The sequence below is a fragment of the Pseudomonas sp. AP3_22 TE3818 genome, from assembly GCF_053628995.1.
The window spans coordinates 5,242,917-5,299,378 of sequence record NZ_JBRJHL010000001.1 but is presented as its reverse complement, the minus strand read 5'-3'; the positions used below and the strand labels follow the sequence as shown (position 1 = coordinate 5,299,378).

Genomic DNA, 56,462 nt, shown 5'->3' with positions numbered 1-56,462 from the left:
TCGAACGCCTGGGTGGCGTGGGCGCCGGGCAAGTGTTGCGCCCGATGCACGTTGGCCGCGCCATTGGCGTAGTAGTGTGCCAGGGCGTCCAGCAGGGCTTGAGGTTTTTGCGTGGTGGCGGCGTTGTCCAGATAGGTCTGGCCTTGCCGCTGCAGGGCGGCGATGGCCGGAAAATCGGCGCGCCAGGGAGAGAGAATCATCATGGTGTTCGCCTGTACGCCTGACCCCTGTAGGAGCGAGCCTGCTCGCGATGGACCTCAACGATAACGCGGGGTACCAGACAGCCCGTGTCGTTCATTTGATCATCGCGAGCAGGCTCGCTCCTACAGGTACAGGTGACGCTTAGTTGTGAGTGTGCAGCGCTTCGTTCAACTCGATGGCCGATTTGTGGGTTTTGCATTCCACGGCACCGGTTTCCGAATTGCGACGGAACAGCAGGTCCGGCTGGCCGGCCAGTTCACGGGCCTTGACCACTTTGACCAGTTGATTGTTTTCGTCCAGCAGCGCGACCTTGGTTCCGGCGGTCACGTACAGGCCCGACTCGACGGTGTTGCGGTCGCCCAGCGGGATACCGATACCGGCGTTGGCGCCGATCAGGCAGCCTTCGCCGACCTTGATCACGATGTTGCCGCCGCCCGACAGGGTGCCCATGGTCGAGCAGCCGCCGCCCAGGTCCGAACCCTTGCCGACGAATACGCCAGCGGATACGCGGCCTTCGATCATGCCCGGGCCTTCGGTGCCGGCGTTGAAGTTGATGAAACCTTCGTGCATCACGGTGGTGCCTTCACCCACGTAGGCGCCCAGGCGCAGACGCGCAGCGTCAGCGATGCGCACGCCAGCCGGAACCACGTAGTCGGTCATTTTCGGGAACTTGTCCACCGAGAACACTTCCAGCAGCTCGCCGCGCAGGCGGGCTTCGAGTTGCAGCTCGGCCAGTTCGCTCAGGTCGACAGCGCCCTGGCTGGTCCAGGCCACGTTCGGCAGCAGCGGGAAGATCCCGGCCAGGTTCAGGCCGTGAGGCTTGACCAGGCGATGGCTCAGCAGGTGCAGCTTGAGGTAGGCCTCCGGGGTGGACGACAGCTGGGTGTCTTCAGCCAACAGGGTGGCGACCAGCGGCTTGTGGCTCTCGGCCAGACGGGTCAGCAGGGCGGCCTGAGCAGCGTCGACGCCTTTGAGGGCTTCGGCCAGTTGCGAGGCCTGGGCGGTGCTGAATGCGATGGCCTGATTGCCTTCGGTGTAGCCCAGGATCGGTGCGATAGCGGCGACGACTTCAGCCGATGGCTTGAGAACCGGGGCGGCGTAGAACACTTCCAGCCATGCGCCTTGACGGTTTTGAGTGCCGACGCCGAAGGCCAGGCTGAACAGGGTAGTGGACATGTGAATACCTCTAACAAAATTGAACGGGCTGCTTACTTGAGCGCGGCCGCGTAGATATCTGGCTTGAAGCCAATCAGGGTTCGGTCACCGAGATCGAGCACCGGGCGCTTGATCATCGAGGGTTGTGCGAGCATCAGTTCGATGGCTTTCGTCTGGTCGAGATCGGCTTTGCGTTCGTCGTCGAGCTTGCGAAAGGTCGTGCCGGCACGGTTCAACACCACTTCCCAGCCGTGCTCGCTGCACCATTGGGTCAGGTGTTCACGGTCGATACCGACCGCTTTGTAATCATGAAAGTCATAGCTGACAGCGTGTTCATCGAGCCAGGTGCGCGCCTTTTTCATGGTGTCGCAGGCTTTGATGCCGAAAAGGTGCAACGTTTTGCTTGAAACGGTCAAGGAATTGCCCCCTTTGCAGGTGCTGGAAATAAAAGGTGCAGGATTATGCCATGGCCGGACGGTTTCGCGGCGGCTGTGGTCGGGTTTGTATTGGTGTCATGCCATAAATCCCTTTGTAGGAGCGAGCTTGCTCGCGATGAACCCGAGAGCGCCGCGGGGTATCAGGCATACCGCGTCATCGTTAACGACCATCGCGAGCGAGCTCGCTCCTACAGGAGGGCGGTATTCCGTTGTGCGACATTGGTGCAAGGGCCCCCAAACAGTCTAAGCAGCTAATATGGCACTTCAATGCTGTCGATTGTCCGGGAACCACGCTTTATGCAAACCGCCTACACCGTCCTGATCCTGTTGATGCTGGTCGGCGTTTCGCGCCTGATCGGACGGGTGATCCCGCTACCGTTGCCGCTGGTGCAAATCGCCGCAGGGGCATTGCTTGCGTGGCCGACTCTGGGGCTGCATGTGGCCCTGGATCCCGAGTTGTTCCTGTTTCTGTTCCTGCCACCGCTATTGTTCTCCGACGGCTGGCGCATGCCCAAGCGCGAATTCTGGCACCTGCGCGGACCGATCCTGACCCTGGCGGTGGGCCTGGTGTTGTTTACCGTGGTTGGTGCCGGCTATTTCATTCATTGGCTGCTGCCCGGTGTGCCGTTGCCGGTGGCGTTTGCCCTGGCGGCCGTGCTGTCACCGACGGATGCGGTGGCGGTGTCGGCCATCTCCCGCAATCGGCTGCCCACGCCATTGATGCACATCTTGCAGGGTGAGGCACTGATGAACGACGCCTCCGGCCTGGTGACGTTCAAATTTGCCTTGGCGGCGGCGGTGACGGGCGTGTTCTCACTGGCCAATGCCAGTCTGACGTTCGTGCTGGTCGCCGTCGGTGGGCTGGCCGTCGGGGTGGCCTTGAGCTGGCTGGTTGGCCGTCTGCGGGCGTGGATGATCGCGCGCGGCTGGGATGACCCCGCGACGCACGTGGTGTTCATGTTGTTGCTGCCGTTTGCGGCCTACGTGCTGGCCGAGCGCATGGAGGTGTCGGGCATCCTCTCGGCGGTGGCGGCGGGGATGATGCAGAGCTGGCTCGATCTGCTGCCACGCCAGACCAACACGCGCCTGCTCAATCGCAGTGTCTGGTCATTGCTGGAGTTCGCCTTCAACGGCTTGATTTTCCTGCTGTTGGGCCTGCAGTTACCGGACATCATGAAGGCGGTGGCCAGTCACGAAACCTCGCTATGGCCGACGTTGTTGTATCGCGGGCTGGACGTGGTGGCGATTTTCCTGGTGCTGCTGGTTTTGCGGTTCGTCTGGGTGCAAAGCATCTGGCGGCTGTCCATTTTTGTGCGGCGCTGGCGTGGCAAGGCTGAGATAACCCGAGTGCCAGGCGCGCGTTCCTGCTGGTTGCTGACCGTCGGCGGTGTGCGTGGGGCCGTGACGCTGGCGGGTGTGATGTCGGTGCCAATGCTCATGGGGGGCAGTGCGTTTCCCGAGCGGGATCTGCTGATATTCATCGCCGCCGGGGTGATTCTGCTGTCGTTGATTGCGGCCTGCATCGCGCTGCCACTGTTGTTGCGCGGCATCGAAGCCAGCCCGGACGACAAGCGCCGCAACGAAGTGCGCGACGCCTGGCGCAAGACCGCCGAAGCGGCCATTCATGCGCTGGAGGCAGAAGAGGTCAACCCGCAGGACGCCGCCCAGTCCGCGCTGGCCGCCGAACTCAAGGCGCGGATCATGTCCGAGTACCGGCACCAGTTGGAGGTGTTCAACGATTCAGCCGAAGCCCAGGCCCTGGCTTTTCAGATGGACTTGCTGGAACGGCGCTTGCGGGTGAAGGCGCTGCGGGCGCAGCGCCTGGAGTTGTACAGACTCAGTCGTCAGCACCAGATTGGCGATGACGTGTTGCGTGAGGTGCTGGGGGAGCTGGATCTGAGTGAGGCGAAACTGGGTCAGGTGAAATAACCGCTGCTCGTGTAGGAGCCCGGCTTGCCGGCGATGGCGTCCTGCTGATTGCCATCGCCGGCAAGCCGGGCTCCTACAGGTCTGCGGTTACTTGCGGCGTTGAATGAAGTCGCGAATGCGTTCGGCAGCCTCGACACACTCCCCCAACGGCGCAACCAGCGCCATGCGCACGCGCCCGGCGCCTGGATTGACGCCATCGACATCCCGCGACAGGTAAGAACCCGGCACCACGGTCACGTGCTCCTGCTCGAACAGGTCGCGGCAGAACGCTGCGTCGTCACCGGCCACATTCGGCCACAGGTAGAAACTGCCATCCGGGCGTTGTACGTCCAGCACCGGGCTGAGAATTTCCAGTACCGCATCGAACTTCTCGCGATACAACGCACGGTTGGCGCGCACATGCACTTCATCATTCCACGCAGCAACGCTGGCCAGTTGGGTTTGAACCGGCATCGCGCAGCCGTGGTAGGTGCGGTAAAGCAGGAAGCCTTTGAGAATGTCGGCGTCACCGGCGACAAAACCGGAGCGCAGGCCTGGCAGGTTCGAACGCTTGGACAGGCTGTGGAACACCACGCAGCGCTTGAAGTCCTTGCGGCCCAGTTCTGCGCAGGCGCTGAGCAGGCCTGGCGGCGGCATTTGTTCGTCGAAGTAGAGTTCGCTGTAGCACTCGTCCGCGGCAATCACGAAGTCGTGCTCATCGGCCAGGGCGATCAGCTTTTTCAGGGTTTCAACCGGAATCAATGCGCCGGTCGGGTTGCCTGGCGAGCACAGGAACAGGATCTGGCAGCGTTTCCAGATGTCCGGCGAAACGGCGTCGAAATCCGGATTGAAGCCGTTTTCGTCCAGGCACGGCAGGTAATGCGGCTTGGCCCCGGCGAGGAACGCCGCACCTTCGTAGATCTGGTAGAACGGGTTCGGGCTGACCACCAGCGCGTCATCGCCACGGTTGACCACGGTCTGGGTGAAGGCGAACAGCGCCTCGCGGGTGCCGTTGACCGGCAGTACGTTGCGCGCCGGGTCGATCCAGCCTTTGGGCACATCGAAGCGACGTTCGCACCAGGCGGCGATGGCTTCGCGCAGGGCCGGGATGCCGAGGGTGGTCGGGTATACGGCCATCTGATCGAGATTGCTGGCCAGCGCTTCGGCGACGAAGCTTGGCGAGCGGTGTTTAGGCTCGCCAATGGACAGTGCAATAGGGCGCTTGTCCGGGTTGGGCGTGACGCTGCCGAGCAAGGCGCGGAGTTTTTCGAACGGGTAAGGCTGGAGCTGGGACAGAGCGTTGTTCATCGATAAATCTCGTTCGGTGTTGGAGCGGCGCTGGTCCCTGTAGGAGCGAGCTTGCTCGCGATGAACTCAAATACACCGCGTTCTTGCCAGAATAACGCGGTGTATTTGAGTTCATCGCGAGCAAGCTCGCTCCTACGAAAGGCGGGCCGTTGTTAAGTCAGATGCTGATGCGCGACAGTTTGATATCAGGTTCCTGGTTGACGCTCAGTTGTTCGACGATCGCGTCCTGCAGGCGGCTGCACAACAGCGGGTCGGACAGCGGCTGATTGTGGGCGTCGGTGATGAAGAACACGTCTTCCACGCGCTCGCCGAGGGTGGCGATCTTGGCATTTTGCAGCGACAGATCGAACTCCAGGAAAATCGTGCCGATCCGTGCCAGCAGGCCCGGGCGGTCGGGTGCCGTGAGTTCCAGCACCGTCACCGGCCGCTGGGCGTCGTTGTGGATCGTCACCTGTGGTGCAAAGGCGAAATGCTTGAGCTGGCGCGGTACCCGGCGCTGGATGATGGTCGGGTAGTCGTCCGGGTTGCGCAGGGCCTCGGTCAGGCCGTCGCGGATCTGTTTGACCCGTGCCGGGTTGTCGCCGATCGAGTCGCCGTCGGTGTCGAGCACGATGTAGGTGTCGAGGGTGAACTGGCTGCTGGAGGTGATGACCCGGGCGTCATGGATGTTCAGGTTGAGCTGGTCCATCGCGGCCACGGTCACGGCGAAGAAGTCGTGCTGGTCCGGGGCGTAGATGAAGATCTGGGTCCCGCCTTCGAACTCGCGCTGGGTGGTCTCCTTGATCAGTACCAGGGGGCCGCCATCGGCCGGTTGCTGGAGGATGGCGTCGCTGTGCCAGGCCACATCGCCCGCGGTATGACGCAGGAAATAGTCATCACCCAACTGCGCCCACAGCTGCTCGACATCGTCCGGGTCGGTGCCGCCGCGCACCAGAATGTCCAGGGCGGCGCTCTGGGTCTGGCGGATCTGCTCTTCGCGGTCCACCGGATTTTCCAGGCCACGACGCAGGGCACGCTTGGTTTCGGTGTAGAGCTGGCGCAGCAGGCTGGCGCGCCAGGAGTTCCACAGCGTCGGGTTGGTGGCGTTGATGTCGGCGACGGTCAGCACATACAGGTAGTCAAGGCGGGTTTCGTCGCCGACGATCTGTGCGAAGTCGTGGATCACCTGCGGGTCGGACAGGTCTTTGCGCTGGGCGGTGGTCGACATCACCAGATGGTTTTGCACCAGCCACACGATCAGGCGGCTGTCCCACACTGGCAACTGATGGCGCTGGCAAAACGCCTCGGCGTCGACCGCGCCGACGTCCGAGTGGTCGCCATGCCGGCCTTTGCCGATGTCGTGGTACAGGCCGGCCATGTAGATCAGCTCGGGTTTGGGCAGCTTGCCCATGAGTTTGCTGGCCAGCGGGAATTTTTCCGACACCTGGGTGTACTGCAACTTACGCAGGTGCTTGATCAGGTTCAGGGTATGGGCATCGACCGTATAGATGTGGAACAGGTCATGTTGCATCTGCCCGACGATAAAGCCGAATTCGGGCAGATAACGACCCAGGATGCCGTAGCGGTTCATCCGTCGCAGGTTGCGGTGGATGCCGATCTTGCACTTGAACAGCTCGATAAACAGGCTGGTGTTGCGAATATCGTTGCGGAAGTCGTCGTCGATCAGGTGACGGTTTTCCCGCAGCATACGAATGGTGTCCGCGCGTACGCCCTTGATTTCCGGCTGCTGGGCCATCAATACGAAAATTTCCAGCATGGCGAACGGCGTGCGGCGGAAAACGTTGTGGTTGCGTGCTTCGATATAGCCATCGTGCAACTGGAAGCGCGAGTTGATCGGCTGCGGTGGTGCCTCGTCTTCCGGTGCGAGGATGACTTCCTCGAAGTGCTGGATGATCAGGTCGCTGAGCTGGGCGATGCTCATCACCACCCGGTAATACTGTTGCATGAAGTTTTCGATGGCTTGCTTGGCGTCGTCGCCTTTGAAGCCCAGCAGCCCGGCAATGGTGCGCTGGTGATCGAACAGCAGGCGGTCTTCGGCGCGACCGGCGAGCATGTGCAGGGCATAGCGAACCTTCCACAGGAATTCCTGGGAAGAGGCCAGCAGGGCGTTTTCACTTTCGACCAGGAAACCTTCGCCGGCCAGTGCCCGCAGGTTCAGGGTGCCGTACTCGCGACGGGCCACCCACAGAATCGTCTGGATATCCCGCAGGCCGCCGGGCGAGCCTTTGACGTTGGGTTCCAGGTTGTATTCGGTGTCGTTGTACTTGTGGTGGCGAGCCTTTTGTTCGGCGCGCTTGGCCAGGAAGAAGTCCTTGCTCGGCCACATGTGCCCGGTGCTGGTGACGTCCAGCATGCGTTGGCGCAAACGCTCGGGGCCGGCGATGGTGCGGCTTTCCATCAGGTTGGTGACGACCGTCAGGTCGGCGCGGGCCTCGACGGCGCACTCTTCGACCGAGCGAACGCTCTGACCGACCTCCAGGCCGATGTCCCACAACAGTGTCAGAAAGCGCTCGATGGAATCGCGGAAAACTTCGTGGTCCGCGCTGTCCAGCAGGATCAGCAAATCGATGTCGGAATAAGGGTGCAATTCACCGCGGCCGTAGCCACCGACCGCGACCAGCGCGATGTCGGCGTCCTCGCTCCAGCTGAACTGCTCCCAGGCCTTTTGCAGGATGTTGTCGACGAACCAGGCGCGATCCTCGATCAGCCGGCGAATGTCCCGGCCATTGCGAAAACGTGCGTCGAGCACCTCGCGGGCCTGGCGGATCGCCTTCTTGAAGGCCGCGATCGGGCTTGCCTTCAGGGCCAGTTCAGCCTGGAACTGGCCTCGGTCGAAGAGTTCGGGATCCACCTGCGGCATCGATTGGCTTTCCTTTCTATAGGCGAGATACGCTGGCGAGATCAGGCCGAAACGCGAGGGATGGTGTCATCGCTGCGCAGGGTGAAGATCTCGTAACCGGTTTCGGTCACCAGCAGGGTGTGCTCCCATTGTGCCGAGAGCTTGCGGTCCTTGGTGATCGCGGTCCAGCCGTCGCCCAGAACCTTGGTGTCGGCACGGCCCTGGTTGATCATCGGCTCGATGGTGAAGGTCATGCCGGCCTTGAGTTCCATGCCAGTGCCGGCGCGGCCGTAGTGCAGGATCTGCGGCTCTTCGTGGAACACCTTGCCGATACCGTGGCCGCAGAATTCGCGAACCACCGAGAATCCGTTCTTTTCAGCGTGCTTCTGGATGATTTCGCCGATGTCGCCCAGGCGGCAGCCGGGCTTGACGATTTCAATCGCCTTGTACATGCATTCCTGGGTCACCTGGGACAGGCGCTCGGCCCAGACCGGCACGCTGCCGACGTGGAACATGCGGCTGGTGTCGCCGTGGTAGCCGTCCTTGATGACGGTGACGTCGATGTTCAGTGTGTCGCCATCTTTGAGTGGCTTGTCGTTCGGGATGCCGTGGCAGACCACATGGTTGATCGATGTGCAGATCGACTTTGGATAGCCCTTGTAGTTGAGCGGGGCAGGGATGGCTTTCTGCTCATTGACGATGTAGTCGTGGCAGATCTGGTTCAGTTGATCGGTGGTAACGCCCGGCTTGACATGTTCGGCAATCATTTCCAGCACATCGGCGGCCAGTTTGCCGGCGATACGCATTTTGGCGATATCCTCGGGCGTTTTGAGGGTGACGGTCATACAGGCTCTCTCTGCGCCAGGCGGCGCTTTCTGAACGGAAAGGGCATTACGCGATGGGTCTTCGCAGCCCTGAAAAATACGATTCTACCAGACGATCAGCGCAAATCTGCGCCTGTGTGCATCGCTTCTCTCTATAGAATGGTGCATTCTTGGAGGATTCCAAGGGATGGCGCAAAGCGCTCGCCAGGAATTCAGAATCCGGGTTCCGTTTTGCCCTGCCTTGTGATATAAAATGCGCCGCTTTCCGGGGATGTCCCGAAAAGCCTAAATCCACACACGTGTCGACACGATGACCTGGGTGCCTTCAGCTGATGCTGCTGGTTGGTCATTGGGATACGTGGAGGCCAAACCCGACTTATTAAGGAACTATCATGTCCCAAGTCAACATGCGCGATATGCTGAAGGCCGGTGTGCACTTCGGTCACCAGACCCGTTACTGGAACCCGAAAATGGGCAAGTACATTTTCGGCGCGCGTAACAAGATCCACATCATCAACCTTGAAAAAACCCTGCCAATGTTCAACGAAGCTCTGACTTTCGTAGAGCGTCTGGCCCAGGGCAAAAACAAGATTCTGTTCGTCGGCACCAAGCGTTCCGCTGGCAAGATCGTTGCTGAAGAAGCAGCACGTTGCGGTTCGCCGTACGTCGATCACCGCTGGTTGGGCGGCATGCTGACCAACTTCAAGACCATCCGTGCTTCCATCAAGCGTCTGCGTGACCTTGAAGTTCAAGCCGAAGACGGTACTTTCGCCAAGCTGACCAAGAAAGAAGCGCTGATGCGCACTCGTGACCTGGAAAAGCTGGATCGTTCCCTGGGTGGTATCAAGGACATGGGCGGTCTGCCAGACGCTCTGTTCGTTATCGACGTTGATCACGAGCGCATCGCGATCACCGAAGCCAACAAGCTGGGCATCCCGGTTATCGGCGTAGTCGATACCAACAGCAGCCCGGAAGGCGTTGACTACATCATCCCAGGCAACGATGACGCAATCCGCGCTATCCAGCTGTACATGGGTTCGATGGCTGACGCTGTGATCCGCGGCCGCAACAACGTTGCCGGCGGCACCGAAGTGTTCGTTGAAGAAGCTCCGGTAGCAGCAGCTGAGTAATTGACGCCTTGGCGTTGACTCAGTAAGCAAAAAGGGGGCTTGGCCCCCTTTTTGCCACCTCGAAAACCATTTGTCGGCGCCCACTGCTCTATCTGTAACGTGCGGCAGCTAACAAGGGTGGTTCGGGAAGAATTGATCGCCCGTTCGATCGGGTGGAATGGTTGAAAACCTATCCAAGAGGATTTTGAAATGGCAGAGATTACTGCAGCGTTGGTCAAAGAACTGCGCGAGCGTACTGGCGAAGGCATGATGGACTGCAAAAAGGCCTTGACCAAGGCTGGCGGCGACATCGAGAAAGCCATTGATGACATGCGTGCTTCGGGCGCCATCAAGGCCGCCAAGAAAGCCGGTAACGTTGCCGCTGAAGGCGCTATCGCCATCAAGGCTGACGACAAGGCAGCCGTGCTGCTGGAAGTCAACTCGCAGACCGACTTCCTGGCCCTGCAAGACGACTTCAAGAACTTCGTTGCTGCCAGCGTAGAGAAAGCCTTCGACGAAAAACTGACCGACGCAGCTCCGCTGATCGCCGCTCAGGAATCGGCTCGTGAAGCACTGGTTGCCAAAGTTGGCGAAAACGTCAACATCCGTCGCCTGGTGCGCGTAGAGGGCGACGTTGTCGGCACCTACCTGCACGGTAACAAGATCGGTGTTGCTGTTGTTCTCAAGGGCGGCGATGTTCAGCTGGCCAAAGAGATCGCCATGCACGTGGCGGCAAGCAACCCTGAGTTCCTGCTGCCATCGCAGGTTTCGCCAGAAGCCATCGAGCGCGAAAAAGCCGTTTTCCTGTCTTTGAACGAAGACAAGATGAAAGGCAAGCCAGCTGAAATCGTCGAGAAGATGATCGCTGGTCGTATCACCAAGTTCCTGGCTGAGGCCAGCCTGGTCGAGCAGGCTTTCGTGATGAACCCGGAAGTCACCGTAGGTGCTCTGGCCAAGAAAGCCGGCGCTGAAATCGTTTCCTTCACTTACTTCAAGGTAGGCGAAGGCATCGAGAAGCCAGTGGACAACTTCGCAGAAGAAGTTGCTGCCCAGCTGGCTGCCGCCAAGCAATAAGACGGTTTTTTAACTGTCGCCCAGAAGAGGCTGCCCGCTCACGCGCGCAGCCTCTTTTCAGATGGGGCACCAATTTTTATTGGTTTCCTTTTGGAACTGGCTTACAAAGCCGTGTTCCGATGGCGCTGAAGCAGCGCCAAGCTAGAGTGAACGCCAGCTGAAAACAGCTCGCAAAGAATTTTTAAAATACGCCGCAGGAGAGATTCGCAATGGCTCAGCAGGGCAGTGGTTATCAGGCTCGCTATAAACGCATTCTACTCAAGCTCAGCGGCGAGGCCCTGATGGGCTCGGAAGAGTTCGGGATCGATCCGAAAGTTCTGGATCGCATGGCATTGGAAGTTGGCCAACTGGTCGGCATCGGTGTACAGGTCGGTCTGGTTATCGGTGGTGGCAACCTGTTCCGCGGTGAAGCGCTGAGCAAGGCTGGCATGGATCGGGTCACCGGCGACCACATGGGCATGCTGGCCACTGTGATGAACGCCCTGGCCATGCGCGACGCCCTTGAGCGCGCCAACATCTCGGCCATCGTGATGTCCGCTATTTCCATGGTTGGCGTGACCGATCACTATGATCGCCGCAAGGCCATGCGCCACTTGAACTCCAAGGACGTGGTGATTTTCGCGGCCGGTACCGGCAATCCGTTCTTTACGACGGATTCGGCTGCCTGCCTGCGTGCAATCGAAATCGATGCCGATGTCGTGCTCAAGGCAACCAAGGTCGACGGCGTCTACACCGCTGACCCGTTCAAAGACCCGCATGCCGAGAAGTTCGATCATCTGACTTACGATGAAGTGCTGGATCGCAAGCTGGGTGTGATGGATCTGACGGCCATTTGCCTGTGCCGCGACCACAAGATGCCGCTACGCGTATTTAACATGAACAAGCCCGGCGCCCTGCTGAACATCGTGCATGGCGGCGCTGAAGGAACCCTGATCGAGGAAGGCCAACAATGATCAACGAAATCAAGAAAGACGCCAAAGAGCGCATGCAGAAGTCCGTGGAATCGCTGGCGCACAACTTCGGCCGCATTCGTACCGGTCAAGCGCACCCGAGCATCCTGGAAGGCGTGATGGTGCCGTACTACGGTTCCGACACCCCGATCAAGCAAGTGGCCAACATCACCGTCAAAGATGCCCGTACCCTGCAAGTCGTTGCCTTCGAGCGCAACATGCTGGGCGCCGTCGACAAGGCGATCGGCAGTGCAGGACTGAACCTGAACCCGACCAACCTGGGTGAGTTGCTGCTGATCAGCATGCCGGCCCTGACCGAAGAAACCCGTCGCGGTTTCACCAAGCAGGCTCGCGATGTGGCTGAAGATGCCCGTGTTGCCGTGCGCAACATCCGTCGCGATGCAAACAGCTCGCTGAAGGATCTGGTCAAGGAAAAGGAAATCAGCGAGGACGAAGAACGTCGCGCCACAGGCGAGATCGACGATCTGACCAAGAAGTTCGTAGCTGAAATCGACGCTAAGTTGGCGGAGAAAGAAAAAGACCTGATGGCCGTATAAGGGTCGCGTTTTCATGGAAAAGACCAAGCAGACTGCACCGTCCGCGGTGCCGCGCCATGTCGCGATCATCATGGATGGTAATAATCGCTGGGCGAAAAAACGCTTTATGCCGGGTGTCGCCGGGCATAAAGCGGGCGTGGATGCGGTACGTGCGGTCATTGAAGTCTGTGCCGAAGCCAAGGTCGAGGTGCTGACCCTGTTCGCCTTTTCCAGCGAGAACTGGCAGCGTCCGGCCGATGAGGTCAGCGCCTTGATGGATCTGTTCTTCAAAGCGCTGCGTCGTGAGGCCAAGCGCCTCAACGACAACAACATCAGCCTGCGCATCATTGGTGATCGCTCGCGTTTTCATCCCGAGCTGCAGGCTGCCATGCGCGAAGCCGAGGCCATGACGGTTGGCACCAATCGTTTTATCCTGCAGATCGCCGCCAATTACGGCGGTCAGTGGGATATCGCGCAAGCGGCGCAACGACTGGCACGAGAGGTTCAAGCCGGACACTTGCGTCCGGAAGACATCACGCCAGATCTGCTGCAGACCTGCCTGGCCACAGGTGATCTGCCGTTGCCTGACTTGTGTATCCGTACCGGTGGCGAGCATCGCATCAGCAATTTCCTGCTCTGGCAGCTGGCCTATGCCGAGCTGTATTTTTCCGACCTGTTCTGGCCGGACTTCAAACACGATGCCATGCGCAATGCGCTGGCCGATTACGCTTCCCGCCAGCGCCGCTTCGGTAAAACGAGCGAGCAGGTCGAGGCTGGAGCCCGGGTTTAATGCTTAAACAACGAATCATCACCGCACTGATCCTGCTGCCGATTGCCCTGTGCGGGTTTTTCCTGCTTGAAGGTTCCGGTTTTGCGCTGTTCATCGGGCTGGTAGTTACCCTTGGTGCATGGGAGTGGGCGCGTCTGGCGGGTTTCGCCGGTCAAGCGTTCCGCGTCGGCTTTGCCGCGGTGGTCGCCTTGATGCTGTTCGTCATGTACATCCTGCCCGGGCTGGCGCCTTGGGTATTGGGCGCTTCGGTACTGTGGTGGGCGGTGGCGACGTACCTGGTGCTGACCTATCCGCGTTCGAGCGAGCATTGGTCCAATGCGGCGACCAGGCTGGTGATCGGCCTGTTGATTCTTCTGCCGGCCTGGCAGGGGTTGGTGCAGATCAAGCAGTACCCGCTGGGTAACTGGCTGATCATGGCCGTGATGGTGCTGGTCTGGGGGGCCGATATCGGCGCCTACTTCTCCGGTCGTGCTTTCGGCAAGCGTAAACTCGCACCGCAGGTCAGTCCGGGCAAAAGCTGGGAGGGCGTGTACGGTGGTCTGGCGCTGAGCCTGGTCATTACCACGCTCGTTGCTCTGGTGCGCGACTGGACGGTGGCGCAGCTGTTCAAAGGGCTGATCTGTGCTGCGCTGATCGTGTTCATTTCGGTGGTGGGCGACCTCACTGAAAGCATGTTCAAGCGTCAGTCCGGGATCAAGGACAGCAGCAATCTGCTTCCGGGTCACGGTGGCGTGCTGGATCGTATCGACAGTCTGACGGCGGCCATTCCGGTGTTCGCCGTGCTGTTGTGGATGGCGGCGCCATGAGCCGCCCGCAACAGATTACCGTTCTGGGGGCCACCGGTTCGATTGGCCTGAGTACGCTCGACGTCATCGCTCGTCATCCTGATCGTTACCAGGTCTTTGCCTTGAGTGGCTTCACTCGCTTGAGTGAATTGCTGGCGCTCTGTGTGCGCCATATGCCGCGATTTGCCGTAGTGCCTGAGGTCGCAGCTGCTCGCACCTTGCAGGATGATTTGCGCGCGGCGGGTCTTCCAACCCGCGTTCTGGTGGGTGAGGAAGGTTTGTGTCAGGTCGCTTCCGATCCGGAAGTCGATACGGTCATGGCGGCCATCGTTGGTGCGGCAGGATTGCGCCCGACGCTGGCGGCGGTCGAGGCGGGCAAGAAGATCCTCCTGGCCAATAAAGAAGCGCTGGTGATGTCCGGCGCGCTGTTCATGCAGGCGGTGCGCAAGAGCGGCTCGGTGTTGTTGCCGATCGATAGCGAGCACAACGCCATTTTCCAGTGCATGCCGCACGATTATGCCCGTGGCCTCGAGGCGGTCGGCGTACGCCGGATTTTGCTGACGGCTTCCGGCGGTCCGTTCCGTCAGACGCCAATGGCTGAGCTGGCACATGTTTCACCTGACCAGGCGTGTGCGCATCCGAACTGGTCCATGGGGCGAAAAATCTCCGTTGACTCGGCCAGCATGATGAACAAAGGGCTTGAGCTGATCGAAGCCTGCTGGCTGTTCGATGCCAGACCATCGCAGGTCGAGGTGGTGATTCATCCGCAAAGCGTGATTCATTCGCTGGTCGACTACGTCGATGGTTCTGTCCTGGCACAGCTGGGTAATCCGGACATGCGCACGCCCATCGCCAATGCCCTGGCCTGGCCGGAGCGGATTGACTCGGGTGTGGCGCCGCTGGATCTGTTTGCCATTGCACGGCTGGACTTCCAGGCGCCCGATGAAGAGCGTTTCCCTTGTTTGCGTCTGGCGCGCCAGGCGGCCGAGGCGGGTAACAGTGCGCCGGCCATGCTCAATGCGGCAAATGAAGTGGCGGTGGCGGCATTTCTCGACGAGCGGGTTCGTTACCCGGAAATCGCGAGTATCATCGAGGAAGTACTGAGTCTGGAGCCTGTCGTGGCAGTGGATGATCTCGAGGCAGTGTTCACGGCAGACGCGAAAGCGCGATTGCTGGCCGGACAATGGTTGAGCCGTCACGGGCGGTAAATGCTGCAGATAGTTGGCCCAGGCAGCAGCGGATAGGATTGCGGAGAAAGTAGATGAGCGCGCTCTATATGATTGTCGGCACCTTGGTCGCTCTGGGTGTGCTGGTTACCTTCCACGAGTTCGGCCATTTCTGGGTCGCGCGTCGCTGTGGGGTCAAGGTGCTGCGCTTCTCCGTAGGCTTCGGCATGCCTTTGCTGCGCTGGCACGACAGGCAGGGCACCGAATTTGTTGTTGCCGCCATCCCGTTGGGCGGCTACGTGAAAATGCTCGACGAGCGCGAAGGCGAAGTACCGCCCGACCAGCTTGGTCAATCCTTCAATCGCAAATCCGTTCGTCAGCGCATTGCCATCGTGGCGGCGGGGCCGATTGCCAATTTCCTGCTGGCATTGGTGTTCTTCTGGGCGCTGGCAATGCTCGGCAGCGAGCAGGTGCGTCCGGTCATCGGGGCTGTCGAGTCCGGCAGCATCGCGGCCAAGGCGGGATTGAGCCCGGGCGAGGAAATCGTGGCCATTGACGGCGAGGCGACTTCCGGCTGGGCGGCGGTGAACCTGCAGCTGGTTCGTCGCCTGGGTGAAAGCGGCTCGTTGCAGATAATGGTTCGCGAGCAAGGCTCGACGACCGATTCGCCACGTGAACTTGCGCTGGATAAATGGCTCAAAGGGGCTGACGAGCCAGACCCCATTCATTCGTTGGGGATTCGCCCGTGGCGCCCGGCATTGCCGCCTGTTCTGGCTGAACTCGATCCAAAGGGGCCGGCCCAGGCTGCCGGCCTGAAGACCGGTGACCGGTTGCTGGCGCTCGATGGTCGTACGCTGGATGACTGGCAGCAGGTCGTCGATACCGTCCGTATGCATCCTGATACCAAAATCATGCTGCGGGTTGAGCGGGGCGGTGCTCAAATCGACGTCCCGGTGACACTTGTCGCTCGCGGCGAGAGCAAGTCACCCAGCGGCTACCTGGGGGCAGGAGTGAAGGCTGTCGATTGGCCGCCGGAGATGATCCGCGAGGTCAGTTACGGACCATTGGCAGCGATTGGCGAGGGGGCTCGGCGCACCTGGACCATGAGCGTGCTGACCCTCGATTCACTGAAGAAAATGTTGTTCGGCGAGCTCTCGGTAAAAAACTTGAGTGGACCGATAACCATTGCTAAAGTGGCGGGCGCTTCGGCCCAGTCGGGTGTTGCAGATTTCCTGAATTTCCTTGCTTATCTGAGTATTAGCCTGGGGGTTCTGAATTTGCTGCCCATTCCTGTGCTGGATGGGGGGCATTTGTTGTTTTATCTGATTGAGTGGGCGCGTGGTCGTCCCTTGTCGGATCGGGTGCAAGGTTGGGGGATACAGATTGGCATCAGTTTGGTGATCGGAGTGATGTTGCTCGCTCTGGTTAATGATCTGAGTCGTCTGTAACGTCGCTGAATTGCGAATCTGCCGCATTTTGCGGCAGTTTGTTTATTGCCAGTTGGAATAAGAAAGGACTTCATGAAACGTCTGCTGCTAACTGCGGTTCTCACCGTATTGATGATCGCCGAAGTTCACGCCGAGTCCTTCACTATCTCTGATATTCGCGTCAATGGCCTCCAGCGGGTCTCCGCGGGTAGCGTCTTTGGTGCTTTGCCGTTGAACGTCGGTGAACAGGCGGATGATCGTCGCCTGGTGGAATCCACTCGTGCGTTGTTCAAAACCGGTTTCTTTCAAGATATCCAGCTGGGCCGCGATGGCAACGTCCTGGTCATCACGGTAGTCGAGCGTCCGTCGGTCGCCAGTATCGAGATCGAAGGCAACAAGGCGATCTCTACCGAAGACCTGATGAAAGGCCTAAAACAATCCGGTCTGGCCGAAGGCGAGATCTTCCAGCGTGCCACCCTTGAAGGCGTGCGTAACGAACTGCAGCGCCAGTACGTCGCCCAGGGTCGCTATTCGGCTACCGTCGACACCGAAGTGGTGCCGCAGCCGCGTAACCGCGTTGGCCTGAAGGTCAACATCAACGAAGGTACCGTTGCGGCTATCCAGCACATCAACGTGGTGGGCAACACGGTCTTTCCCGATGAAGACCTGATCGACCTTTTCGAACTCAAGACCACCAACTGGTTGTCGTTCTTCAAGAACGATGACAAGTACGCCCGTGAAAAACTCTCCGGTGACCTGGAACGTCTGCGTTCCTACTACCTGGACCGTGGCTATATCAACATGGATATCGCTTCGACCCAGGTTTCCATTACGCCGGACAAGAAACACGTCTACATCACCGTCAACGTCAACGAAGGCGAGAAATACACCGTTCGTGACGTCAAACTCAGCGGCGACCTGAAAGTCCCTGAGGACCAGATCAAGTCCCTGTTGCTGGTGCAAAAAGGCCAGGTGTTCTCGCGCAAGCTGATGACCACCACCTCCGAGCTGATCACCCGTCGCCTGGGCAACGAAGGCTACACCTTCGCCAACGTCAACGGCGTGCCTCAACCGCACGATGAAGATCACACCGTGGACATCCTGTTCGCGGTCGATCCGGGCAAGCGTGCCTACGTGAACCGCATCAACTTCCGTGGCAACACCAAGTCCGAAGACGAAGTGCTGCGTCGTGAAATGCGTCAGATGGAAGGCGGCTGGGCTTCGACCTACCTGATCGATCAATCCAAGACCCGTCTGGAGCGTCTGGGCTTCTTCAAGGAAGTCAACGTCGAAACCCCGGCCGTACCGGGTGTCGATGACCAGGTGGACGTCAACTACAGCGTTGAAGAACAAGCCTCCGGTTCGATTACCGCCAGTGTCGGTTTCGCCCAGAGTGCCGGTCTGATCCTCGGTGGTTCGATCACTCAGAACAACTTCCTGGGTACCGGTAACAAGGTCAGCGTCGGCCTGACCAAAAGCGAATACCAGACCCGCTACAACTTCGGTTTCGTCGACCCCTACTGGACCGCCGACGGCGTGAGCCTGGGTTACAACGCCTTCTACCGCACGACTGACTACGATGACCTCGATACTGACGTCGCCAGCTACGCCGTAGACAGCCTGGGTGCCGGTGTGAGTGTGGGTTATCCAATCAGCGAGACTTCGCGTCTGACCTTCGGCCTGAATGCGCAACAAGACGAAATCAAGACCGGCGTTTACACCGTTGACGAGATCTTCGACTTTGTTAACAAGGAAGGCGACAAGTACCTGAACTTCAAGGCTTCGGCCGGTTGGTCCGAGTCCACCCTGAACAAAGGCGTATTGGCGACTCGTGGTCATTCTCAAAGCTTGACGGCGGAGGTCACCGTACCGGGTAGCGACCTGTCGTTCTTCAAACTCGATTATCGTGGCCAGTTGTTCCAGCCACTGTCTGAAAACTACACCATGCGCCTGCACACGGAATTGGGTTATGGCGATGGTTATGGTTCGACTGACGGCTTGCCATTCTATGAAAACTACTATGCTGGTGGTTTCAACTCGGTTCGTGGCTTCAAGGACAGTACATTGGGTCCACGCAGTACTCCGAGCCGTGGCGCAGGCACTACTGGCAACCCGGGCACTCTTGCTGACCCGGATCAGGATCCACTGCCGTTCGGCGGTAATGTCCTGATTCAAGGTGGTGCGGAGATTCTGTTCCCGCTGCCGTTCGTCAAGGATCAACGTTCCCTGCGTACGTCGGTATTCTGGGACGTGGGTAACGTGTTCGACTCCAAATGCGAGCAGACGACCAATACAAATCCTGCGTCGAAGTCCAATACGCAGTGCAACGACATTAGCCTGAGCAATATGGCTAGCTCTGTTGGTGTAGGTGTGACGTGGGTCACTGCACTGGGTCCTTTGAGTTTCGCATTGGCCATGCCGGTCAAGAAACCGGATGACGCCGAGACTCAAGTGTTCCAATTTTCCCTCGGCCAGACGTTCTAAGCGTCTGACCCAAGATAACGACAATGAATTTTGTAGGAGTGCATCGTGCGTAAGTTGACTCAATTGGTTCTCCTGGCCAGCGTACTGGTCGCTGGTCCGGCATTTGCCGACATGAAAATTGCAGTTCTGAACTATCAGATGGCTCTGCTGGAGTCCGACGCGGCCAAGAAATACGCCGTGGATGCCGAGAAGAAGTTCGGTCCTCAGCTGACCAAGCTCAAGACGCTGGAAACCAGCGCCAAGGGTATTCAGGACCGCCTGATGGCCGGTGGCGACAAAATGCAGCAGGGCGAGCGCGAGCGTCTGGAGCTTGAATTCAAGCAAAAGGCCCGTGACTTCCAGTTCCAGTCCAAGGAGCTGAACGAAGCCAAAGCCGTTGCCGACCGTGAAATGCTGAAGCAGCTCAAGCCGAAACTGGACAGCGCTGTGGAAGAAGTCATCAAGAAAGGTGCTTTTGACCTGGTCTTCGAGCGTGGTGCAGTGATTGATGTCAAGCCGCAGTACGACATCACTCGCCAGGTTATCGAGCGCATGAATCAGCTGAAGTAATCCATGACCGTGACCATTAAGCTCGGCCAATTGGCCGAGTTCCTCGGCGCCACACTACGTGGCGACCCGGAGAGAGAAATTACTGGGCTAGCCACCTTGCAGGAGGCTGGCCCAGCTCAGTTGAGCTTTCTCGCAAACCCTCAATACCGTAAGTACCTGGCGGACAGCCGGGCCGCAGCGCTGTTGCTGAAGGCTGCTGATGCCGAAGGTTTTGCCGGTAATGCGTTGGTGGTGCCTGATCCGTATCTGGCCTACGCGCGTGTTTCCCACCTGTTCGATCCAAAGCCGAAAGCGGCTGCCGGTATTCACCCGACAGCCGTTGTGGCCGAGGACGCGGTGGTTGACCCGGCTGCGAGTATTGGTGCCTTTGCGGTGATCGAAAGCGCAGCACGAATCGCTGCCGGCGTGACCATCGGTGCGCATTGCTTCATCGGTGCCCGTTGCGAAATCGGCGAAGGCGGTTGGCTGGCCCCACGGGTCACGCTGTACCACGACGTGCGCATTGGCAAGCGTGTGGTCATTCAGTCGGGTGCCGTGCTCGGCGGCGAAGGTTTCGGTTTTGCCAATGAGAAAGGTGTCTGGCAGAAAATTGCCCAGATCGGTGGTGTGCTGGTCGGTGACGATGTCGAGATTGGCGTGAATACCGCTATCGACCGCGGCGCATTGGCCGATACCATTCTCGGTAATGGTGTGAAGCTCGACAACCAGATCCAGATCGCCCACAACGTTCAGGTCGGTGATCACACCGCCATGGCCGCCTGTGTCGGGATCTCCGGCAGCACCAAGATCGGCAAGCATTGCATGCTCGCTGGCGGTGTAGGGCTGGTGGGGCATATCGAGATTTGCGATAACGTTTTCATCACCGGAATGACCATGGTGACCCACTCGATTACCGAAAAGGGTTCCTATTCTTCCGGTACGGCCATGCAGCCAGCAGCCGAATGGCGCAAAAGCGCGGCTCGCATCCGTCAGCTCGATGACATCGCGCGGCGCCTGCGACAGCTGGAAAAGCAAGTAGGGGAAGTGACCCCTGACGGTAATGCTTCATCAGATGGCTGATACCATTTCCATATCAAGTGTGCACAGCCGCTAGACTGCCTCCTTGATTTGCTAGCGGAACGTGCGTCAGTCGCGCGCTCCCAATCTTTACATAGGCTTCCCCCCGAAATGATGGACATCAACGAGATTCGCGAATACCTGCCTCACCGTTACCCGTTCCTGCTGGTGGACCGGGTAGTGGAGCTGGATGTTGAAGGCAAGCGCATTCGCGCCTACAAGAATGTCAGCATCAACGAACCGTTCTTCAATGGTCACTTCCCCGCGCATCCAATCATGCCGGGCGTATTGATCATCGAGGCCATGGCTCAGGCTGCCGGGATCCTTGGTTTCAAGATGCTTGACGTGAAACCGGCCGACGGCACCCTCTATTACTTCGTCGGTTCCGACAAGCTGCGCTTCCGCCAGCCGGTTCTGCCAGGCGATCAGTTGATCCTTGAAGCCAAGTTCATCAGCTGCAAGCGTCAGATCTGGAAATTCGAATGCCAGGCTTCGGTCGATGGCAAGCCAGTCTGCTCCGCTGAAATCATCTGCGCGGAACGCAAACTATGAGTTTGATTGACCCTCGTGCAATCATCGATCCGACAGCCATTCTGGCTGACGGCGTCGAGGTCGGCCCGTGGTCGATCGTCGGCGCAGGTGTGGAAATCGGCGAGGGGACAGTCATCGGGCCGCACGTGATCCTCAAGGGACCGACCCGAATCGGCAAGCACAATCGCATCTACCAGTTTTCCTCGGTGGGTGAAGATACGCCTGACCTGAAGTACAAGGGCGAGGAAACCCGCCTGGTGATTGGTGATCACAACGTCATCCGTGAAGGCGTGACGATCCACCGTGGCACCATACAGGATCGTTCGGAAACAACCCTGGGCGATCACAACCTGATCATGGCCTATGCCCACATCGGCCACGACAGCGTGATTGGCAACCACTGCATCCTGGTGAACAACACCGCACTGGCGGGCCACGTGCATGTGGAAGACTGGGCCATCCTCTCCGGTTTTACCCTGGTTCATCAGTATTGCCACATCGGCGCCCACAGCTTCTCCGGCATGGGTACGGCGATCGGCAAGGATGTTCCAGCCTACGTCACGGTATTCGGCAACCCTGCCGAAGCTCGCAGCATGAACTTCGAGGGTATGCGCCGTCGGGGGTTCAGCGAAGATGCGATCCACGCGCTGCGTCGTGCCTACAAGGTGGTGTACCGCCAGGGTCTGACCGTGGAGCAGGCGCTTGCCGAACTGGAAGAGCCGTCCGCCCAATATCCGGAAGTGGCGGTGTTCCGTGACTCCATCCAGTCTTCGACTCGCGGCATCACTCGCTAACCATGGCCAATCTGCGTATTGCGCTGGTAGCGGGTGAGGCTTCCGGTGACATTCTGGGTGCGGGCCTCATGCGCGCGCTCAAGGCTCATCACCCGGCGGTCGAGTTCATCGGTGTCGGTGGTCCGTTGATGCAGGCTGAAGGCCTGACTTCGTATTTCCCGATGGAACGTCTGTCCGTCATGGGCCTGGTGGAAGTGCTGGGCCGGTTGCGCGAGTTGCTGGCGCGGCGCAAGAAGCTGGTCGCCGACCTGATCGCCGCGAAACCCGATGTGTTCATCGGTATCGATGCGCCGGACTTCAACCTCAATATCGAACTCAAACTGCGTCAGGCCGGTATCAAGACCGTGCATTACGTCAGTCCGTCGGTGTGGGCCTGGCGGCAGAAACGCGTGCTGAAGATTCGCGAAGGCTGCGACCTGATGCTCACGCTGTTCCCGTTCGAAGCCAAATTTTATGAAGAGAAAGGCGTGCCGGTGCGGTTCGTCGGCCATACCCTGGCCGATGCCATTCCGCTCGAAGCCGATCGCGCGGCTGCGCGGGCCGAGCTCGGTTTGCCTGACGGGCCGCTGGTGGCGTTGATGCCAGGCAGCCGTGGCGGTGAAGTTGGCCGGCTAGGTGCGTTGTTTCTCGATACCGCGCAGCGCCTGCGGGCGTTGCGCCCGGGTGTGCGTTTTGTCATGCCTTGCGCCAGTGCGCAACGTCGCGCACAGCTTGAAGAGCTGTTGGCTGGTCGCGATCTGCCACTGACCCTGCTCGATGGACAGTCGCATCTGGCCTTGGCAGCGTGCGATGCGGTGTTGATTGCCTCCGGTACCGCGACGCTTGAAGCATTGCTGTACAAGCGGCCGATGGTGGTCGCCTATCGCCTGGCGCCACTGACGTTCTGGATTCTCAAGCGCATGGTGAAAAGCCCCTATATTTCGTTGCCGAACTTGTTGGCACAGCGTCTGTTGGTGCCCGAGTTGTTGCAGGACGATGCCACGGTCGAAGCGCTGGCCCAGACCTTGTCGCCCTTGATCGAGGGTGGGGAAGAGCAGACCCGTGGTTTTGATGAAATTCACCGGACCCTGCGTCTGGATGCCTCCAACCAGGCTGCGGACGCAGTGCTGAAGCTGATCGGCCAAGTAGAATGAGTAAAACGAACATGCAGATGGGGCTGGACTTTACCTTGGTCGCTGAAGTCGAAGAGTTGGTTGCCGGCGTCGATGAAGTCGGTCGCGGCCCGCTCTGTGGCGCGGTAGTGACGGCGGCGGTGATTCTTGATCCGAACCGCCCGATCCTCGGCCTGAACGACTCGAAGAAGCTCACCGAAGCCCGTCGCGAAAAGCTCTACGACGAAATCTGCGAAAAAGCCCTGAGCTGGTGCATCGCTCGCGCCGAAGTCGAAGAAATCGACGAACTGAACATCCTGCACGCCACCATGCTGGCCATGCAGCGCGCCATTGCCGGGCTGCACATCCAGCCGAAGCTGGCGATGATCGACGGCAACCGCTGCCCGAAACTGCCAATGCGTTCCGAGGCTGTGGTGAAGGGCGATAGCAAGGTTCCTGCCATCGCCGCTGCATCGATTCTGGCCAAGGTCAGTCGTGATCGCGAAATGGCTGCGTTCGAGTTGATCTACCCCGGCTACGGCATCGGTGGTCACAAGGGCTACCCGACCCCCGTTCATCTGGAAGCGCTCGCGCGTCTTGGCCCGACCCCGATTCACCGACGTTCGTTTGCTCCGGTGCGGCTGGCTTACGAGGCGCGGGAAAGTCTCATCGAGAGTTAGTCGCAAGGCTGATTTTTTTTACCAAGGCCCGGTACAATCCGGGCCTTGTTGTCTTTACGTTCTCAGACAGGATCACTATGCCGGCTTCATTCGTTCACCTACGCCTGCACACTGAATACTCCCTGGTCGACGGTCTGGTGCGGATCAAACCGCTGGTCAAGACCCTGGTCGGCATGAACATGCCTGCCGTAGCGGTCACCGACCAGAACAACATGTGTTCCCTGGTCAAATTCTATAAAGCCGCCATGGGTGCCGGGATCAAGCCGATCTGCGGCGCCGACCTGTGGCTGTCGAACAAGGATCCGGACAACCCGCTGAGCCGGATCAGCCTGCTGGTGATGAACGCCGAAGGCTATCGCAACCTCACCGAGCTGATTTCCCGCGGCTTTATCGAGGGGCAGCGCAATGGCGCAATCATCATCGAGCGCGAATGGGTCGCTGAAGCCAGCGCCGGCTTGATCATGTTGTCGGCGGCCAAAGAAGGCGAGATCGGCCAGGCCATGCTCAGCGGCAACCCGGCGGAAGCGGAAACCCTGGCCCGCGAATGGATGGATGTGTTTCCGGATCGTTTCTATCTGGAAATCCAGCGCACCAACCGCCCCAACGATGAAGAACAGTTGCACGGCGCCGTGGCCCTGGCCGAGAAGCTCGGTGCGCCGCTGGTGGCGACCAATGACGTGCGTTTCATCAAGCAGGAAGACTTCGCCGCCCACGAAACCCGCGTCTGCATCGGTGAGGGTCGCGCGCTCGACGATCCGCGGCGTTCGAAGAATTACAGCGATCAGCAGTACCTCAAAAGCGCCGAGGAAATGGCCGAGCTGTTCAGCGACATTCCCGAAGCGCTGGAAAACACCGTCGAGATCGCCAAGCGTTGCAACATCGAAGTGAAGCTGGGTACGCACTTCCTGCCCAACTTCCCGATCCCCGATGGCATGACCATCGACGAGTACTTCCGCAAGGTGTCCTTCGATGGCCTGGAAGAGCGCCTTGCCGTCCTGCTGCCCAAGGACACCACCGAAGACTATGAAGCCAAGCGTCAGGTCTATGTCGATCGGCTGAATTTCGAGCTGGATATCATCATCCAGATGGGTTTCCCCGGTTACTTCCTGATCGTGATGGACTTTATCCAGTGGGCCAAGAACAACGGCGTACCGGTAGGTCCAGGCCGTGGGTCGGGTGCCGGGTCGCTGGTGGCCTATGTGCAGAAGATTACCGACCTCGACCCGCTGGAATATGACCTGCTGTTCGAACGTTTCCTCAATCCGGAACGGGTATCGATGCCCGACTTCGATGTCGACTTCTGCATGGACGGTCGCGACCGGGTGATCGACTACGTGGCCGAGAAGTACGGCCGCAACGCTGTGAGCCAGATCATCACCTTCGGTTCCATGGCCGCCAAGGCTGTGGTCCGCGACGTGGCGCGGGTGCAGGGCAAGTCTTATGGCCTGGCGGACCGTCTGTCGAAGATGATTCCGTTCGAAGTCGGCATGACCCTGGAAAAAGCCTACGAGCAGGAAGAAATCCTGCGCGACTTCATCAAGGTCGATGAAGAAGCCGCGGAAATCTGGGAGATGGCCCGCAAGCTTGAAGGCGTTGTGCGTAACGTCGGCAAGCACGCCGGTGGTGTGGTGATCGCCCCGACCAAACTGACCGACTTCTCGCCGATCTACTGCGACGAAGCGGGCGATGGCCTGGTAACCCAGTTCGACAAGGACGACGTTGAAGCGGCCGGTCTGGTGAAGTTCGACTTCCTCGGTTTGCGGACCCTGACGATCATCGATTGGGCGCTGAAAACCATCAACCGCGACCGCGCCAAGGTCAACGAGCCGCCGCTGGATATCGCGTTCATTCCGCTGGACGACAAACCGACCTACACCTTGCTGCAAAAAGCCGAAACCACGGCGGTGTTCCAGCTTGAATCCCGGGGCATGAAAGAGCTGATCAAAAAGCTCAAGCCAGATTGCCTGGAAGACTTGATCGCACTGGTGGCCCTGTTCCGTCCGGGCCCGCTGCAATCGGGCATGGTGGACGACTTCATCAACCGCAAGCACGGTCGCGCCGAGCTGGCGTATCCGCACTCGGACTACCAGTACGAAGGCCTCAAGCCCGTACTGGCACCGACCTACGGCATCATCCTGTATCAGGAACAGGTGATGCAGATTGCCCAGGTCATGGCCGGCTACACCCTCGGTGGCGCGGACATGCTGCGTCGCGCCATGGGTAAGAAAAAACCCGAGGAAATGGCCAAGCAGCGCGGCGGTTTCATTGAAGGTTGCGCCACCAACAATATCGACGCGGACCTGGCCGGTAACATTTTCGACCTGGTGGAAAAGTTCGCCGGTTACGGTTTCAACAAATCCCACTCCGCCGCCTATGGCCTGGTGTCGTACCAGACCGCGTGGCTGAAGGCGCACTACCCGGCGCCGTTCATGGCCGCGGTACTCTCGGCGGATATGCACAACACCGACAAGGTCGTGACCTTGATCGAAGAAGTGCGGACCATGAAGCTGCGTCTCGACGCGCCGGACGTCAACACCTCCGAATTCAAGTTCACGGTGAACGACGAAGGCCGGATCATCTACGGCCTGGGGGCCATCAAGGGTGTGGGTGAGGGGCCGGTCGAGGCAATCACCGAGGCGCGTCTGGCCGGTCCGTTCAAGGATCTGTTCGATTTCTGTGCCCGGGTCGATCTCAAGCGCATCAACAAGCGCACCCTCGACGGTTTGATCCGCAGCGGTGCCCTGGATCGCCTCGGGCCGTATTTCCACGATGAGCAGAAAGCCTACCAGGCCAACATTGACCGCAATCGCGCGGTGCTGCTGACGGCCATGGAAGAAGCGATCAAGGCGGCCGAACAGACCGCGCGCACCCAGGACAGCGGTCACTCGGACCTGTTTGGCGGCCTGTTTGTCGAAGAAGACGCCGACGTCTATGCCAATCACCGCAAGGCCAAGGAGCTGACCCTCAAGGAGCGTCTCAAAGGCGAGAAAGATACCCTCGGCCTGTACCTGACCGGTCACCCGATTGACGAATATGAAGGTGAAATCCGTCGCTTCGCCCGTCAACGCATCATTGATCTGAAACCGGCGCGTGATACCCAGACTGTTGCCGGGATGATCATCGCCTTGCGGGTGATGAAGAACAAAAAGGGCGACAAGATGGGGTTCATTACCCTTGATGACCGCTCCGGGCGGATCGAGGCCTCGCTGTTTTCCGAGGCGTTCCATTCGGCGCAGTCACTGTTGCAGACCGACGCGATGGTGGTGGTCGAAGGCGAGGTCAGCAATGACGACTTCTCCGGTGGCCTTAAGTTGCGGGTCAAGCGGGTGATGAGCATGGAAGATGCGCGCACCAACCTCGCCGAAAGCCTGCGTCTGAAGCTGCATGCCAAGGATCTCAAGGGCGATCAGCTACGCTGGTTGGGCGAGCTGTTGAAGCGTCACCGCGGTGCGTGCCCGATCACCATGGACTACACCAGCCCTGATGCGAAGGCCTTGTTGCAGTTCGGCGAGGGCTGGCGGATCGATCCGGCGGATGCGTTGATTCAAGCCTTGCGTGACCAGTTCGGGCGAGACAACGTCTTCCTCCAATACCGTTGACGGTCAGTGCCATCAGATTGCCCTGACCTTGACCTGAATTTTTAATCTCGACCTCAACGCGCCTGTCCCTTAAGGTAGGGCGCGAATAGACAACCGGCCGGCCCAAGACTCCTTGGGACTCGACCCAAGACGGACGCCTATGAACCCGAATTTTCTAGATTTCGAACAGCCGATCGCCGACCTGCAAGCCAAGATCGAAGAGTTGCGCTTGGTCGGTAATGACAATTCGCTGAATATCGGCGATGAGATCTCCCGCCTGCAGGACAAGAGCAAAACGCTGACCGAAGACATTTTCGGCAAGCTGACCAGCTGGCAGATCGCACGCCTGGCACGTCACCCGAAACGTCCGTATACCCTGGACTACATCGAACACATCTTCACCGAGTTCGACGAACTGCACGGTGACCGTCACTTCTCCGACGACGCGGCCATCGTTGGCGGCATCGCCCGTCTGGACGACAAGCCGGTCATGGTCATCGGTCACCAGAAGGGCCGTGAAGTGCGCGAGAAGGTTCGCCGCAACTTCGGCATGCCGCGTCCGGAAGGCTATCGCAAGGCTTGCCGCCTGATGGAAATGGCCGAACGCTTCAAGATGCCGATCCTGACCTTCATCGACACCCCGGGCGCCTACCCCGGCATCGACGCTGAAGAGCGCAACCAGAGCGAAGCGATTGCCTGGAACCTGCGGGTCATGGCGCGCCTGAAAACCCCAATCATCGCCACCGTGATCGGTGAGGGTGGTTCCGGTGGTGCACTGGCAATCGGTGTCTGCGACCAGTTGAACATGCTGCAATACTCGACCTACGCGGTGATTTCACCGGAAGGTTGCGCTTCGATTCTGTGGAAAACCGCCGAGAAGGCACCGGATGCCGCAGAAGCGATGGGCATCACCGCTGAGCGCCTCAAAGGCCTGGGCATCGTGGACAAGGTGATTGGCGAGCCATTGGGCGGCGCGCACCGTGACCCGGCTGCTGCCGCTGCATCGATCCGCGCCGAGCTGAGCTCGCAACTGGCGATGCTGAAGAAGTTCGACAACGACGCGCTGCTCAAGCGCCGTTACGATCGTCTGATGAGCTACGGCCTGTAATCAGCTCTCGCTGTACCCATGTGTGGGAGCGGGCTTGCTCGCGAAAGCGGTATAACAGTCAACGGGTGCGTTGAATGTTGAACCGCTTTCGCGAGCAAGCCCGCTCCCACATTTGATTTGTGCAAAGGGAAAGATATGGATCGGCCCGCGATTGATTTGCCTTCCAGGCTTTTGCTGAATCTGAAAGCGTGGCGCAATGCTGCGACCTGGCGCATCGCCTTCTCCGGCGGCCTGGACTCCACCGTCTTGCTGCATCTGCTCGCACACCTCGCAAAAACCGAATCCCTGCCGGCGCTGAGTGCCATCCATGTTCATCACGGCCTTCAAGCTGTGGCTGATGCGTGGCCGGAACATTGTCGTTCTGTATGCGCTGCGCTGGGCGTCCCATTGCAGATCGTTCGGGTGCAGGTGCAGCCCGGTGCCAGTCTGGAGCGTGCGGCGCGGGACGCGCGTTATCACACATTCACCGAAGTGACTCGGCCCGGTGAGGTACTGCTGACCGCCCAGCACCGCGACGATCAGGCGGAAACCCTGTTGTTTCGCTTGTTGCGCGGAGCGGGCGTACGCGGACTGTCGGGAATGCCGCGTCAGCGCCCGTTGGGCAAAGGCCATCTGCTGCGGCCATTGCTCGATGTGACGCGGGCTGAACTGGAGGCCTATGCCAACGAGCATGGCTTGAGCTGGATCGAAGATCCTTCAAACGAAGATCGGCAGTACTCGCGCAACTACCTGCGGCATCAAGTTTTCCCCGCATTGACCCGGCGCTGGCCAAAAGCGGTGGCGACCATGGCCCGCAGCGCGGCGCATCTGACTGAAGCGCAGGGGTTGCTCGAAGAGCTGGCAGACATGGATTTGCGTGAGGCCAACTCTGTCAGTGAGTTTGCCTGGCTGGGCTTGCGATCCCTTGAGCTGGCGTCGCTTGCGCAACTCTCCGATGCCCGGCAGCGCAATGCCTTGAGTCATTGGCTCGAACCGCTGACCCGCCTGCCGGACACTGACCATTGGTCGGGTTGGAAGGATTTGCGCGACGCCAGTGGCGATGCCTGCCCGGTGTGGCGGCTGGCCGATGGCGAGCTGCATCGGGCTGGCGGGCGGATCTGGTGGCTGTCGGGCCGCTGGTTGCGCCCTCTGCCTGTCGCCGGAACGTGGCAGGACCCGCGTTCACCGCTGGTAATCCCGGACAACGGCATGCTGTCGCTCACCGGGCAAATCCCTGATGGTCCGTTACAGATCCGCTATCGTGAGGGGGGAGAGGTCATGGCTTTGCCAGGCCGTGGCCATCGGGATCTGAAACGTTTGCTCAATGAAAGCGCTGTACCGTCCTTCGTGCGCGGCAGATTGCCGCTGCTCTACAAAGACGGGCAAATGCTGGCGGTAGCGAACCTCAACGGGCTCGATGGTGGTGCGATCGGTAACTGGCATTTGCATTGGCAGCCACTGAACGAAGATCAAGGTTTGAGCTGAAAGGGGCTTTCCGGTAGACTACGCTCCCTTCTTGATACAACTTCTGTGGATTCGCCTGAATTGCAGGAGTTGCCGATTACCAAGCAGTCTTTGCTGGGCGATTCCAAAAAATGTGTAGCGAGCAACGAACCGGTGATTCATTTCCCGGTCTGTCCCAACGCGGCGGTTTTTTTGAAAGGTGCACTGTGATTAATGCAGGTGATCGGGGGCTTCGGCCTTCCTTCGCTTTCCCCGGCGGCTCGGACCGCTTTAACGCAGACTTCTAGGGTTTTTCATGACGCGCTACATATTCGTCACGGGCGGTGTTGTTTCTTCATTGGGGAAAGGCATTGCATCGGCATCATTGGCGGCCATCCTGGAGGCGCGGGGACTTAAGGTCACCATGCTGAAGCTGGACCCGTACATCAACGTCGACCCGGGCACCATGAGCCCGTTCCAGCACGGTGAAGTGTTCGTCACCCACGACGGCGCCGAGACCGACCTGGACCTGGGCCACTACGAGCGGTTCATCCGCACGACCATGACCCAGAACAACAACTTCACCACCGGCCGTGTCTACGAACACGTGCTGCGCAAAGAACGCCGTGGTGACTACCTGGGTGCAACCATCCAGGTGATCCCGCACATCACCGACGAAATCAAGCGCCGCATCATCAAGGGTGCCGGTGACGCTGACGTGGCCATGGTCGAGATCGGTGGCACCGTGGGTGACATCGAGTCGCAACCGTTCCTCGAGGCGATCCGCCAGCTGCGTTTCGAAGTCGGCGCCAAGCGCGCGATGCTGATGCACCTGACACTGGTGCCGTACATCGCCACTGCCGGTGAAACCAAAACCAAGCCAACCCAGCACTCGGTGAAGGAACTGCGTTCCATCGGCCTGCAGCCAGACGTGCTGGTCTGCCGCTCCGACCACCCGATCGATGTGTCGTCGCGTCGCAAGATCGCGCAGTTCACCAACGTTGAAGAACGTGCGGTGATCGCGCTGGAAGATGCCGATACCATCTACAAGATCCCGGGCATCCTGCACTCCCAGGGCCTGGACGATTTCGTCGTCGAACGCTTCGGCCTGCAATGCGGCGGTGCCGATCTGTCCGAGTGGGAAGCCGTGGTCGACGCCAAGCTCAACCCTGAGCACGAAGTCACCATCGCCATGGTCGGCAAGTACATGGAGCTGCTGGACGCCTACAAGTCGCTGATCGAAGCGATGAGTCACGCCGGCATCAGCAACCGTACCAAGGTCAACCTGCGCTACATCGATTCCGAAGACATCGAGAACCAGGGCACCGCGCTGCTGGAAGGCGTCGACGCGATCCTGGTGCCTGGCGGCTTCGGTCTGCGTGGCGTTGAAGGCAAGATCACTGCCGTTCAATACGCTCGCGAAAACAAGGTTCCGTACCTGGGCATCTGCCTGGGCATGCAAGTGGCCGTTATCGAGTTCGCCCGTAACGTGATGGGCTGGAAAGACGCCAACTCCACCGAGTTCGATCGTGCAAGCGGTCACCCGGTAGTGGGCTTGATCACCGAGTGGGAAGATGCCACCGGCGCGGTCGAAATCCGTACCGAAGCTTCCGATCTGGGCGGCACCATGCGCCTGGGCGCTCAGGATTGCCTGCTGGAGCCGGGTTCCCTGGTTCATGGTTGCTACGGCAAGGACGTGATCGTCGAGCGTCACCGTCATCGCTACGAAGTGAACAACAACCTGCTGCCACAAATCATGGAAGCCGGTTTGAAAATCTCCGGTCGTTCCGGGGATGGCGCACTGGTTGAAGTGGTTGAAGCGCCGGATCATCCATGGTTCGTCGCTTGCCAGTTCCACCCTGAGTTCACCTCGACGCCACGCGACGGCCATCCGCTGTTCAGCGGTTTCGTCAAGGCCGCGTTGGCTCAACACCAGAAGAAGGCGTAACCCCGATGGCACAGAAGATCATCCGCGTCGGCGACATCGAGATTGCCAACGACAAACCCATGGTGCTGTTCGGCGGCATGAACGTGCTGGAAAGCCGTGACATGGCCATGCAGGTTTGCGAAGAGTATGTGAAGGTCACCGAAAAGCTCGGTATCCCTTACGTGTTCAAGGCCAGTTTCGACAAGGCCAACCGGTCTTCTGTGACCTCCTATCGTGGTCCTGGCCTGGAAGAAGGCATGCGCATCTTCCAGGACATCAAGCAAGCCTTCGGCGTGCCGGTCATCACCGACGTCCACGAGCCTGACCAGGCCGCGGTCGTCGCTGAAGTCTGCGACATCATCCAGTTGCCGGCCTTCCTGTCGCGCCAGACCGACCTCGTGGTTGCGATGGCCAAAACGGGCGCCGTGATCAACATCAAGAAAGCCCAGTTCCTCGCCCCTCAGGAAATGAAGCACATCCTGAACAAGTGTGTGGAAGCGGGTAATGATCAGTTGATTCTCTGCGAGCGTGGTTCGAGCTTCGGCTACAACAACCTGGTCGTCGACATGCTCGGCTTCGGCATCATGAAGCAGTTCGAATACCCGGTGTTCTTCGACGTGACCCACGCGCTGCAAATGCCTGGCGGTCGCTCCGATTCCGCCGGCGGTCGTCGCGCCCAGGTCACCGACCTGGCGAAGGCCGGCATGAGCCAATCGCTGGCCGGCCTGTTCCTGGAAGCCCACCCGGATCCGGACAACGCCAAATGTGACGGTCCTTGCGCCTTGCGCCTGGACAAACTGGAGCCATTCCTGGCCCAGCTCAAAGCCCTGGACGAACTGGTGAAGAGTTTTCCGACGGTAGAAACCGCGTAATATTGAAATCCGGTCGTAGGAGCCGGCTTGCTGGCGATGGTGCCCGAGAGGACGCTATCGCCAGCAAGCCGGCTCCTACGCGTGTAATCTGACTTACAAGTTATAAATCGAGCGGTAGCGTTTTCGTCAACTTTGGAGTGTTTACAACAATGGCTAAAATCGTCGACATCAAAGGTCGTGAAGTTCTCGACTCCCGTGGCAATCCCACCGTGGAAGCGGACGTGCTTCTCGATAACGGCATCATCGGCAGCGCCTGCGCGCCGTCCGGTGCTTCCACTGGCTCGCGTGAAGCGCTCGAGCTGCGTGATGGCGACAAGAGCCGTTACCTGGGCAAGGGTGTTCTGAAGGCCGTAGCCAACATCAACGGTCCGATCAAAGACCTCTTGAAAGGCATGGACCCAAGCGACCAGAAAGCGCTCGATCTGGCAATGATCAAGCTCGACGGTACTGAAAACAAAGGTTCCCTGGGCGCCAACGCGATCCTCGCCGTTTCCCTGGCTGCAGCCAAGGCCGCAGCACAGGACCAGGACCTGCCGCTGTACGCTCACATCGCCAACCTGAACGGCACCCCGGGTGTCTACTCGATGCCGGTTCCGATGATGAACATCATCAACGGCGGCGAGCACGCCGATAACAACGTCGACATCCAGGAATTCATGGTTCAGCCGGTTGGCGCCAAGTCTTTCTCGGAAGGTCTGCGCATGGGCACCGAGATTTTCCACCACCTCAAAGCCGTACTGAAGGCCCGTGGCCTGAGCACTGCCGTGGGTGACGAAGGTGGTTTCGCGCCGAACCTGGCTTCCAACGAAGACGCTTTGAAAGTGATCTCCGAAGCCGTGGCCAACGCCGGTTACAAGCTGGGCACCGACGTGACCCTGGCCCTGGACTGCGCGGCCAGCGAGTTCTACGAAGACGGCAAGTACAACCTGTCCGGCGAAGGCCAGGTGTTCACCGCCGAAGGTTTCGCTGACTACCTCAAAGGCCTGACCGAGCGTTACCCGATCATCTCCATCGAAGATGGCCTGGACGAGTCCGACTGGGCTGGCTGGAAGATCCTCACCGAAAAGATCGGCGAGAAGACCCAACTGGTAGGCGACGACCTGTTCGTCACCAACACCAAGATCCTGAAAGAAGGCATCGACAAGAAGATCGCCAACTCGATCCTGATCAAGTTCAACCAGATCGGCACCCTGACCGAAACCCTGGAAGCCATCCAGATGGCCAAGGCTGCCGGTTACACCGCCGTGATCTCGCACCGCTCCGGCGAAACCGAAGATTCGACCATTGCCGACCTGGCAGTGGGCACCTCGGCCGGCCAGATCAAGACCGGCTCCCTGTGCCGTTCCGATCGCGTTTCCAAGTACAACCAACTGCTGCGTATCGAAGAGCAGTTGAACGGCAAGGCCAAGTACAACGGTCGCGGCGAATTCCGCGGCTGAGTAAGTACGTGGTAAAAAAGACACCGGATTGTGTCGGAAAAATCGCTACAGCGACGTTTTTGCCACTAATCTGATGCCTTATCAGCACAAGCCTGGTTCTTCCAGGCTTCGTGCTATCAGAAGCTTCACGTTTGGCATGGCTGTCTTTTTTCACTGGATACCTGATATTCGATGCGCAGTCCCAATTGGTTGTTCCTCATCCTGCTTTTGTTGCTGGCTGGCCTGCAGTACCGCCTGTGGGTGGGAAACGGCAGTCTGGCGCAAGTGGCCGAGTTGACGCAGCAGATCGCGGATCAGCAAGCTGAGAACCAGACATTGCTGGAGCGTAATCGGGTAATGGACGCCGAAGTCAGTGAGTTGAAAAAGGGCATGGAGACCGTTGAAGAGCGGGCTCGTCATGAGCTGGGCATGGTCAAGGACGGTGAAACCCTTTACCAGTTGGCGCAATGAGCCAGACGTTACCGGCCTTCTGGGCCGTGATCCCTGCCGCGGGCGTCGGTGCCCGTATGGCCGCGGACCGTCCCAAGCAATACTTGCAACTGGGCGGGCGCACTATTCTCGAACACAGCCTCGGCTGTTTCCTTGATCATCCTTGCCTGAAAGGGCTGGTGGTCAGTCTTGCTGTCGACGATCCTTATTGGCCGAACCTGGCGTGTGCCAGTGACCCGCGTATTGCCCGGGTCGAGGGCGGTTCGGAACGTTCCGGATCGGTGCTCAATGCCTTGCTGCACCTGCATGCGCAGGGCGCTGATAATGAGGATTGGGTACTGGTTCACGATGCCGCGCGGCCGAACCTCAGTCGTGACGATCTGGACAAGTTATTGGCTGAGCTGGCTGACGACCCTGTCGGCGGACTGCTGGCGGTTCCGGCACGGGATACGCTCAAACGGGTCGACAAGCACGGTCGTGTGCTCGAAACCGTGGATCGCAGTGTGATCTGGCAGGCCTACACGCCGCAGATGTTTCGCCTTGGGGCATTGCATCGGGCGTTGGCGGACAGCCTGGTGGCGGATGCCGTTATTACCGACGAAGCTTCGGCCATGGAGTGGGCCGGTTCGGCACCACGCCTGATCGAAGGGCGGTCCGATAACCTCAAGGTGACGCGTCCCGAAGATCTTGAATGGTTGAGGCAGCGTTGGGCTAATCGTCACTAAGTTGTGCGGCAATCAACTTTGAGACCGCGTCGCGCCTTTCGCGAGCAAGCCCGCTCCCACATTTGACCGGTGTTGCCCGCAATTTTTGTGAGCAAGACTGTTCCCCTGTGGGAGCGGGCTTGCTCGCGAAAGCGCCGTTTCAGTCAGCCAATCTGTCACTGAGAAACTCTGGTGGTTCTAACCCCGATACTCTGGCCTTTCAGCCAGCCCCTCCTTCAAGTAATCCACCAGCTTGCGCACCTTCGGCGACAAATGCCGTTGCTGCGGATACAGCGCCCAAACCGCCGTATTCGGCGGTTGATGCGCCTCCAGCAACGAAATCAATGCGCCGCTCTTCAAATGCTCCAGCACGTAATAGTCCGGCAACTGACACAACCCCACGCCCTGTAGCGCCGCGTCCAATACGGCTTGCCCACTATTGCAGCGCCAATTTCCCTGGACTCGCTGGGAAAATTCCCGCCCGTTCTGCTCCAGTTGCCAGAGATCCGAACTGCCGACAAGGCAGTTGTGGCGACTGAGTTCCGACAGGCTGTGTGGCCGGCCGTAGCGCTCAAGGTAGGAGGGTGATGCACAGAGAAACATGCGCCGTGGCGCGAGGCGGGTGGCAACCAGCCGTGAATCCTGCAAGCGCCCGAGGCGTATCGCCAGATCGAGGCCGTCATGTACCAGGTCGAGCTGCCGGTTGGTCAATTCGATATCGATGCGCAGCTGCGGATACAGCCCCATGAAACGGGTCACCAGCGGCACGATGAAGCGTTCACCGTAAGCCACGGCGCACGTCATGCGCAGCATGCCTTTGGGCTCGCTGGTCAAGTCGCCCACCGCGCGCAGCGCTTCTTCGCGGCCGTCCTGCAAGCGTTGGCAATGTTGCAGGAACGTTTGCCCGGCCTCGGTCAGCGCGACCCGGCGGGTACTGCGGTAGAGCAAGCGGGTTTGCAGACGCTCTTCGAGACGTACGATTTGTCGACTGATATGGGAGGACGAAACGCCCAGGCGTTCCGCCGCAGCGGTGAACTGGTTGCACTCGGCAACGGCGACAAACTCGTCGATCCCTTCCCAGCGGTTTTCGGACATCGATGATTATCCCTGTATGGCAATAATATTTTGCATTTGTATCGATTATTCATCGCTTGGCCATGTATTACACTCCCTGTCTCGTTTTTATTCACTGGAGAGCCATCATGATCAAGTCGCGCGCCGCCGTTGCCTTCGAGGCCAAGAAACCCCTCGAAATCGTTGAAGTCGATGTCGCCATGCCCAAGGCCGGCGAAGTCTTGCTGCGCGTGGTGGCCTCCGGTGTCTGCCATACCGATGCCTACACCTTGTCCGGCGCTGATCCGGAAGGCATCTTCCCGTCGATCCTCGGTCACGAAGGCGGGGCGATCGTTGAAGCCATCGGCGAGGGTGTGACCTCCGTGGCGGTAGGCGACCATGTGATCCCGCTGTACACCCCGGAATGTCGCCAGTGCAAATTCTGCCTGTCGGGCAAGACCAACCTCTGCCAGGCGATTCGCGCGACCCAGGGCAAAGGCTTGATGCCGGACGGCACTTCGCGTTTTTCCTACAAGGGCGAAACGATTTTCCACTACATGGGCACTTCGACCTTCTCCGAGTACACCGTGCTTCCGGAGATTTCCGTTGCGAAAATCGCCAAGGAAGCGCCACTGGAAAAAGTCTGCCTGCTGGGCTGCGGTGTCACTACCGGTATCGGTGCCGTGCTCAACACCGCCAAGGTGAAACCGGGTGATACCGTAGCCATTTTCGGCCTCGGCGGCATCGGTCTGTCGGCTGTGATTGGCGCGGTCAAAGCCAAGGCTGCGCGCATCATTGCCATCGACATCAACCCGGCGAAGTTCGAGATCGCCAAACAGCTGGGTGCAACCGATTGCGTGAACCCGAAAGACTTCGATCGTCCGATCCAGGAAGTCATCGTCGACATGACCGACGGCGGCGTCGACTTTTCCTTCGAGTGCATCGGCAACGTGCAACTGATGCGCGCGGCACTGGAGTGCTGCCACAAGGGTTGGGGCGAGTCGGTCATCATCGGTGTTGCCGGTGCCGGCCAGGAAATCTCCACCCGTCCGTTCCAGCTGGTCACCGGCCGCGTCTGGCGCGGTTCGGCGTTCGGTGGTGTGCGTGGCCGTACCGAGTTGCCGAGCTATGTAGAGATGGCCGAGACCGGTGAGATTCCGCTGGATACCTTCATCACCCACACCATGGGCCTGGAAGATATCAACAAAGCGTTTGACCTGATGCATGAAGGAAAAAGCATCCGCTCCGTCATCCATTTCTGAGGTCTGTCATGAGCCTGGAAAACATCTCCTGCCAGAAAAGCTTCGGTGGCTGGCACAAACGCTATCGCCATCGCTCGCAAGTGCTCGGCTGCGACATGGTGTTCGCCGTCTATCTGCCGCCGCAGGCGGAGCAGGGCGGCAAACTGCCGGTGTTGTACTGGTTGTCCGGCCTGACCTGCACCGACGAGAACTTCATGCAGAAGGCCGGCGCCATGCGCATGGCCGCCGAGTTGGGGCTGATCATCGTCGCACCGGACACCAGCCCTCGCGGTCCTGATGTGCCGGGCGATCCGGATGGCGCCTGGGACTTCGGCCTCGGTGCCGGGTTTTACCTGAATGCCACCCAGGAACCCTGGACGCGACACTATCGGATGCATGACTACGTTGTGCAGGAATTGCCGACATTGGTTGAAGCCCATTTCCCGGCGTCGGACAAACGCGGCATCAGCGGACATTCCATGGGCGGCCACGGCGCGCTGGTCTGTGCTTTGCGCAACCCGGGGCGTTATCGTTCGGTATCGGCGTTCTCGCCCATCAACAATCCGATGGATTGCCCGTGGGGGCAGAAAGCCTTCTCCCGCTATCTGGGAGAGGACCGTTCGAAATGGCGTGAATGGGATGCCTGCGCGTTGATAGCCGAGGCCGATGAAAAGCTGCCGCTGCTGGTCGACCAGGGTGATCGCGACGATTTTCTCGCCACCCAGCTCAAGCCTGAAGCCTTGCAACAGGCGGCCAAACTGGCCGGTCACCCGCTGACGTTGCGCCTGCAACCGGGCTATGACCACAGCTATTTCTTCATCGCCAGTTTCATCGATGAGCACTTGCGGCATCACGCGCATGCTCTGGTTGGCTAATGCAGGTAGAATCACGCCCTGACAAAAATCGGGGCGTTTTTTTATGCGTATTGGCCACGGCTATGATGTGCACCGTTTCGCTGAAGGCGATTTCATCACTCTGGGCGGCGTGCGCATTGCACACAACTTCGGGCTGCTCGCCCACTCTGACGGTGACGTCCTCTTGCACGCCTTGAGCGATGCCTTGCTCGGCGCCGCGGCGCTGGGCGACATCGGCAAGCATTTCCCGGATACCGACCCGCAATTCAAGGGCGCCGACAGCCGTGCGCTGTTGCGTCACGTCGTCGCACTGGTCCATGCCAAAGGCTGGAAAGTCGGCAACGTCGACAACACCATCGTTGCCCAGGCGCCGAAAATGGCCCCGCATATCGAATCGATGCGCGCGCTGATTGCCGCGGATCTTCAAGTAGAGTTGGATCAAGTGAACGTGAAAGCTACCACCACCGAAAAGCTCGGCTTTGTCGGTCGCGAAGAAGGCATTGCCGTGCACTCCGTTGCCTTGTTGCTGCGCGCATGAACGAACTGCAATTGCTCGGCCCGCGGGCTTACGGCGAGGCCCTCGGCACGGCCGTCCTGAAAGCGATCGCGGAAGATTTCCAGGTCGACGAAGTCCTCGACATTCCACTGAGTGGTGAAGGTGAGCACCTGTGGATATGGGTGGAAAAACGCGGCCTGAATACTGAAGAAGCGGCGCGACGGATTGCCAAGGCTGCGGGTGTGCCATTGCGCACCGTCAGTTATGCCGGGCTCAAGGACCGTCAGGCGTTGACTCGCCAGTGGTTCAGCGTGCAATTGCCGGGCAAGGCCGATCCTGATCTGACAGCCGCGGAAAACGATACGCTGAAGATTCTCAAGACCGTCCGCCACAAGCGCAAGCTGCAACGTGGCGCGCACTCTGCCAACGGCTTCACCTTGCGCCTGACACAATTCGCTGGTGACAAGCCTGCGCTTGAAGAGCGTCTGCAACTGATCGCCAAACAAGGCATCCCCAATTATTTCGGCGCCCAGCGTTTCGGCCATGACGGCGGCAACGTCGTCGATGCACGCGCCTGGGCCGCGCGCAAGGCCTTGCCGGAGCAGCGCAACGTGCGCTCGCGGCTGCTCTCCACGGCGCGCAGTTTTCTGTTCAACCAGGTATTGGCCGCACGTGTCGCCGACGGTACCTGGCAGCGTGCCCAGGTGGGTGATCTGCTGGCGTTCACCGACAGCCGCAGCTTTTTCCCGGCAGGCAAAGCCGAGTGCAGCGACCCGCGCCTGGCGATTCTCGATCTGCACCCGACCGGTCCGCAGTGGGGCGAAGGTGACTCGCCGGCCACGGGCGCTGTCCATGAACTGGAGCAGGCCATCGCCGCACGCGAAGCGGATTTGCGTGATTGGCTGATCAACGCCGGCATGAGCCACGAACGTCGCATCCTGCGGCTGCCCATTGGCGGGTTGACGTGGCATTATCCCGAGCCTGACATTCTGCAACTGGAATTCGTCCTGCCGGCCGGATGCTTCGCCACCGTATTGGTGCGCGAGCTTGTTGATCTGGTGCCGGTGGGGCAGACGGACAGCCCATGCGTATTCTGATTTCTAACGACGATGGGGTAACAGCACCCGGTCTCGCCGCGCTCTATGCTGCGCTGGCGGATTACACCGAGTGCGTGGTTATCGCCCCGGACCAGGACAAAAGCGGCGCCAGCAGTTCGCTGACGCTCGACCGTCCGTTGCACCCGCAAACCCTGGCCAACGGCTTTATCAGCCTCAATGGCACGCCAACCGATTGTGTGCACCTGGGCCTCAACGGCCTGCTGGAGCGCGAAGCGGACATGGTGGTTTCCGGTATCAACCTGGGCGCGAACCTGGGGGATGATGTCCTGTATTCCGGCACGGTGGCGGCAGCCCTTGAGGGGCGTTTCCTGAAACGCCCTTCGTTTGCCTTTTCGCTGGTCTCACGCCAGGTAGAGAACCTTCCCACAGCTGCCCATTTCGCGCGCAAACTGGTCGAAGCCCATGCCGAACTGGACCTGCCACCGCGAACGGTACTGAACGTGAACATTCCCAATTTGCCGCTGGACCGTATCCGCGGTATCCAGTTGACTCGCCTGGGGCATCGCGCGCGGGCCGCGGCACCGATGAAGGTGGTAGATCCACGGGGCAAGTCCGGTTACTGGATCGCCGCGGCCGGGGATGCCGAGGACGGTGGTCCGGGGACGGATTTTCATGCGGTGATGCAGGGATATGTTTCGATCACGCCGCTGCAGTTGGATCGCACGTTCAATGATGCCTTCAGAAGTCTGGACGGCTGGCTGGAGGGGCTGCGCTGATGGGTCGCGAACAAGACGATATGCTGCGTCGCGGCATCGGCATGACCTCCCAGCGAACTCGGGAGCGGCTCATCCAGCGCCTGTATGAAGAAGGCATCTCCAACGCGAGGGTGCTGGAGGTCATTCGCCGGACCCCGCGCCACCTGTTCGTCGACGAAGCGCTGGCGCACCGTGCCTATGAAGACACCGCGCTGCCGATTGGCAACAACCAGACCATCTCCCAGCCATATATGGTGGCGCGCATGAGCGAGCTGCTGCTGGAGGCCGGTCCTCTCGACAAGGTGCTGGAAATCGGCACCGGGTCGGGTTATCAGACGGCGGTGCTGTCGCAACTGGTCGAGCGAGTGTTCTCGGTCGAGCGCATCAAGGTTCTGCAGGATCGGGCAAAGGAACGCCTGGTCGAACTTAACCTGCGCAACGTGGTGTTCCGCTGGGGCGATGGTTGGGAAGGCTGGCCGGCACTGGCGCCGTACAACGGGATTATCGTCACCGCCGTGGCGACTGACGTGCCCCAGGCATTGCTTGACCAGTTGGCACCCGGAGGCCGAATGGTGATCCCGGTCGGGGCCGGCGAAGTCCAGCAATTGATGCTGATCATCCGCGAGGAACAAGGTTTTTCCAGGCATGTTCTGGGGGCTGTGCGCTTCGTGCCATTGCTCAATGGGCCATTGGCCTGAGCATTTGTTTCGGCGCGCTGAATTCTCTTCGATTGCCTTTGTCTTACAGCGGCATCGATTGCTTCAACGGCATTCATCTTCAGGCAGCAAACGTGTGCGCAACAGCGATTCGCCACATTAAAGGTAAAGCGTGCACGGCCCGTTATACTTGCGACAGTTCATGCCGGACTCCGGTATTTCACATTTTCAGCCACCACAGAGGGAGCGGCGGGTGAGTCTCACAGTCATTGCGCAGCGTATGAGTAAAACGAGCTTTCAGCGCCTGGTGACTGGCCTTGTCTTGAGTACATTGCTGGTCGGTTGTTCCAGCAACAAATCCAGTGATGTTCGTGTCGTGGATCGCAACAACGCGGCGGCTCAGCGTCCGGCCGTGACCACAGGACAATACGTGGTGCGTCCCAAGGACACCCTGTTTTCCATTGCCTTCCGTTACGGCTGGGACTACAAGGCCCTTGCGGCCCGAAACAATATTCCTGCGCCCTACACCATCCATCCGGGTCAGACGATTCGCTTTGATGGTCGTACCGATTCAACGTCGACGGCAGTGGTCAGTTCGTCCAGCTCAACACCTTCGTCGTCGAGTAAAACCACGGTCATCCGTCGTTCGGCAAACGGTACGACCACCAGCACAACAACGGTTGTACCGTCCGTCGCGAGCAAGCCTGCCCCCGCTCCGTTGCCTCCTCCGGGGCCAGCCCCGACCGGCTGGGGATGGCCATCTAATGGCATTCTGATTGGAAAATTCTCTTCAAACGGTAGTTTGAATAAAGGAATTGATATCGCCGGAGATTTGGGACAGCCTGTTTTAGCTGCGTCTGATGGGACGGTGGTATACGCCGGGAGTGGCTTAAGGGGCTACGGCGAATTAGTGATCATCAAGCACAGTGAAACCTACGTCAGTGCCTACGGACATAACCGCAGGCTGTTGGTTCGGGAGGGGCAGCAGGTCAAGGTCGGACAGACAATTGCCGAAATGGGGTCAACGGGTACAGACCGGGTGAAACTGCATTTTGAGATTCGCCGCCAAGGTAAACCTGTAGATCCGCTGCAATTCCTGCCACGTCGTTGATCGCTTACCAGCCTGTTCCTCACGTAGAGGGGACAGGCTCCAGCGTTGCCAGGGAGAAAGGCGCCGCTTGAGCTTGAGGTCGAACTCACCAAAGGACTATAACAATGGCTCTCAGTAAAGAAGTGCCGGAGTTTGACATCGACGATGAGGTTCTCCTGATGGAGAGCGGCATCGATACGGATTCGATGTCGAATGATGAAGGGGCGGCTCCACCTTCCGTTCGTGCCAAATCCAAACACTCCGCATCGTTGAAACAACACAAGTACATTGACTACACGCGGGCACTCGATGCCACGCAGTTGTATCTCAATGAAATTGGTTTTTCTCCCCTGCTATCACCCGAAGAAGAAGTTCATTTTGCGCGCCTGTCGCAAAGTGGCGATCCGGCCGGGCGCAAGCGCATGATTGAAAGCAACCTGCGACTGGTGGTGAAAATCGCCCGACGCTATGTCAATCGTGGGTTGTCGCTGCTGGACCTGATCGAAGAGGGCAACCTCGGCTTGATCCGGGCGGTGGAGAAGTTCGATCCGGAACGCGGTTTCCGCTTCTCGACCTACGCGACCTGGTGGATTCGCCAGACCATCGAACGCGCAATCATGAATCAGACCCGGACCATCCGGCTGCCGATCCATGTGGTCAAAGAGCTGAATGTGTACCTGCGGGCTGCGCGGGAACTGACGCAAAAACTCGACCATGAACCCTCACCCGAAGAAATCGCCAACCTGCTGGAAAAACCGGTAGGAGAGGTCAAGCGTATGCTCGGCCTTAACGAGCGGGTTTCCTCCGTCGACGTCTCGCTGGGTCCGGATTCGGATAAAACCCTGCTCGACACCCTGACTGACGACCGCCCGACCGATCCATGCGAACTGTTGCAGGACGACGACCTGTCCCAGAGCATCGATCAATGGCTCTCGGAACTGACCGACAAGCAACGCGAAGTGGTTGTACGCCGCTTCGGCCTGCGCGGTCATGAAAGCAGCACCCTTGAAGACGTCGGCCTGGAAATCGGCCTGACCCGTGAGCGGGTCCGGCAGATTCAGGTGGAAGGTTTGAAGCGGCTGCGCGAGATCCTGGAAAAAAATGGTCTGTCGAGTGAGTCGCTGTTCCAATAAGGCACTCACTGCGATGGCATGAAAAACCCCGACTGGCTCGGGGTTTTTTATTGTCTGACCAGAAGGCGAATCCCCTCGGGATTTCGGTTTCGCGCTGTAAGCCCAGGCTTACACTTGCGTAAGTGTTCGTTATTTTTACACCCTGGTAATCGTCCATGTTGAACGATTTTCGTTTTTATCTTTTTGATTTATATGGCTATTTTTTATTATTAATGACGTGTGACAGCTGGGTTTCGCGCCAAGGGGCGATTGATCTCGCAGGGGAACACTCTAGTATTGAGGTTGTGTCGACGGACAGACACGTCCTTCAAGGATGAGGGATAGGGAAATCGCAGGACGCGATTCATCAGGATGATGAAAAGGAACACAGGGAATAGGGAAAAAATGTGGGCGGGTCAAACCGCCCCTTTTTTTGCCTGCAGAAAAGCAAAAAGGCCCTTGTGGGGCCTTTTTCGCGAACGCGGGGGTAATCAGCGTTCGAGGTCTGCGATCTTGCCTGGCTTACCATCCCATTCTGCGGAATCGGGCATTGGATCCTTGCGTTCGGTGATGTTTGGCCAGATATCGGCCAACTCAGCGTTCAGCTCGATGAAGTTCTCCATGCCGGCCGGAACCTCATCTTCGGAGAAGATAGCCACGGCAGGGCATTCAGGTTCGCACAGCGCGCAATCGATGCACTCATCCGGGTGAATCACCAGGAAATTCGGGCCTTCGTAAAAGCAGTCCACCGGACAGACTTCTACGCAGTCGGTGTACTTGCACTTGATGCAGTTGTCGGTGACGACGAAGGTCATTTCTAATTTTCTCCTCAGGCGCGGCTTGCTGCGCCCCTTCTCGTAGGGGTCGCCAGGTTCGGGAGCGATAGTCTGCTGGCCAGGCTATTAGCCAGCAGCATCCCAAACCGCGCGAGATTCTAACAGCTTGCAAGCCGCTGCGTTAGATCCGTGTCTTCAGTGTATAGAGCATTTCGAGCGCACGACGTGGCGTCATGTCGTCCAGATCAAGCTTGGCCAGGTCATCCAGCACCGGGTGAGGCAGACTGGCGAACATGTCGCTTTGCTGTGGAGCCGCCGGTTTGCCTTTGGCAGGTGCTGGCGACTCATGGGGCAGGGCGGTGTCTTCCAGGCGGCTCAAATGCTCGCGGGCGCGGGTAATGACTTCAGTAGGTACGCCTGCCAGCTGTGCCACGGCCAGGCCATAACTCTGGCTGGCCGGTCCCGGCAGCACGTGGTGCAGGAACACGATGCGTTCATTGTGCTCGGTGGCATTGAGGTGCACGTTGGCCACCAGCGGCTGGGCCTCTGGCAGGACGGTCAGTTCGAAGTAGTGGGTGGCGAACAGCGTGTAGGCTCGCAGATGCGCCAGGCGTTCGGCCGCCGCCCAGGCCAGCGACAGACCATCGAAGGTGCTGGTGCCGCGCCCGACTTCGTCCATCAACACCAGGCTGCGCTCGGTGGCGTTGTGCAGAATGTTCGCGGTTTCGCTCATTTCCACCATGAAGGTCGAGCGCCCGCCGGCGAGGTCATCGCTGGATCCGATCCGGGTGAAGATGCGGTCGACCAGCGACAATTCGCAACTGGCCGCCGGTACGAAGCTGCCGATGTGCGCCAGCAGCACAATCAGAGCGGTCTGACGCATGTAGGTGGATTTACCGCCCATGTTCGGGCCGGTGATCACCAGCATGCGCGTGTTGTCGTCCAGGCTCAGGTCGTTGGCCACGAACGGCGTGGTCAGCACTTGCTCGACCACCGGATGGCGGCCTTGGCTGATGCGCATGCACGGTTCGCTGACAAAGCGCGGGCAGTTCAGGTCGAGGTTCAGTGCACGCTCGGCCAGGTTGCTCAAGACGTCCAGTTCGGCCAGGGCACCGGCGGTGTCCTGCAAGGGCGGCAGTTGGGCGATCAGGTCTTCGAGCAGTGCTTCGTACAGCATCTTCTCGCGGGCCAGGGCGCGGCTCTTGGCTGACAATGCCTTGTCTTCGAACGCCTTGAGTTCCGGCGTAATGAAGCGCTCGGCACCTTTGAGCGTCTGGCGGCGAACATAGTCGGCGGGTGCCGACTCCGCTTGCTTGCTTGGCAGCTCGATGAAGTAACCGTGAATGCGGTTGTAGCCGACCTTCAGGTGGGACAGGCCGGTGCGCGCCTTTTCCCGTGCTTCGAGGTCGATCAGGAATTGCCCGGCGTTTTCGCTGAGCGAATGCAGTTCGTCGAGTTCGCTGTCGTAGCCGGTTTTCAGTACACCACCGTCCCGAATGACCGCGGGCGGGTTGTCGATGATGGCTTTTTCCAGGAGTGCCGCCAGTTCCGGGTAGGTACTGGTGATGCTGGCGAGTTGCTGCAGGTGCGGGGCTTCGAGCTCCGTCATTGCCACTTGCAGTTCGGGCAGTGCACCGAGAGCGTCACGCAAGCGGGCGAGGTCGCGTGGGCGGGCGTTGCGCAGGCCGATCCGCGCAAGAATCCGCTCGATGTCACCGATTTCCTTGAGCTGCGGTTGCAGTCTTTCGAAGCGGTAACCGTCGAGCAGGCACGTGATCGAGGTCTGACGTGCCAACAGCACCGTCAGATCGCGTAACGGGCGATTCAGCCAGCGGGTCAGCAGGCGGCTGCCCATGGCGGTCTGGCAACGGTCCACTACCGATTGCAGGGTGTTGTCGCGGCCGCCAGCCAGGTTGGTGTCGAGCTCCAGGTTGCGACGGCTGGCGCCATCGAGGACCACAGTGTCGTCCAGGCGTTCATGACGCAAGCTGCGCAAGTGAGGCAGGGCGGTGCGCTGGGTTTCCTTGGCGTAGGCCAGCAGGCAGCCGGCGGCGCCGATGGCCAGGGTCAGGTTTTCACAGCCAAAGCCCTTGAGGTCCTGGGTCGAGAATTGCTGGCACAGGCTTTTGAGCGCCGAATCACGCTCGAAATCCCACGGCGCACGGCGACGTACACCGCGGCGTTTTTCCGCCGGCAAATCCTTGGGCCAGTCATCCGGGATCAGCAGTTCCACCGGGTTGACCCGCTCCAGTTCCGCCAGCAGGTTTTCCCAGCCCTTGATTTCCAGCACGCTGAAGTTGCCACTGGTGATGTCCAGCACCGCCAGGCCGAACAGGCGCTCATCACCCAGAACGGCAGCGATCAGATTGTCCCGACGCTCGTCGAGCAGCGCCTCGTCACTCACCGTCCCCGGCGTGATGATGCGCACCACCTGCCGCTCTACCGGTCCTTTGCTGGTGGCCGGGTCACCGACCTGCTCGCAGATCACCACCGACTCGCCAAGCTTCACCAGCTTCGCCAGGTAACCCTCGGCGGCGTGGTAAGGAATCCCGCACATCGGAATCGCCTGCCCGGCCGACTGCCCGCGGGCGGTCAGGGTGATGTCCAGCAACTTGGCGGCCTTCTTCGCGTCTTCATAGAAAATCTCGTAGAAGTCGCCCATGCGGTAGAACATCAGCTGGTCCGGGTGCTGGTTTTTCAGGCGCCAGTACTGCTGCATCATGGGGGTGTGGGAGGACAGGTCGGAGACGGCTTTATTCATCGGATTGTCAGGAAGCTCGTTGAAAGAGGTGGGGCAAAAGCGGGGCAACGGCCGGGCTTTTCCGCGATGGGCGCAAGGTTACCATGGGCGCTCTACCCGACGCAGGCATCGCGGCCGGGTGACATCTTTTACGATGCAAAAAACAGGTTATGCATCGATTATGCAATTGGGCATTTGTCTTCTGCGAAAATAACCAGCACTATGCGCGGTATGCACAAACGCAACGTATCTACTGTCTTAAGAGCATTGCTCGACCAGCACGGGATCTCCCCCACGGAGCTTCACCGTCGTACCGGCGTGCCTCAATCCACGCTCTCGCGCATTCTCAGCGGGAAGATCGTCGATCCTTCGGATAAACATATTTCGAAGATCGCCGAGTACTTCTGCGTGAGCACCGACCAATTGCGAGGTCGCGCGGACGTCGTACCCGCCGCCAATGCCGGGCGCGCTCCTGTGCACTCGGAACTCAAGGATATAAGCCTGTGGGACGACGATACCCCTGTCGATGACGACGAGGTGTCGGTCCCCTTTCTTCGCGAGGTGGAATTGGCCGCAGGATCGGGGAGATTCGTTATCGAGGAAAGCGAGCGCTCTAGCCTGCGTTTCGGCAAACGTAGCCTGCGCCATAACGGCGTACAGTTCGACCAGGCCAAGTGCGTGACAGTGCGGGGCAACAGCATGTTGCCGGTACTGCGTGACGGGGCGACGGTCGGGGTCAATGCCGGCAAGTGCGGCATTGGCGATATCGTTGACGGCGATCTTTATGCAATCAATCACAACGGACAACTTCGGGTGAAGCAGCTGTATCGCCTGCCGACCGGGATTCGTCTGCGCAGCTTTAATCGTGATGAGCACCCGGACGAGGATTACACCTTTCAGGAAGTCCAGGAGGAACCGATTGTTATCCTCGGGCATGTCTTCTGGTGGGGCATGTACGCCCGCTAATGCCCTCTGCGTTCAGATAGAACCCGCTTCCTGAGCGGGTTTTTTTCGTTTGTTGAAAGCATTGGATTGTCTTTATGTATGCGTTTGTGCATTGACTATGTATGCATCAATGCATAGTCTTGCTACCTATCTTCAAGAACGCAATGTGACCGTTCACTCAGGGAGGCAAGAAATGACCGCTGAGCAATATGCGTTGCTGGACATGCCTCTTTGGCTGCTCATTATCCTTCCAGTTCTCGGTGGCGTAACCGGTGAGATGTGGCGTGCCGATAAAGAAGGCGTTCGTGGCTGGCCCCTTGTCCGGCGCCTGAGCCTGCGGTCTGGCTCCAGCATGATCTGCGGCGCCTCGATCATCATGCTGCTGCACGCCGCCAATGTTTCCATTTGGGCCGCTTGTGCGGGGGGCTGTTTAACGGCGATGGCCGGGACAGACGTAGTTTTAGGGTTGTATGAACGTTGGGCGGCCAGGCGCATGGGTGTCGGTCATGTTTCAGCCGGTGACGTGGACGATTGAATCCCCCGGCAGACCTTTTCCAGAGCCTCTGGTTCTTTACATTTTGATCGGTCCTGTCGCTTGCAAGTGCAGTCTGCTGGTGTACGGTTAACCCATCCCGCCCCATCAGGAGATGACCGTGAAAGTAATTACCCAGCTCGCCGCTGACCTTGGCAGGCAATTGCAGATTCTCAATGCCCACGTTTCCACGGCCGAGTCCTGCACCGGAGGCGGGATCGCCGAGGCGATCACCCGTATTCCGGGCAGCTCGGCGTGGTTCGAGGCCGGTTACGTCACCTATTCCAATCTGCAGAAGAACCTGCAACTGGATGTTCCTGTGGAGTTGTTCACCACGGTGGGGGCGGTCAGTCGCGAGGTGGTCGAAGCGATGGCCAGGGGGGCGCAGGAGAAAAGTCGCGCGTATTTTTCCGTGGCGGTCAGTGGCGTAGCCGGGCCGGACGGTGGTTCGCCGAGCAAGCCGGTGGGGACGGTTTGGCTGGCCTGGGGCGTGGGCGAGCGAGTGTTCAGCGAGTTGCAACACTTCGCCGGTGACCGCGACGAGGTGCGCCGACAAACGGTGAAGGCCGCGCTAGAGGGGCTGCTGCGCTATGCCGCGGCAGAAATCTCAAATCAGGGGTAGGCGATCCGGAATCGCTGTGGAATAATACTGGCTACTTATACAGGTGTTGGCCGTCAGGCCTTATTGATTACGTGAGGACTTTAATGGACGACAACAAGAAGAAAGCCTTGGCTGCGGCCCTGGGTCAGATCGAACGTCAATTCGGCAAGGGTGCCGTAATGCGTATGGGCGATCAGGACCGTCAGGCGATCCCGGCCATTTCCACTGGCTCTCTGGGTCTGGACATTGCTCTCGGCATCGGCGGCCTGCCAAAAGGCCGTATTGTTGAAATCTACGGTCCTGAATCTTCCGGTAAAACCACGCTGACCTTATCCGTGATCGCCCAGGCTCAAAAAGCCGGCGCGACCTGCGCATTCGTCGACGCCGAGCACGCCCTCGACCCTGAGTACGCCGGCAAGCTGGGCGTCAACGTCGACGACCTGCTGGTTTCCCAGCCGGACACCGGCGAGCAGGCCCTGGAAATCACCGACATGCTGGTGCGTTCCAACGCGGTTGACGTGATCATCGTCGACTCCGTGGCCGCCCTGGTGCCAAAGGCTGAAATCGAAGGCGAAATGGGCGACATGCACGTGGGCCTGCAAGCCCGCCTGATGTCCCAGGCGCTGCGTAAAATCACCGGTAACATCAAGAATGCCAACTGCCTGGTAATCTTCATCAACCAGATCCGCATGAAAATCGGCGTGATGTTCGGCAGCCCGGAAACCACCACCGGTGGTAACGCGCTGAAGTTCTACGCATCGGTTCGTCTGGACATCCGTCGTACTGGCGCGGTGAAGGAAGGTGATGAAGTCGTCGGTAGCGAAACCCGCGTCAAGGTCGTGAAGAACAAGGTGGCTTCGCCGTTCCGTCAGGCCGAGTTCCAGATTCTTTACGGCAAGGGCATCTACCTCAACGGTGAGATGATCGACCTGGGTGTTCTGCACGGTTTCGTTGAGAAGTCCGGCGCCTGGTATGCCTATGAAGGCACCAAGATCGGTCAGGGCAAGGCCAACTCGGCCAAGTTCCTGGCGGACAACCCGGAAGTCGCGGCAAAGCTGGAGAAGCAACTGCGTGACAAACTCCTGTCCCCGGCATCCGTAGCAGACGCCAAAGCTTCTGCGGTCAAAGAGACCGAAGACGACCTGGTTGACGCTGATATCTGATCGAAGCGATGACCGCCGTACTCGATACACTCGTCGCGGTGCGGCGAACCGCAATGGACCTGCTCGCACGACGCGAGCACGGTCGTGTCGAGCTGACGCGTAAACTGCGTCAGCGCGGCGCCCTCCCTGAAATGATCGAAACAGCACTCGACCGGTTGACGGAAGAGGGGTTGTTGTCTGAAACCCGTTACCTCGAAAGTTTCGTTTCCTACCGCGCCCGTTCCGGTTATGGCCCTTTACGCATTCGTGAAGAGTTGAGCCAGCGCGGCCTGCAGCGCACCGATATTGAACTTGCCCTGCGTGAGAGCGGTATCGACTGGCAGGAGCAGTTGGCCGACACCTGGCGACGTAAATTCTCCGGGCAATTGCCGGCAGATGTCCGGGAGCGAGCCAAACAAGGCCGATTCCTGGCGTATCGGGGATACTCCATGGAAATGATCAACCGCCTGTTCAGCGGTCGAGGGATGGACGACTGAACTGAAACGGCCCGCTATTTCGGTAGCGGGCCGTTTTTTTATGCCTCACGTAACCTTTGACGGCTCCCGCGTGCGTTGTGGTGCCTGGGATTTTGATTGTGCCCAGTTTTCCGGCAGGTTGATGTAGTCCACAAGTTCGCGCAGGCGGCCATGATTGCGGGCGTTGAAGTTGAAGACCAGTCGCGCCAGATGGCTGAATTCGGCTTCGTCGTGTTCCTCGCCGCTATAAGTATGCTGATGGAAATGATCACTCAGGCACAGGTCGGCGAAAGCCTCCTGCATGTATTCGAGTGCCTGGTCGTTGAGTGAGTGATTCATGCGAATCAGGAACTGATGCTTGAGCCAGCGACTGGAGTGGAAGTTGCTGTAGAACTGGTTGATGTGCTCTACCGCTTCTTCGACGTTGTAGACCAGTCTCACCAGCTTCATGTCAGTGGGCAGGATGTAATGGTTTTCCTCCAGTTGCTGGTGAATGAAGTCCAGTGCGCCTTGCCAGAATTTACCGCCCGGTGCGTCGAGCAGCACCACGGGCACCAATGGACTCTTGCCGGTCTGTATCAGCGTCAGCACTTCCAGGGCTTCATCCAGCGTGCCAAAACCGCCCGGGCACAGCACCAGGGCATCGGCTTCCTTGACGAAGAACAGCTTGCGGGTGAAGAAGAAATGGAAGGGCAGCAGGTTGGTCGTGCCGTCGACAGTGGGGTTGGCATGCTGCTCGAAGGGCAGGGTGATGTTGAACCCGAGGCTGTGTGTCAGGCCGGCTCCCTCGTGGGCGGCGGCCATGATGCCGCCACCGGCGCCGGTAATGACCATCATGTCCGAGCGCGCCAGAGCGGCGCCGAGTTCCCGGGCCATCCTGTAGAGCGGGTGTTCCATGGGGGTACGGGCCGAGCCGAAAACAGTGACCTTGCGCCGTCCCTTGAATTGTTCGAGCACGCGGAAGGCCTGTTCCAGTTCGCGCAGGGCTTGCAGGGTGATTTTGGCGTTCCAGCGGTTGTGGTCTTCCTGGGCCATGCGCAGCACGGTCAGGATCATGTCACGGTAGATCGGGATGTTCGGGCTGTTGGGTGAAATCAGCTTGAGTTGTTCTTCGACCTTGCTGAGGAGGTCGTGGCCGCTTTCTTCGAAATGACGGCTCAGGAGGTCATTCGGTTGGTAAGGCATTCAACTTCTCCTTCTGCACAGAACCCTCGGCCCGACAACGTACGCCGGTGCCACGACACTTCATGTGTCGCTGTCTGCCCAGGCCCATGCCTGGGCGATCTACTTGACCCGAAAGGCATCGGATCATCCAAACAGGTTCTGTTTTTCCCTTGGATGAAAGAAACAATCGCACAACACGACAAGCGACGGCCAGCCCCTTTCCAGCCCTGAAAAAGTGAACGTGGATACCTGAAATCTAGACCTTCACGATGATTTGCGCTGATTGATCATTGCGCCACAACGTCTTTGCTGGCAACCGCTTATTGACGATTTGCAAGGTGGTTTCACCGCTCGTCAGAACAGGCGTCGCCTGTGCCGCACTCTGATTTACTAAGTTACAGGTGCCACACGACAACTTTGCGTCAACGCTAGGGCGCACGGTACATGCAGTTCAAGGATTTAATCGCTCAAACATGAGTGAAGTGCAGGGAGGCGGGAAACCATGGCCAGAGTCATTCTGGAGGTCGATACGCAGCTGTATCGATTGTTGAAGTCGTCAGCCGAGGCCAATCATTTGAGCCTCGAAGAGGAGTGCTGCCGGCGTTTGCGTGGCGGCGAACGCCGTTCGCATTACTTGCAGGCGCTGCTGGCAGAATTGCGCGCCGAAGATGAACAGCGGCGCGCCAATTCCCGGTGATTACTTTTTCTTCTTGGCCGGTTGCAGGCAATCCGATTCCTGGAAGCTGGCGGAGCCAACCGGACGGTTGGTCTTCACCTCGGTGAAGTCGTAACGCATGATCGCGCCCTTGGCCATCAGCTTGCGAAACCCTTCGTTCCTGCAGACAGAGGCGCCCAGCTGGAAGTACACCGCTTTGGGGTCTGCACGCATCTTGTCGGCGTGGCTGCTCTGCACGCTCAGGTGGTTGATCAGCTGTTTGCCTTCAACGGTGTAGCCTTGATCGAGTATGTCTTCGTTGATCGCTCGTGGAGTGCCGACGCTGCTCTGGGTGGCGACGTTTTGCAGCATTTTGTTCAGTTCCGTGTCTTTCAAGGACGCAGCCTGGGCATTGAGGGACGACGCCAGCAAAATGGCCGCGGTAGGAACGATAAGGCGCAGCATGAAACTCTCCTGGTTCAGTGATGGGGGTTTGACCCGTCACGTGACTGTGCGTTCAGTGGCGGCGAATTATAGGGGAGGCGGGCTGGACGGTACAGGCTTGCGCCGGGCGGTCTGGTAAACTGCTGGCACTTTTTACCCTGTCGAGTGTGTTTCGTGTCGAGTTTCCTTCTCTGTGGGCGTTGCCCGCTATGAGCCCCACCCCCGCGCGCTTTGCCTTGAATGCCGTAGCCCGCTTGCGCGATCAGCGTGAGGAGGAGGGCATCAAGCCGATTCAGGCCCGCGGCTGGCGTGCGCCGCGTTGCCGTGACTGCCGGGTGATCCAGAGCCACTGCTTGTGCGCATGGCGTCCTCAGGTCGCGACCCGCTCCGGTGTGTGCCTGATCATGACCAACAAGGAAGTGTTCAAGCCGAGCAACACCGGTTGGCTGATCGCCGATGTGGTCCCTGACAACCACGCCTTCATCTGGTCCCGTACGGAGGTCGATCCGAAGTTGCTGGCGCTGTTGTCCGATCCGCAATGGCAGCCCTACCTGGTGTTTCCCGGTGAGTATGTCGAGCCTGAGCGGGTGACCAACGGTGTGGATGTCGGTGGCACGAAGCGTCCGTTGTTCATTCTGTTGGACGCGACCTGGACCGAGGCGCGAAAGATCTTTCGCAAGAGTCCCTATTTCGATCGATTGCCGATCCTCAGCCTGTTGCCTGAAAAGCTCTCGCGCTACCGGTTGCGCCGCTCGACCCGCAGCGAGCACCTGTGCACGGCGGAAGTGGCGGCGCTGTGTCTCGACCTGGCGGGCGATGTCGACGCAGCCTCGGCGCTGGATGCCTACTTTGATGTGTTCAGCCAGCATTACCTCGACGCCAAACATCAGTTGGACATGAACGTTTCGACCCCGGCGCATGCCGAGTTGATGCCCTATGTCCAGTCGGTCACTCCATGGGTGGACTGATTGTCGCTCATACTGCAATAAACTGTACCGGGCATGCGGCTTGACCACCCCGGCTTCGCTGGGCATGCTTGGCGCCGGTCAGGGTGCGGCCAGCGTTTGCAATGGCGTTTCTTGCGTTGAACGTGCCTGGTCAGTGCAGCTCCATGGCTGTGCCTTGAGGTGCTTTGGCGAGATCCGAATGTATCGGGCGTCCCATGAAAAACAGGATCATTTGAAAAATGGCCACATACGAAATCCTGATTGCCGATGACCATCCGCTGTTTCGTAGTGCCTTGCATCAAGCGTTGACCCTGGGCCTTGGCCCGGATGTCCGTCTGGTGGAGGTGGCGAGCATTGCCGAACTGGAAGTCCGCCTGACGGAAAAGTCCGACTGGGATCTGGTACTGCTGGACCTGAACATGCCGGGGGCCTACGGTTTTTCCGGGTTGGTCCTGCTGCGCGGTCAGTACCCGCAGATTCCGGTGGTCATGGTCTCGGCCCAGGAAGAGCCGACCATCATGGTCAAGTCCCGTGAGTTCGGCGCCAGTGGCTTCATTCCCAAATCCAGCGACTTGAGTGTGATCCAGAAAGCCGTGCGTGCGGTCCTCGATGGCGATGTGTTCTGGCCACCGCAGGCGTTCGAAGCAGTCAGCGTTTCGGCAGAGGCCAAGGCGGCCAGCGAAGGCCTTGCCAGTCTGACACCGCAGCAATTCCGGGTGCTGACCATGGTCTGCGAAGGCTTGCTGAACAAGCAGATCGCCTACGAGTTGAGTGTTTCCGAGGCGACTATCAAGGCGCACGTGACCGCGATTTTCCGTAAGCTGAATGTACGGACGCGGACCCAGGCCGCGCTGCTCTTGCAACAACTTGAGTCAACTTCCAGCCATTAAAGGCTGGCAACTTCACGCTTTTTTGACTTTGGTTGAACTAGCTTTCCCACTTCCTTTTTTGTCAGTTGCCCACTCTATGTCACCTTTCAAAGGCCAGACCGGTCTGAAACGTATTCTCAATGCCTCCGGTTATTCGCTGGACGGCCTGCGCGCAGCCTTCACCGGCGAAGCTGCCTTTCGGCAACTGGTATTGCTCAACGTCATCCTGATTCCCTTGTCGTTCTTCCTGAATGTCAGCCGGGTCGAACAGGCGTTGTTGATCGCGGTATGCCTGTTGGCGTTGATCGTCGAGTTGCTCAATTCGGCCGTGGAAGCGGCCATCGACCGTATTTCCCTTGAGCGGCACCCGCTGTCCAAGAATGCCAAGGACATGGGCAGTGCCGCCCAGTTCGTGGCATTGAGCATGATTGCCCTGGTGTGGGCGGTCATCCTGCTCTAAGCGATCGTGGGCAGCACGATCTCGTCGCTGCGCTGAACCCCGGCGGTGAAGGCGCGGCACAGATCGAGGAATTCGCGCATCGCCGAGGTCTGATATTTCTGTTTATGCCAGATGAAATAAAACTGTCGCGCCAGATCCAGATCCGGCGTCTCGACAGGCACCAGGCTGCCGCGGCGGAATGCGTCGCGCAAAGCCAGCCGGGAAATGCAGCCAATCCCCAAGCCTGACTCCACCGCGCGCTTGATCGCTTCGGTGTGCTCAAGCTCCAGACGGATATTCAAGGAAGAACGGTGATGACGCATGGCTTGATCGAAGGTCAGCCGTGTGCCGGAGCCCTGTTCGCGCAAGATCCACGCTTCGTGGCTCAACTCGTCCATGGTGGCCGTGCCGCGCTTGGCCAGCGGATGCTGAGGGGCGCAAAACACCACCAGTTCGTCCTCGACCCAGCTTTGCACTTCGATGTCCGGGTGACTGCAGTCGCCTTCGATCAGACCCAGGTCAATTTCATAGTGGGCCACCTGTTGCACAATGTTGGCAGTGTTCTGCACGTGCAGCTTCACCTGGCTTTCCGGATGGCGCTGCATGAAGCTGCCGATCAGCAGGGTGGCCAGGTAATTGCCGATGGTCAGGGTCGCGCCCACGGCCAGCGAGCCGAAACCGGATTTGCCGTTGAGCAGGTCTTCGATTTCCTTGGCCTGGTCCAGCAGGGCGACCGCTTGCGGCAATAGTTGTTTACCGAGGGCGTTCAGGCTCAGCCGTTTGCCGGCGCGGTCGAACAGTTGGCAGCTGCACTGACGCTCCAGTTCGGTGATCGAGGTGCTCGCCGCTGATTGCGAGAGGTTGAGCAGGCCCGCAGCACGGGACACGCTTTCCTGCTGGGCGACGGCGACGAATACTTGAAGTTGACGGAGAGTAAATCGCATATCGATATAACCGATAACCCTTATCTTAATAATCCATTTAACAGATATTGTCTCTGCCTTTAGAATGCGATGCAATTGCGCAGAGCTGGCTTTCTTGCAGAGCACACCGAACACGCGCAGACCAATCTCCAGGAGTCCCACGTACATGAGCAACATGAACCACGAGCGTGTCCTCAGTGTTCACCACTGGAACGACACTCTGTTCAGCTTCAAGTGCACCCGTGATCCGGGCCTGCGCTTCGAGAACGGTCAGTTCGTGATGATCGGCCTGCAACAGCCCAACGGCCGCCCGCTTATGCG

General features: G+C 59.2%; 54 protein-coding genes (2 of these 54 cut by a window edge). 42 read left to right on the top strand and 12 right to left on the bottom strand.

Going from position 1 to position 56,462, the window contains the following annotated elements:
- From AB7M25_RS24225 to AB7M25_RS24215, 3 genes are all read right to left on the bottom strand, one after another.
- Positions 1–203: the start of an aminotransferase class V-fold PLP-dependent enzyme gene (locus tag AB7M25_RS24225; protein WP_429385932.1), read on the bottom strand. The gene continues 1,003 nt to the left of window position 1, outside the view; 203 of the gene's 1,206 nt are visible here — the first part of the coding sequence; it begins with the start codon at positions 201–203; the stop codon falls past the left edge of the window.
- Positions 204–342: 139 nt separating this feature from the next.
- Positions 343–1,377, bottom strand: coding sequence for a 2,3,4,5-tetrahydropyridine-2,6-dicarboxylate N-succinyltransferase (gene dapD, locus AB7M25_RS24220; protein ID WP_454238072.1), 1,035 nt, complete (start codon positions 1,375–1,377; stop codon positions 343–345).
- 32 nt (positions 1,378–1,409) lie between these two features.
- Positions 1,410–1,772, bottom strand: a complete 363-nt coding sequence (locus tag AB7M25_RS24215) for an ArsC family reductase (RefSeq protein ID WP_007978403.1) — start codon at positions 1,770–1,772, stop codon at positions 1,410–1,412.
- A gap of 318 nt (positions 1,773–2,090) precedes the next feature.
- On the opposite strand from AB7M25_RS24215, the gene AB7M25_RS24210 reads away from it, so the two are divergent.
- Complete coding sequence (locus AB7M25_RS24210; RefSeq protein ID WP_454238071.1) at positions 2,091–3,722, top strand: Na+/H+ antiporter; 1,632 nt, start codon at positions 2,091–2,093, stop codon at positions 3,720–3,722.
- 87 nt (positions 3,723–3,809) lie between these two features.
- On the opposite strand, the gene dapC is transcribed toward AB7M25_RS24210, so the two are convergent.
- The 3 genes from dapC to map all read right to left on the bottom strand — a co-directional run bounded on the left by dapC (position 3,810) and on the right by map (position 8,693).
- Positions 3,810–5,009, bottom strand: coding sequence for a succinyldiaminopimelate transaminase (gene dapC, locus AB7M25_RS24205; protein WP_454238070.1), 1,200 nt, complete (start codon positions 5,007–5,009; stop codon positions 3,810–3,812).
- Positions 5,010–5,166: 157 nt separating this feature from the next.
- The gene (locus AB7M25_RS24200; protein WP_258684392.1) at positions 5,167–7,869 is read right to left on the bottom strand and encodes a [protein-PII] uridylyltransferase; all 2,703 of its coding nucleotides are present in this window, start codon (positions 7,867–7,869) and stop codon (positions 5,167–5,169) included.
- Positions 7,870–7,910: 41 nt separating this feature from the next.
- On the bottom strand, positions 7,911–8,693 hold the full coding sequence (gene map, locus AB7M25_RS24195) for a type I methionyl aminopeptidase (RefSeq protein ID WP_102699381.1): 783 nt from the start codon (positions 8,691–8,693) through the stop codon (positions 7,911–7,913).
- A gap of 371 nt (positions 8,694–9,064) precedes the next feature.
- Here map and rpsB point away from each other — a divergent pair, with 371 nt between their 5' ends.
- The 23 genes from rpsB (at position 9,065) to ispD (ending at position 35,194) form a co-directional block, all read left to right on the top strand.
- The gene (gene rpsB, locus AB7M25_RS24190; RefSeq protein WP_007978390.1) at positions 9,065–9,802 is read left to right on the top strand and encodes a 30S ribosomal protein S2; all 738 of its coding nucleotides are present in this window, start codon (positions 9,065–9,067) and stop codon (positions 9,800–9,802) included.
- A gap of 189 nt (positions 9,803–9,991) precedes the next feature.
- Entirely contained in the window at positions 9,992–10,855 is an 864-nt protein-coding gene (tsf, locus tag AB7M25_RS24185; protein WP_015093762.1) for a translation elongation factor Ts, read from the top strand.
- Between the two features lie 209 nt (positions 10,856–11,064).
- Entirely contained in the window at positions 11,065–11,808 is a 744-nt protein-coding gene (gene pyrH / locus AB7M25_RS24180) for a UMP kinase (protein WP_003222124.1), read from the top strand.
- Positions 11,805–12,362 (top strand): ribosome recycling factor, encoded by a 558-nt coding sequence (gene frr, locus AB7M25_RS24175; protein WP_007978385.1) that lies wholly within the window; start codon positions 11,805–11,807, stop codon positions 12,360–12,362. The genes pyrH and frr overlap by 4 nt, the downstream gene beginning before the upstream one ends.
- A 13-nt stretch (positions 12,363–12,375) precedes the next feature.
- Positions 12,376–13,131 (top strand): polyprenyl diphosphate synthase, encoded by a 756-nt coding sequence (uppS, locus tag AB7M25_RS24170; protein WP_429385926.1) that lies wholly within the window; start codon positions 12,376–12,378, stop codon positions 13,129–13,131.
- Positions 13,131–13,937: a phosphatidate cytidylyltransferase gene (locus AB7M25_RS24165; RefSeq protein ID WP_429391218.1), complete on the top strand. Its 807-nt coding sequence runs from the start codon at positions 13,131–13,133 to the stop codon at positions 13,935–13,937. The genes uppS and AB7M25_RS24165 overlap by 1 nt, the downstream gene beginning before the upstream one ends.
- Positions 13,934–15,124, top strand: coding sequence for a 1-deoxy-D-xylulose-5-phosphate reductoisomerase (gene ispC / locus AB7M25_RS24160; protein ID WP_429385923.1), 1,191 nt, complete (start codon positions 13,934–13,936; stop codon positions 15,122–15,124). Before AB7M25_RS24165 ends, ispC begins: the two co-directional genes overlap by 4 nt.
- Positions 15,125–15,177: 53 nt before the next feature.
- Positions 15,178–16,530 carry a sigma E protease regulator RseP gene (gene rseP, locus AB7M25_RS24155; RefSeq protein ID WP_454238069.1) on the top strand — a complete coding sequence of 451 codons (1,353 nt, stop codon included), beginning with the start codon at positions 15,178–15,180 and terminating at the stop codon, positions 16,528–16,530.
- A 72-nt stretch (positions 16,531–16,602) separates the two neighbouring features.
- Complete coding sequence (bamA, locus tag AB7M25_RS24150; RefSeq protein ID WP_429385920.1) at positions 16,603–18,993, top strand: outer membrane protein assembly factor BamA; 2,391 nt, start codon at positions 16,603–16,605, stop codon at positions 18,991–18,993.
- A 45-nt stretch (positions 18,994–19,038) separates the two neighbouring features.
- The gene (locus AB7M25_RS24145) at positions 19,039–19,542 is read left to right on the top strand and encodes an OmpH family outer membrane protein (RefSeq protein WP_015093768.1); all 504 of its coding nucleotides are present in this window, start codon (positions 19,039–19,041) and stop codon (positions 19,540–19,542) included.
- 3 nt (positions 19,543–19,545) lie between these two features.
- Positions 19,546–20,601 (top strand): UDP-3-O-(3-hydroxymyristoyl)glucosamine N-acyltransferase, encoded by a 1,056-nt coding sequence (gene lpxD / locus AB7M25_RS24140; RefSeq protein ID WP_104450675.1) that lies wholly within the window; start codon positions 19,546–19,548, stop codon positions 20,599–20,601.
- 108 nt (positions 20,602–20,709) lie between these two features.
- The gene (gene fabZ, locus AB7M25_RS24135) at positions 20,710–21,150 is read left to right on the top strand and encodes a 3-hydroxyacyl-ACP dehydratase FabZ (RefSeq protein ID WP_007978374.1); all 441 of its coding nucleotides are present in this window, start codon (positions 20,710–20,712) and stop codon (positions 21,148–21,150) included.
- Entirely contained in the window at positions 21,147–21,923 is a 777-nt protein-coding gene (gene lpxA, locus AB7M25_RS24130) for an acyl-ACP--UDP-N-acetylglucosamine O-acyltransferase (RefSeq protein WP_429385918.1), read from the top strand. The genes fabZ and lpxA overlap by 4 nt, the downstream gene beginning before the upstream one ends.
- A gap of 2 nt (positions 21,924–21,925) precedes the next feature.
- Entirely contained in the window at positions 21,926–23,056 is a 1,131-nt protein-coding gene (gene lpxB, locus AB7M25_RS24125; RefSeq protein WP_429385917.1) for a lipid-A-disaccharide synthase, read from the top strand.
- An 11-nt stretch (positions 23,057–23,067) separates the two neighbouring features.
- Complete coding sequence (gene rnhB, locus AB7M25_RS24120) at positions 23,068–23,694, top strand: ribonuclease HII (protein WP_429386144.1); 627 nt, start codon at positions 23,068–23,070, stop codon at positions 23,692–23,694.
- A gap of 77 nt (positions 23,695–23,771) precedes the next feature.
- Positions 23,772–27,293 (top strand): DNA polymerase III subunit alpha, encoded by a 3,522-nt coding sequence (gene dnaE, locus AB7M25_RS24115; RefSeq protein WP_429385915.1) that lies wholly within the window; start codon positions 23,772–23,774, stop codon positions 27,291–27,293.
- A gap of 139 nt (positions 27,294–27,432) precedes the next feature.
- Positions 27,433–28,380: an acetyl-CoA carboxylase carboxyltransferase subunit alpha gene (locus tag AB7M25_RS24110; RefSeq protein WP_007978369.1), complete on the top strand. Its 948-nt coding sequence runs from the start codon at positions 27,433–27,435 to the stop codon at positions 28,378–28,380.
- A 135-nt stretch (positions 28,381–28,515) separates the two neighbouring features.
- Entirely contained in the window at positions 28,516–29,844 is a 1,329-nt protein-coding gene (gene tilS / locus AB7M25_RS24105; RefSeq protein ID WP_429385913.1) for a tRNA lysidine(34) synthetase TilS, read from the top strand.
- A gap of 274 nt (positions 29,845–30,118) precedes the next feature.
- Positions 30,119–31,750, top strand: a complete 1,632-nt coding sequence (locus AB7M25_RS24100; protein WP_007996939.1) for a CTP synthase — start codon at positions 30,119–30,121, stop codon at positions 31,748–31,750.
- Positions 31,751–31,755: 5 nt separating this feature from the next.
- Positions 31,756–32,601 (top strand): 3-deoxy-8-phosphooctulonate synthase, encoded by an 846-nt coding sequence (gene kdsA, locus AB7M25_RS24095; RefSeq protein WP_007970708.1) that lies wholly within the window; start codon positions 31,756–31,758, stop codon positions 32,599–32,601.
- Positions 32,602–32,750: 149 nt separating this feature from the next.
- Positions 32,751–34,040: a phosphopyruvate hydratase gene (gene eno / locus AB7M25_RS24090; RefSeq protein ID WP_454238068.1), complete on the top strand. Its 1,290-nt coding sequence runs from the start codon at positions 32,751–32,753 to the stop codon at positions 34,038–34,040.
- A gap of 171 nt (positions 34,041–34,211) precedes the next feature.
- Positions 34,212–34,490 carry a cell division protein FtsB gene (gene ftsB / locus AB7M25_RS24085; protein WP_116582999.1) on the top strand — a complete coding sequence of 93 codons (279 nt, stop codon included), beginning with the start codon at positions 34,212–34,214 and terminating at the stop codon, positions 34,488–34,490.
- Positions 34,487–35,194, top strand: a complete 708-nt coding sequence (ispD, locus tag AB7M25_RS24080; RefSeq protein WP_429387333.1) for a 2-C-methyl-D-erythritol 4-phosphate cytidylyltransferase — start codon at positions 34,487–34,489, stop codon at positions 35,192–35,194. Before ftsB ends, ispD begins: the two co-directional genes overlap by 4 nt.
- Before the next feature lie 177 nt (positions 35,195–35,371).
- On the opposite strand, the gene AB7M25_RS24075 is transcribed toward ispD, so the two are convergent.
- On the bottom strand, positions 35,372–36,268 hold the full coding sequence (locus AB7M25_RS24075) for a LysR substrate-binding domain-containing protein (RefSeq protein ID WP_429387331.1): 897 nt from the start codon (positions 36,266–36,268) through the stop codon (positions 35,372–35,374).
- Positions 36,269–36,375: 107 nt separating this feature from the next.
- On the opposite strand from AB7M25_RS24075, the gene AB7M25_RS24070 reads away from it, so the two are divergent.
- From AB7M25_RS24070 to rpoS, 8 genes are all read left to right on the top strand, one after another.
- Positions 36,376–37,488 (top strand): S-(hydroxymethyl)glutathione dehydrogenase/class III alcohol dehydrogenase, encoded by a 1,113-nt coding sequence (locus tag AB7M25_RS24070; RefSeq protein ID WP_015093777.1) that lies wholly within the window; start codon positions 36,376–36,378, stop codon positions 37,486–37,488.
- A gap of 8 nt (positions 37,489–37,496) precedes the next feature.
- Positions 37,497–38,342 carry an S-formylglutathione hydrolase gene (fghA, locus tag AB7M25_RS24065; RefSeq protein ID WP_454238067.1) on the top strand — a complete coding sequence of 282 codons (846 nt, stop codon included), beginning with the start codon at positions 37,497–37,499 and terminating at the stop codon, positions 38,340–38,342.
- Positions 38,343–38,385: 43 nt separating this feature from the next.
- Positions 38,386–38,859, top strand: a complete 474-nt coding sequence (ispF, locus tag AB7M25_RS24060) for a 2-C-methyl-D-erythritol 2,4-cyclodiphosphate synthase (RefSeq protein ID WP_429387327.1) — start codon at positions 38,386–38,388, stop codon at positions 38,857–38,859.
- Positions 38,856–39,914 (top strand): tRNA pseudouridine(13) synthase TruD, encoded by a 1,059-nt coding sequence (truD, locus tag AB7M25_RS24055; protein WP_429387325.1) that lies wholly within the window; start codon positions 38,856–38,858, stop codon positions 39,912–39,914. Before ispF ends, truD begins: the two co-directional genes overlap by 4 nt.
- Entirely contained in the window at positions 39,902–40,651 is a 750-nt protein-coding gene (gene surE, locus AB7M25_RS24050) for a 5'/3'-nucleotidase SurE (RefSeq protein WP_007970725.1), read from the top strand. Before truD ends, surE begins: the two co-directional genes overlap by 13 nt.
- Positions 40,652–40,692: 41 nt before the next feature.
- Positions 40,693–41,328, top strand: a complete 636-nt coding sequence (locus AB7M25_RS24045; protein WP_172435346.1) for a protein-L-isoaspartate(D-aspartate) O-methyltransferase — start codon at positions 40,693–40,695, stop codon at positions 41,326–41,328.
- Positions 41,329–41,539: 211 nt separating this feature from the next.
- Positions 41,540–42,397: a peptidoglycan DD-metalloendopeptidase family protein gene (locus AB7M25_RS24040; protein WP_007970727.1), complete on the top strand. Its 858-nt coding sequence runs from the start codon at positions 41,540–41,542 to the stop codon at positions 42,395–42,397.
- A 104-nt stretch (positions 42,398–42,501) separates the two neighbouring features.
- Positions 42,502–43,509: an RNA polymerase sigma factor RpoS gene (rpoS, locus tag AB7M25_RS24035; protein ID WP_007970728.1), complete on the top strand. Its 1,008-nt coding sequence runs from the start codon at positions 42,502–42,504 to the stop codon at positions 43,507–43,509.
- A 470-nt stretch (positions 43,510–43,979) separates the two neighbouring features.
- On the opposite strand, the gene fdxA is transcribed toward rpoS, so the two are convergent.
- Both fdxA and mutS read right to left on the bottom strand, forming a co-directional pair.
- Complete coding sequence (gene fdxA / locus AB7M25_RS24030) at positions 43,980–44,303, bottom strand: ferredoxin FdxA (protein WP_007970729.1); 324 nt, start codon at positions 44,301–44,303, stop codon at positions 43,980–43,982.
- A gap of 142 nt (positions 44,304–44,445) precedes the next feature.
- The gene (mutS, locus tag AB7M25_RS24025; RefSeq protein WP_454238066.1) at positions 44,446–47,025 is read right to left on the bottom strand and encodes a DNA mismatch repair protein MutS; all 2,580 of its coding nucleotides are present in this window, start codon (positions 47,023–47,025) and stop codon (positions 44,446–44,448) included.
- A 210-nt stretch (positions 47,026–47,235) separates the two neighbouring features.
- On the opposite strand from mutS, the gene AB7M25_RS24020 reads away from it, so the two are divergent.
- The 5 genes from AB7M25_RS24020 to recX all read left to right on the top strand — a co-directional run bounded on the left by AB7M25_RS24020 (position 47,236) and on the right by recX (position 50,721).
- A complete protein-coding gene (locus tag AB7M25_RS24020; RefSeq protein WP_258684433.1) occupies positions 47,236–47,970 on the top strand; it encodes a LexA family transcriptional regulator in 735 nt (244 codons plus the stop codon).
- Between the two features lie 172 nt (positions 47,971–48,142).
- Positions 48,143–48,484, top strand: a complete 342-nt coding sequence (locus AB7M25_RS24015; RefSeq protein WP_429387319.1) for a phage holin family protein — start codon at positions 48,143–48,145, stop codon at positions 48,482–48,484.
- Positions 48,485–48,602: 118 nt separating this feature from the next.
- Positions 48,603–49,103, top strand: a complete 501-nt coding sequence (locus tag AB7M25_RS24010) for a CinA family protein (protein WP_007971146.1) — start codon at positions 48,603–48,605, stop codon at positions 49,101–49,103.
- Positions 49,104–49,186: 83 nt separating this feature from the next.
- On the top strand, positions 49,187–50,245 hold the full coding sequence (gene recA, locus AB7M25_RS24005; protein ID WP_007971148.1) for a recombinase RecA: 1,059 nt from the start codon (positions 49,187–49,189) through the stop codon (positions 50,243–50,245).
- An 8-nt stretch (positions 50,246–50,253) separates the two neighbouring features.
- A complete protein-coding gene (gene recX, locus AB7M25_RS24000) occupies positions 50,254–50,721 on the top strand; it encodes a recombination regulator RecX (RefSeq protein WP_095965054.1) in 468 nt (155 codons plus the stop codon).
- Positions 50,722–50,766: 45 nt separating this feature from the next.
- Here the strand turns inward: recX and AB7M25_RS23995 are convergent, their stop codons facing one another.
- Complete coding sequence (locus tag AB7M25_RS23995) at positions 50,767–51,885, bottom strand: LOG family protein (RefSeq protein WP_429387315.1); 1,119 nt, start codon at positions 51,883–51,885, stop codon at positions 50,767–50,769.
- A 481-nt stretch (positions 51,886–52,366) separates the two neighbouring features.
- Here AB7M25_RS23995 and AB7M25_RS23990 point away from each other — a divergent pair, with 481 nt between their 5' ends.
- Positions 52,367–52,561 carry a hypothetical protein gene (locus tag AB7M25_RS23990; RefSeq protein WP_102699347.1) on the top strand — a complete coding sequence of 65 codons (195 nt, stop codon included), beginning with the start codon at positions 52,367–52,369 and terminating at the stop codon, positions 52,559–52,561.
- Here the strand turns inward: AB7M25_RS23990 and AB7M25_RS23985 are convergent, their stop codons facing one another.
- Positions 52,562–52,984: a quorum-sensing-regulated virulence factor family protein gene (locus AB7M25_RS23985; RefSeq protein WP_007971154.1), complete on the bottom strand. Its 423-nt coding sequence runs from the start codon at positions 52,982–52,984 to the stop codon at positions 52,562–52,564.
- 188 nt (positions 52,985–53,172) lie between these two features.
- On the opposite strand from AB7M25_RS23985, the gene AB7M25_RS23980 reads away from it, so the two are divergent.
- The 3 genes from AB7M25_RS23980 (at position 53,173) to AB7M25_RS23970 (ending at position 55,239) form a co-directional block, all read left to right on the top strand.
- The gene (locus AB7M25_RS23980) at positions 53,173–53,931 is read left to right on the top strand and encodes a tRNA-uridine aminocarboxypropyltransferase (RefSeq protein ID WP_429387312.1); all 759 of its coding nucleotides are present in this window, start codon (positions 53,173–53,175) and stop codon (positions 53,929–53,931) included.
- A gap of 218 nt (positions 53,932–54,149) precedes the next feature.
- Complete coding sequence (gene erdR, locus AB7M25_RS23975; RefSeq protein ID WP_007971156.1) at positions 54,150–54,800, top strand: response regulator transcription factor ErdR; 651 nt, start codon at positions 54,150–54,152, stop codon at positions 54,798–54,800.
- Between the two features lie 76 nt (positions 54,801–54,876).
- Positions 54,877–55,239 (top strand): diacylglycerol kinase, encoded by a 363-nt coding sequence (locus AB7M25_RS23970; RefSeq protein ID WP_015093791.1) that lies wholly within the window; start codon positions 54,877–54,879, stop codon positions 55,237–55,239.
- Here AB7M25_RS23970 and AB7M25_RS23965 read toward each other — a convergent pair.
- On the bottom strand, positions 55,236–56,162 hold the full coding sequence (locus AB7M25_RS23965) for a LysR family transcriptional regulator (RefSeq protein ID WP_033047456.1): 927 nt from the start codon (positions 56,160–56,162) through the stop codon (positions 55,236–55,238). The two genes, AB7M25_RS23970 and AB7M25_RS23965, sit on opposite strands and share 4 nt — an antisense overlap.
- Before the next feature lie 145 nt (positions 56,163–56,307).
- Here AB7M25_RS23965 and fpr point away from each other — a divergent pair, with 145 nt between their 5' ends.
- On the top strand, positions 56,308–56,462 hold the beginning of the coding sequence (fpr, locus tag AB7M25_RS23960; protein ID WP_003443014.1) for a ferredoxin-NADP reductase. 625 nt of this gene lie beyond the right edge of the window; only the first 155 of its 780 coding nucleotides appear in the window; it begins with the start codon at positions 56,308–56,310; the stop codon falls past the right edge of the window.

What these genes read in the sequence shown, in the direction of transcription:
- dapD (WP_454238072.1), bottom strand. Translation starts at nt 1,377, where the DNA reads ATGTCCACTACCCTGTTCAGCCTGGCCTTCGGCGTCGGCACTCAAAAC.
- AB7M25_RS24210 (WP_454238071.1), top strand. Translation starts at nt 2,091, where the DNA reads ATGCAAACCGCCTACACCGTCCTGATCCTGTTGATGCTGGTCGGCGTT.
- dapC (WP_454238070.1), bottom strand. Translation starts at nt 5,009, where the DNA reads ATGAACAACGCTCTGTCCCAGCTCCAGCCTTACCCGTTCGAAAAACTC.
- AB7M25_RS24200 (WP_258684392.1), bottom strand. Translation starts at nt 7,869, where the DNA reads ATGCCGCAGGTGGATCCCGAACTCTTCGACCGAGGCCAGTTCCAGGCT.
- map (WP_102699381.1), bottom strand. Translation starts at nt 8,693, where the DNA reads ATGACCGTCACCCTCAAAACGCCCGAGGATATCGCCAAAATGCGTATC.
- rpsB (WP_007978390.1), top strand. Translation starts at nt 9,065, where the DNA reads ATGTCCCAAGTCAACATGCGCGATATGCTGAAGGCCGGTGTGCACTTC.
- tsf (WP_015093762.1), top strand. Translation starts at nt 9,992, where the DNA reads ATGGCAGAGATTACTGCAGCGTTGGTCAAAGAACTGCGCGAGCGTACT.
- pyrH (WP_003222124.1), top strand. Translation starts at nt 11,065, where the DNA reads ATGGCTCAGCAGGGCAGTGGTTATCAGGCTCGCTATAAACGCATTCTA.
- frr (WP_007978385.1), top strand. Translation starts at nt 11,805, where the DNA reads ATGATCAACGAAATCAAGAAAGACGCCAAAGAGCGCATGCAGAAGTCC.
- uppS (WP_429385926.1), top strand. Translation starts at nt 12,376, where the DNA reads ATGGAAAAGACCAAGCAGACTGCACCGTCCGCGGTGCCGCGCCATGTC.
- AB7M25_RS24165 (WP_429391218.1), top strand. Translation starts at nt 13,131, where the DNA reads ATGCTTAAACAACGAATCATCACCGCACTGATCCTGCTGCCGATTGCC.
- ispC (WP_429385923.1), top strand. Translation starts at nt 13,934, where the DNA reads ATGAGCCGCCCGCAACAGATTACCGTTCTGGGGGCCACCGGTTCGATT.
- rseP (WP_454238069.1), top strand. Translation starts at nt 15,178, where the DNA reads ATGAGCGCGCTCTATATGATTGTCGGCACCTTGGTCGCTCTGGGTGTG.
- bamA (WP_429385920.1), top strand. Translation starts at nt 16,603, where the DNA reads ATGAAACGTCTGCTGCTAACTGCGGTTCTCACCGTATTGATGATCGCC.
- lpxD (WP_104450675.1), top strand. Translation starts at nt 19,546, where the DNA reads ATGACCGTGACCATTAAGCTCGGCCAATTGGCCGAGTTCCTCGGCGCC.
- fabZ (WP_007978374.1), top strand. Translation starts at nt 20,710, where the DNA reads ATGATGGACATCAACGAGATTCGCGAATACCTGCCTCACCGTTACCCG.
- lpxA (WP_429385918.1), top strand. Translation starts at nt 21,147, where the DNA reads ATGAGTTTGATTGACCCTCGTGCAATCATCGATCCGACAGCCATTCTG.
- lpxB (WP_429385917.1), top strand. Translation starts at nt 21,926, where the DNA reads ATGGCCAATCTGCGTATTGCGCTGGTAGCGGGTGAGGCTTCCGGTGAC.
- rnhB (WP_429386144.1), top strand. Translation starts at nt 23,068, where the DNA reads ATGCAGATGGGGCTGGACTTTACCTTGGTCGCTGAAGTCGAAGAGTTG.
- dnaE (WP_429385915.1), top strand. Translation starts at nt 23,772, where the DNA reads ATGCCGGCTTCATTCGTTCACCTACGCCTGCACACTGAATACTCCCTG.
- AB7M25_RS24110 (WP_007978369.1), top strand. Translation starts at nt 27,433, where the DNA reads ATGAACCCGAATTTTCTAGATTTCGAACAGCCGATCGCCGACCTGCAA.
- tilS (WP_429385913.1), top strand. Translation starts at nt 28,516, where the DNA reads ATGGATCGGCCCGCGATTGATTTGCCTTCCAGGCTTTTGCTGAATCTG.
- AB7M25_RS24100 (WP_007996939.1), top strand. Translation starts at nt 30,119, where the DNA reads ATGACGCGCTACATATTCGTCACGGGCGGTGTTGTTTCTTCATTGGGG.
- kdsA (WP_007970708.1), top strand. Translation starts at nt 31,756, where the DNA reads ATGGCACAGAAGATCATCCGCGTCGGCGACATCGAGATTGCCAACGAC.
- eno (WP_454238068.1), top strand. Translation starts at nt 32,751, where the DNA reads ATGGCTAAAATCGTCGACATCAAAGGTCGTGAAGTTCTCGACTCCCGT.
- ftsB (WP_116582999.1), top strand. Translation starts at nt 34,212, where the DNA reads ATGCGCAGTCCCAATTGGTTGTTCCTCATCCTGCTTTTGTTGCTGGCT.
- ispD (WP_429387333.1), top strand. Translation starts at nt 34,487, where the DNA reads ATGAGCCAGACGTTACCGGCCTTCTGGGCCGTGATCCCTGCCGCGGGC.
- AB7M25_RS24075 (WP_429387331.1), bottom strand. Translation starts at nt 36,268, where the DNA reads ATGTCCGAAAACCGCTGGGAAGGGATCGACGAGTTTGTCGCCGTTGCC.
- AB7M25_RS24070 (WP_015093777.1), top strand. Translation starts at nt 36,376, where the DNA reads ATGATCAAGTCGCGCGCCGCCGTTGCCTTCGAGGCCAAGAAACCCCTC.
- fghA (WP_454238067.1), top strand. Translation starts at nt 37,497, where the DNA reads ATGAGCCTGGAAAACATCTCCTGCCAGAAAAGCTTCGGTGGCTGGCAC.
- ispF (WP_429387327.1), top strand. Translation starts at nt 38,386, where the DNA reads ATGCGTATTGGCCACGGCTATGATGTGCACCGTTTCGCTGAAGGCGAT.
- truD (WP_429387325.1), top strand. Translation starts at nt 38,856, where the DNA reads ATGAACGAACTGCAATTGCTCGGCCCGCGGGCTTACGGCGAGGCCCTC.
- surE (WP_007970725.1), top strand. Translation starts at nt 39,902, where the DNA reads ATGCGTATTCTGATTTCTAACGACGATGGGGTAACAGCACCCGGTCTC.
- AB7M25_RS24045 (WP_172435346.1), top strand. Translation starts at nt 40,693, where the DNA reads ATGACCTCCCAGCGAACTCGGGAGCGGCTCATCCAGCGCCTGTATGAA.
- rpoS (WP_007970728.1), top strand. Translation starts at nt 42,502, where the DNA reads ATGGCTCTCAGTAAAGAAGTGCCGGAGTTTGACATCGACGATGAGGTT.
- fdxA (WP_007970729.1), bottom strand. Translation starts at nt 44,303, where the DNA reads ATGACCTTCGTCGTCACCGACAACTGCATCAAGTGCAAGTACACCGAC.
- mutS (WP_454238066.1), bottom strand. Translation starts at nt 47,025, where the DNA reads ATGAATAAAGCCGTCTCCGACCTGTCCTCCCACACCCCCATGATGCAG.
- AB7M25_RS24020 (WP_258684433.1), top strand. Translation starts at nt 47,236, where the DNA reads ATGCACAAACGCAACGTATCTACTGTCTTAAGAGCATTGCTCGACCAG.
- AB7M25_RS24015 (WP_429387319.1), top strand. Translation starts at nt 48,143, where the DNA reads ATGACCGCTGAGCAATATGCGTTGCTGGACATGCCTCTTTGGCTGCTC.
- recA (WP_007971148.1), top strand. Translation starts at nt 49,187, where the DNA reads ATGGACGACAACAAGAAGAAAGCCTTGGCTGCGGCCCTGGGTCAGATC.
- recX (WP_095965054.1), top strand. Translation starts at nt 50,254, where the DNA reads ATGACCGCCGTACTCGATACACTCGTCGCGGTGCGGCGAACCGCAATG.
- AB7M25_RS23995 (WP_429387315.1), bottom strand. Translation starts at nt 51,885, where the DNA reads ATGCCTTACCAACCGAATGACCTCCTGAGCCGTCATTTCGAAGAAAGC.
- AB7M25_RS23990 (WP_102699347.1), top strand. Translation starts at nt 52,367, where the DNA reads ATGGCCAGAGTCATTCTGGAGGTCGATACGCAGCTGTATCGATTGTTG.
- AB7M25_RS23985 (WP_007971154.1), bottom strand. Translation starts at nt 52,984, where the DNA reads ATGCTGCGCCTTATCGTTCCTACCGCGGCCATTTTGCTGGCGTCGTCC.
- AB7M25_RS23980 (WP_429387312.1), top strand. Translation starts at nt 53,173, where the DNA reads ATGAGCCCCACCCCCGCGCGCTTTGCCTTGAATGCCGTAGCCCGCTTG.
- erdR (WP_007971156.1), top strand. Translation starts at nt 54,150, where the DNA reads ATGGCCACATACGAAATCCTGATTGCCGATGACCATCCGCTGTTTCGT.
- AB7M25_RS23970 (WP_015093791.1), top strand. Translation starts at nt 54,877, where the DNA reads ATGTCACCTTTCAAAGGCCAGACCGGTCTGAAACGTATTCTCAATGCC.
- AB7M25_RS23965 (WP_033047456.1), bottom strand. Translation starts at nt 56,162, where the DNA reads ATGCGATTTACTCTCCGTCAACTTCAAGTATTCGTCGCCGTCGCCCAG.